General features: G+C 70.4%; 49 protein-coding genes and 2 tRNA genes (2 of these 51 cut by a window edge). 28 read left to right on the forward strand and 23 right to left on the reverse strand.

Annotated elements, in window-relative coordinates:
* The 5 genes from ACZ7NC_RS08200 to ACZ7NC_RS08220 form a co-directional block, all read left to right on the forward strand.
* Positions 1-469: the 3' portion of a siderophore-interacting protein gene (locus ACZ7NC_RS08200; RefSeq protein WP_471486009.1), read on the forward strand. Its footprint begins 344 nt before the window's first position; only the last 469 of its 813 coding nucleotides appear in the window; its start codon lies off the left edge, out of view; its stop codon occupies positions 467-469.
* 170 nt (positions 470-639) lie between these two features.
* Positions 640-2,082, forward strand: coding sequence for a lysine decarboxylase DesA (gene desA / locus ACZ7NC_RS08205; RefSeq protein ID WP_471486011.1), 1,443 nt, complete (start codon positions 640-642; stop codon positions 2,080-2,082).
* The gene (locus tag ACZ7NC_RS08210; RefSeq protein WP_471486013.1) at positions 2,066-3,343 is read left to right on the forward strand and encodes a lysine N(6)-hydroxylase/L-ornithine N(5)-oxygenase family protein; all 1,278 of its coding nucleotides are present in this window, start codon (positions 2,066-2,068) and stop codon (positions 3,341-3,343) included. The genes desA and ACZ7NC_RS08210 overlap by 17 nt, the downstream gene beginning before the upstream one ends.
* Complete coding sequence (locus ACZ7NC_RS08215; RefSeq protein WP_471486014.1) at positions 3,340-3,864, forward strand: GNAT family N-acetyltransferase; 525 nt, start codon at positions 3,340-3,342, stop codon at positions 3,862-3,864. Before ACZ7NC_RS08210 ends, ACZ7NC_RS08215 begins: the two co-directional genes overlap by 4 nt.
* The gene (locus ACZ7NC_RS08220) at positions 3,861-5,630 is read left to right on the forward strand and encodes an IucA/IucC family protein (protein ID WP_471486016.1); all 1,770 of its coding nucleotides are present in this window, start codon (positions 3,861-3,863) and stop codon (positions 5,628-5,630) included. Before ACZ7NC_RS08215 ends, ACZ7NC_RS08220 begins: the two co-directional genes overlap by 4 nt.
* 126 nt (positions 5,631-5,756) lie before the next feature.
* Here ACZ7NC_RS08220 and ACZ7NC_RS08225 read toward each other — a convergent pair whose 3' ends face one another.
* Entirely contained in the window at positions 5,757-7,277 is a 1,521-nt protein-coding gene (locus ACZ7NC_RS08225) for a beta-N-acetylhexosaminidase (RefSeq protein ID WP_471486273.1), read from the reverse strand.
* A 128-nt stretch (positions 7,278-7,405) separates the two neighbouring features.
* Between ACZ7NC_RS08225 and ACZ7NC_RS08230 the strand changes: the two genes are divergently transcribed.
* Positions 7,406-8,263 carry a DUF4429 domain-containing protein gene (locus ACZ7NC_RS08230; RefSeq protein ID WP_471486018.1) on the forward strand — a complete coding sequence of 286 codons (858 nt, stop codon included), beginning with the start codon at positions 7,406-7,408 and terminating at the stop codon, positions 8,261-8,263.
* Between the two features lie 23 nt (positions 8,264-8,286).
* On the opposite strand, the gene ACZ7NC_RS08235 is transcribed toward ACZ7NC_RS08230, so the two are convergent.
* Positions 8,287-9,849 (reverse strand): purple acid phosphatase family protein, encoded by a 1,563-nt coding sequence (locus ACZ7NC_RS08235; RefSeq protein WP_471486020.1) that lies wholly within the window; start codon positions 9,847-9,849, stop codon positions 8,287-8,289.
* A gap of 175 nt (positions 9,850-10,024) precedes the next feature.
* On the opposite strand from ACZ7NC_RS08235, the gene ACZ7NC_RS08240 reads away from it, so the two are divergent.
* Both ACZ7NC_RS08240 and glmS read left to right on the forward strand, forming a co-directional pair.
* Entirely contained in the window at positions 10,025-10,282 is a 258-nt protein-coding gene (locus tag ACZ7NC_RS08240; protein WP_471486022.1) for a hypothetical protein, read from the forward strand.
* Positions 10,283-10,296: 14 nt separating this feature from the next.
* On the forward strand, positions 10,297-12,114 hold the full coding sequence (glmS, locus tag ACZ7NC_RS08245; RefSeq protein WP_471486024.1) for a glutamine--fructose-6-phosphate transaminase (isomerizing): 1,818 nt from the start codon (positions 10,297-10,299) through the stop codon (positions 12,112-12,114).
* A gap of 140 nt (positions 12,115-12,254) precedes the next feature.
* Here the strand turns inward: glmS and ACZ7NC_RS08250 are convergent.
* The 4 genes from ACZ7NC_RS08250 to ACZ7NC_RS08265 form a co-directional block, all read right to left on the reverse strand.
* Positions 12,255-12,327: transfer RNA gene (locus ACZ7NC_RS08250), tRNA-His, on the reverse strand.
* A gap of 117 nt (positions 12,328-12,444) precedes the next feature.
* Positions 12,445-13,047: an oligoribonuclease gene (gene orn / locus ACZ7NC_RS08255; RefSeq protein WP_471486026.1), complete on the reverse strand. Its 603-nt coding sequence runs from the start codon at positions 13,045-13,047 to the stop codon at positions 12,445-12,447.
* A gap of 151 nt (positions 13,048-13,198) precedes the next feature.
* Positions 13,199-14,437: a GlxA family transcriptional regulator gene (locus ACZ7NC_RS08260; protein WP_471486028.1), complete on the reverse strand. Its 1,239-nt coding sequence runs from the start codon at positions 14,435-14,437 to the stop codon at positions 13,199-13,201.
* Positions 14,438-14,814: 377 nt separating this feature from the next.
* Complete coding sequence (locus ACZ7NC_RS08265) at positions 14,815-15,132, reverse strand: hypothetical protein (RefSeq protein ID WP_471486030.1); 318 nt, start codon at positions 15,130-15,132, stop codon at positions 14,815-14,817.
* Between the two features lie 335 nt (positions 15,133-15,467).
* Between ACZ7NC_RS08265 and ACZ7NC_RS08270 the strand changes: the two genes are divergently transcribed.
* Both ACZ7NC_RS08270 and ACZ7NC_RS08275 read left to right on the forward strand, forming a co-directional pair.
* Positions 15,468-15,995: a universal stress protein gene (locus ACZ7NC_RS08270; protein WP_030944387.1), complete on the forward strand. Its 528-nt coding sequence runs from the start codon at positions 15,468-15,470 to the stop codon at positions 15,993-15,995.
* A 150-nt stretch (positions 15,996-16,145) separates the two neighbouring features.
* Positions 16,146-16,712, forward strand: coding sequence for a GPR1/FUN34/YaaH family transporter (locus tag ACZ7NC_RS08275; protein WP_471486032.1), 567 nt, complete (start codon positions 16,146-16,148; stop codon positions 16,710-16,712).
* Positions 16,713-16,896: 184 nt separating this feature from the next.
* Here ACZ7NC_RS08275 and ACZ7NC_RS08280 read toward each other — a convergent pair whose 3' ends face one another.
* Together ACZ7NC_RS08280 and ACZ7NC_RS08285 are read right to left on the reverse strand one after the other, a co-directional pair.
* Entirely contained in the window at positions 16,897-17,931 is a 1,035-nt protein-coding gene (locus ACZ7NC_RS08280) for a sulfotransferase (protein ID WP_471486275.1), read from the reverse strand.
* A 115-nt stretch (positions 17,932-18,046) separates the two neighbouring features.
* Positions 18,047-19,102 carry a LacI family DNA-binding transcriptional regulator gene (locus ACZ7NC_RS08285; RefSeq protein WP_471486034.1) on the reverse strand — a complete coding sequence of 352 codons (1,056 nt, stop codon included), beginning with the start codon at positions 19,100-19,102 and terminating at the stop codon, positions 18,047-18,049.
* A gap of 375 nt (positions 19,103-19,477) precedes the next feature.
* Between ACZ7NC_RS08285 and ACZ7NC_RS08290 the strand changes: the two genes are divergently transcribed.
* From ACZ7NC_RS08290 to ACZ7NC_RS08305, 4 genes are all read left to right on the forward strand, one after another.
* Complete coding sequence (locus ACZ7NC_RS08290; RefSeq protein WP_471486036.1) at positions 19,478-20,803, forward strand: ABC transporter substrate-binding protein; 1,326 nt, start codon at positions 19,478-19,480, stop codon at positions 20,801-20,803.
* A complete protein-coding gene (locus ACZ7NC_RS08295) occupies positions 20,800-21,828 on the forward strand; it encodes a carbohydrate ABC transporter permease (protein WP_471486038.1) in 1,029 nt (342 codons plus the stop codon). The genes ACZ7NC_RS08290 and ACZ7NC_RS08295 overlap by 4 nt, the downstream gene beginning before the upstream one ends.
* Entirely contained in the window at positions 21,825-22,727 is a 903-nt protein-coding gene (locus ACZ7NC_RS08300) for a carbohydrate ABC transporter permease (RefSeq protein WP_471486039.1), read from the forward strand. The genes ACZ7NC_RS08295 and ACZ7NC_RS08300 overlap by 4 nt, the downstream gene beginning before the upstream one ends.
* 142 nt (positions 22,728-22,869) lie before the next feature.
* Positions 22,870-24,288 carry a GH1 family beta-glucosidase gene (locus ACZ7NC_RS08305; protein ID WP_471486276.1) on the forward strand — a complete coding sequence of 473 codons (1,419 nt, stop codon included), beginning with the start codon at positions 22,870-22,872 and terminating at the stop codon, positions 24,286-24,288.
* Between the two features lie 124 nt (positions 24,289-24,412).
* Here ACZ7NC_RS08305 and ACZ7NC_RS08310 read toward each other — a convergent pair whose 3' ends face one another.
* The 3 genes from ACZ7NC_RS08310 to ACZ7NC_RS08320 all read right to left on the reverse strand — a co-directional run bounded on the left by ACZ7NC_RS08310 (position 24,413) and on the right by ACZ7NC_RS08320 (position 28,097).
* Entirely contained in the window at positions 24,413-25,879 is a 1,467-nt protein-coding gene (locus ACZ7NC_RS08310; RefSeq protein WP_471486041.1) for a glycoside hydrolase family 18 protein, read from the reverse strand.
* A 113-nt stretch (positions 25,880-25,992) separates the two neighbouring features.
* Positions 25,993-27,396 carry a sensor histidine kinase gene (locus ACZ7NC_RS08315; protein WP_471486043.1) on the reverse strand — a complete coding sequence of 468 codons (1,404 nt, stop codon included), beginning with the start codon at positions 27,394-27,396 and terminating at the stop codon, positions 25,993-25,995.
* Positions 27,393-28,097, reverse strand: a complete 705-nt coding sequence (locus ACZ7NC_RS08320) for a response regulator transcription factor (protein ID WP_471486045.1) — start codon at positions 28,095-28,097, stop codon at positions 27,393-27,395. The genes ACZ7NC_RS08315 and ACZ7NC_RS08320 overlap by 4 nt, the downstream gene beginning before the upstream one ends.
* Before the next feature lie 98 nt (positions 28,098-28,195).
* Here ACZ7NC_RS08320 and ACZ7NC_RS08325 point away from each other — a divergent pair, with 98 nt between their 5' ends.
* Positions 28,196-28,717, forward strand: coding sequence for a hypothetical protein (locus tag ACZ7NC_RS08325; RefSeq protein WP_471486047.1), 522 nt, complete (start codon positions 28,196-28,198; stop codon positions 28,715-28,717).
* Position 28,718: 1 nt separating this feature from the next.
* Here ACZ7NC_RS08325 and ACZ7NC_RS08330 read toward each other — a convergent pair whose 3' ends face one another.
* Both ACZ7NC_RS08330 and ACZ7NC_RS08335 read right to left on the reverse strand, forming a co-directional pair.
* On the reverse strand, positions 28,719-29,588 hold the full coding sequence (locus ACZ7NC_RS08330; protein WP_471486049.1) for a spermidine synthase: 870 nt from the start codon (positions 29,586-29,588) through the stop codon (positions 28,719-28,721).
* Between the two features lie 46 nt (positions 29,589-29,634).
* Entirely contained in the window at positions 29,635-30,090 is a 456-nt protein-coding gene (locus ACZ7NC_RS08335; RefSeq protein WP_471486278.1) for a hypothetical protein, read from the reverse strand.
* A 291-nt stretch (positions 30,091-30,381) separates the two neighbouring features.
* On the opposite strand from ACZ7NC_RS08335, the gene ACZ7NC_RS08340 reads away from it, so the two are divergent.
* On the forward strand, positions 30,382-31,869 hold the full coding sequence (locus ACZ7NC_RS08340; RefSeq protein WP_471486051.1) for a hypothetical protein: 1,488 nt from the start codon (positions 30,382-30,384) through the stop codon (positions 31,867-31,869).
* Between the two features lie 51 nt (positions 31,870-31,920).
* Here the strand turns inward: ACZ7NC_RS08340 and ACZ7NC_RS08345 are convergent, their stop codons facing one another.
* Positions 31,921-32,541, reverse strand: coding sequence for a histidine phosphatase family protein (locus ACZ7NC_RS08345; protein WP_471486053.1), 621 nt, complete (start codon positions 32,539-32,541; stop codon positions 31,921-31,923).
* A gap of 184 nt (positions 32,542-32,725) precedes the next feature.
* Here ACZ7NC_RS08345 and ACZ7NC_RS08350 point away from each other — a divergent pair, with 184 nt between their 5' ends.
* The 8 genes from ACZ7NC_RS08350 (at position 32,726) to ACZ7NC_RS08385 (ending at position 39,191) form a co-directional block, all read left to right on the forward strand.
* Positions 32,726-33,724, forward strand: coding sequence for a phosphatase PAP2 family protein (locus tag ACZ7NC_RS08350; protein ID WP_471486055.1), 999 nt, complete (start codon positions 32,726-32,728; stop codon positions 33,722-33,724).
* Positions 33,675-34,808, forward strand: coding sequence for a hypothetical protein (locus ACZ7NC_RS08355; protein WP_471486057.1), 1,134 nt, complete (start codon positions 33,675-33,677; stop codon positions 34,806-34,808). The genes ACZ7NC_RS08350 and ACZ7NC_RS08355 overlap by 50 nt, the downstream gene beginning before the upstream one ends.
* Complete coding sequence (locus ACZ7NC_RS08360) at positions 34,799-36,406, forward strand: hypothetical protein (RefSeq protein ID WP_471486059.1); 1,608 nt, start codon at positions 34,799-34,801, stop codon at positions 36,404-36,406. Before ACZ7NC_RS08355 ends, ACZ7NC_RS08360 begins: the two co-directional genes overlap by 10 nt.
* A complete protein-coding gene (locus ACZ7NC_RS08365; protein WP_471486061.1) occupies positions 36,403-37,737 on the forward strand; it encodes an AAA domain-containing protein in 1,335 nt (444 codons plus the stop codon). Before ACZ7NC_RS08360 ends, ACZ7NC_RS08365 begins: the two co-directional genes overlap by 4 nt.
* On the forward strand, positions 37,734-37,907 hold the full coding sequence (locus ACZ7NC_RS08370; protein ID WP_471486063.1) for a hypothetical protein: 174 nt from the start codon (positions 37,734-37,736) through the stop codon (positions 37,905-37,907). Before ACZ7NC_RS08365 ends, ACZ7NC_RS08370 begins: the two co-directional genes overlap by 4 nt.
* Positions 37,908-38,041: 134 nt before the next feature.
* Entirely contained in the window at positions 38,042-38,407 is a 366-nt protein-coding gene (locus ACZ7NC_RS08375) for a hypothetical protein (protein ID WP_471486065.1), read from the forward strand.
* A gap of 129 nt (positions 38,408-38,536) precedes the next feature.
* On the forward strand, positions 38,537-39,127 hold the full coding sequence (locus tag ACZ7NC_RS08380; protein WP_471486067.1) for a bifunctional DNA primase/polymerase: 591 nt from the start codon (positions 38,537-38,539) through the stop codon (positions 39,125-39,127).
* Positions 39,118-39,191: transfer RNA gene (locus ACZ7NC_RS08385), tRNA-Lys, on the forward strand. The genes ACZ7NC_RS08380 and ACZ7NC_RS08385 overlap by 10 nt, the downstream gene beginning before the upstream one ends.
* A 68-nt stretch (positions 39,192-39,259) precedes the next feature.
* Here ACZ7NC_RS08385 and ACZ7NC_RS08390 read toward each other — a convergent pair.
* Positions 39,260-40,852 carry a M6 family metalloprotease domain-containing protein gene (locus tag ACZ7NC_RS08390; RefSeq protein WP_471486069.1) on the reverse strand — a complete coding sequence of 531 codons (1,593 nt, stop codon included), beginning with the start codon at positions 40,850-40,852 and terminating at the stop codon, positions 39,260-39,262.
* A gap of 350 nt (positions 40,853-41,202) precedes the next feature.
* On the opposite strand from ACZ7NC_RS08390, the gene ACZ7NC_RS08395 reads away from it, so the two are divergent.
* Positions 41,203-43,023, forward strand: a complete 1,821-nt coding sequence (locus tag ACZ7NC_RS08395; RefSeq protein WP_471486070.1) for a putative bifunctional diguanylate cyclase/phosphodiesterase — start codon at positions 41,203-41,205, stop codon at positions 43,021-43,023.
* Positions 43,024-43,032: 9 nt separating this feature from the next.
* Here the strand turns inward: ACZ7NC_RS08395 and ACZ7NC_RS08400 are convergent, their stop codons facing one another.
* The 4 genes from ACZ7NC_RS08400 to ACZ7NC_RS08415 all read right to left on the reverse strand — a co-directional run bounded on the left by ACZ7NC_RS08400 (position 43,033) and on the right by ACZ7NC_RS08415 (position 50,987).
* Complete coding sequence (locus tag ACZ7NC_RS08400) at positions 43,033-44,121, reverse strand: LLM class flavin-dependent oxidoreductase (protein ID WP_471486071.1); 1,089 nt, start codon at positions 44,119-44,121, stop codon at positions 43,033-43,035.
* Positions 44,122-44,182: 61 nt separating this feature from the next.
* Positions 44,183-45,673 carry a hypothetical protein gene (locus ACZ7NC_RS08405; RefSeq protein ID WP_471486073.1) on the reverse strand — a complete coding sequence of 497 codons (1,491 nt, stop codon included), beginning with the start codon at positions 45,671-45,673 and terminating at the stop codon, positions 44,183-44,185.
* A gap of 99 nt (positions 45,674-45,772) precedes the next feature.
* On the reverse strand, positions 45,773-49,486 hold the full coding sequence (locus ACZ7NC_RS08410) for an ACP S-malonyltransferase (protein WP_471486075.1): 3,714 nt from the start codon (positions 49,484-49,486) through the stop codon (positions 45,773-45,775).
* Positions 49,487-49,778: 292 nt separating this feature from the next.
* On the reverse strand, positions 49,779-50,987 hold the full coding sequence (locus tag ACZ7NC_RS08415) for an MFS transporter (protein WP_471486077.1): 1,209 nt from the start codon (positions 50,985-50,987) through the stop codon (positions 49,779-49,781).
* A 262-nt stretch (positions 50,988-51,249) separates the two neighbouring features.
* Between ACZ7NC_RS08415 and ACZ7NC_RS08420 the strand changes: the two genes are divergently transcribed.
* A complete protein-coding gene (locus ACZ7NC_RS08420; RefSeq protein WP_471486079.1) occupies positions 51,250-51,624 on the forward strand; it encodes an ArsR/SmtB family transcription factor in 375 nt (124 codons plus the stop codon).
* A gap of 56 nt (positions 51,625-51,680) precedes the next feature.
* Here ACZ7NC_RS08420 and ACZ7NC_RS08425 read toward each other — a convergent pair whose 3' ends face one another.
* Positions 51,681-52,331, reverse strand: a complete 651-nt coding sequence (locus ACZ7NC_RS08425) for a ScbR family autoregulator-binding transcription factor (protein ID WP_471486081.1) — start codon at positions 52,329-52,331, stop codon at positions 51,681-51,683.
* A 95-nt stretch (positions 52,332-52,426) separates the two neighbouring features.
* Entirely contained in the window at positions 52,427-53,158 is a 732-nt protein-coding gene (locus ACZ7NC_RS08430; protein WP_471486082.1) for a response regulator transcription factor, read from the reverse strand.
* 395 nt (positions 53,159-53,553) lie between these two features.
* Here ACZ7NC_RS08430 and ACZ7NC_RS08435 point away from each other — a divergent pair, with 395 nt between their 5' ends.
* Positions 53,554-54,498: a ScbA/BarX family gamma-butyrolactone biosynthesis protein gene (locus tag ACZ7NC_RS08435; RefSeq protein ID WP_471486083.1), complete on the forward strand. Its 945-nt coding sequence runs from the start codon at positions 53,554-53,556 to the stop codon at positions 54,496-54,498.
* A gap of 66 nt (positions 54,499-54,564) precedes the next feature.
* Here ACZ7NC_RS08435 and ACZ7NC_RS08440 read toward each other — a convergent pair whose 3' ends face one another.
* Both ACZ7NC_RS08440 and ACZ7NC_RS08445 read right to left on the reverse strand, forming a co-directional pair.
* The gene (locus ACZ7NC_RS08440; RefSeq protein ID WP_471486084.1) at positions 54,565-55,296 is read right to left on the reverse strand and encodes a maleate cis-trans isomerase family protein; all 732 of its coding nucleotides are present in this window, start codon (positions 55,294-55,296) and stop codon (positions 54,565-54,567) included.
* A gap of 10 nt (positions 55,297-55,306) precedes the next feature.
* Positions 55,307-56,116: a maleate cis-trans isomerase family protein gene (locus tag ACZ7NC_RS08445; RefSeq protein WP_471486279.1), complete on the reverse strand. Its 810-nt coding sequence runs from the start codon at positions 56,114-56,116 to the stop codon at positions 55,307-55,309.
* 214 nt (positions 56,117-56,330) lie between these two features.
* Between ACZ7NC_RS08445 and ACZ7NC_RS08450 the strand changes: the two genes are divergently transcribed.
* Positions 56,331-56,490: the beginning of a D-2-hydroxyacid dehydrogenase gene (locus ACZ7NC_RS08450; protein WP_471486086.1), read on the forward strand. Its footprint extends 806 nt past the window's final position; 160 of the gene's 966 nt are visible here — the first part of the coding sequence; the start codon lies at positions 56,331-56,333; its stop codon lies beyond the right edge, outside the window.

The raw sequence follows: 56,490 nt of genomic DNA on the forward strand, positions 1-56,490 counted from the left end.
CTGGGCCTCCGGCGCGACCGCCGGCGACCGGGTCCTGCTGCTCGGTCCGGCCATCGCCGACAACCGGGCGATCCGGTTCCGGCCGCCGGAGGACGCCGACCTGGTCGTCATATGGGGCGACGAGACCGCCGTACCCGCCGTCTCCGCCATCCTCGAAACGCTGCCGGCCGGCACCCGCGCCCGGGTGTGGCTGGAGGTGCACGACGCCGGGGACATCCAGGACCTGGCGACCGCGGCCGACGCCGAGGTCACCTGGCTGGTGCGGCAGGAGGCCCTCGCCGCCATCCGGGCCGCCCAACTCCCCGCCGCCGCGCGGCCGTACGTCTGGCTCGCGGGCGAGTCCGGCAGCGTGAAGGCGCTGCGCCGGCACTTCGTCGGTGAGCGCGGGGTGGACCGGCGCCGGGTGACCTTCGTGGGGTACTGGAGGCAGGGGCTGAGCGAGGAGCAGCTGCGGGAGCGAGGGGAGTAACCGCCCCTGAAAGCAAGGCGATTGGGCCGCAACGGCAACTGAAGTGATCGTCGTCACCCTTGATGCCGTCCTGGCCAAAGCAACTTAGGTTAGGCTAACCTAAGTGGCATCCTGCGCCACGCACCCCGCATCACGCACTTCACGGCCCGCCCCCACCGGAGGACCTCCCCATGCGCTCGCACCTGCTCAATGACACGACCGCGGAGCGGTACCGCAGCTCCGTGACCGAAGGTATAGAGCGGGTGGCAGCCAAACTCGCCGCCACCGACCGTCCGTTCACCGGTGTCGCCGTCGACGCCCTCGCCCCGGCCATCGACGCGATCGACCTCGACCAGCCGCTGCACGACACCGCCGCGGTGCTCGACGAACTGGAGGACGTCTACCTCCGGGACGCGATCTACTTCCACCACCCCCGCTACCTCGCCCACCTCAACTGCCCGGTCGTCATCCCCGCGGTGCTCGGCGAGGCGATCCTCTCCGCCGTCAACTCATCCCTGGACACCTGGGACCAGTCGGCCGGCGGCACCCTCATCGAGCGCAAGCTCATCGACTGGACGACCGACCGAATAGGCCTCGGCGAGAACGCCGACGGTGTCTTCACCTCGGGCGGCACGCAGTCCAACCTCCAGGCGCTCCTCCTCGCCCGCGAGGAGGCCAAGAGCGACAGCCTGGCCAAACTGCGCGTCTTCGCCTCCGAGGTCAGCCACTTCAGCGTGAAGAAGTCCGCGAAACTGCTGGGCCTGGGCCAGGACGCCGTGGTCTCCCTCCCCGTCGACCACGACAAGCGCATGCAGACCGTCGCCCTCGCCCACGAGCTGGAGCGCTGCCGGCAGGACGGTCTGGTGCCCATGGCCGTCGTCGCCACCGGCGGCACCACCGATTTCGGCTCCATCGACCCGCTGCCCGAGATCGCCGAACTGTGCGAGCAGTTCGGCACCTGGATGCACGTCGACGCCGCCTACGGCTGCGGCCTGCTGGCGTCCCTGAAGTACCGGGACCGCATCGACGGCATCGAGCGCGCCGACTCGGTCACCGTCGACTACCACAAGTCCTTCTTCCAGCCGGTGAGTTCGTCCGCCGTGCTGGTCCGCGACGCCTCGACGCTGCGCCACGCCACCTACCACGCGGAGTACCTCAACCCGCGCCGTATGGTCACCGAGCGCATCCCCAACCAGGTCGACAAGTCCCTGCAGACCACCCGCCGCTTCGACGCCCTCAAGCTGTGGATGACCCTGCGCACGATGGGCGCCGACGGCATCGGGCAGCTCTTCGACGAGGTCTGCGATCTGGCCGTGGAGGGCTGGAAGCTGCTGGCCGCCGACCCCCGCTTCGACGTGGTCGTGGAGCCGTCCCTGTCCACCCTCGTCTTCCGCTACATCCCGGCCGCCGTCACCGACCCCGCCGAGATCGACCGCGCCAACCTGTACGCCCGCAAGGCCCTGTTCGCCTCCGGCGACGCGGTGGTCGCGGGCACCAAAGTGAGCGGTCGCCACTACCTGAAGTTCACCCTGCTCAACCCCGAGACGACGACCGAAGACATCGCCGCCGTCCTCGACCTGATCGCCGGCCACGCCGAGCAGTACCTGGGAGAGTCCCTTGACCGCGCGTCCTGAAAACCCGACCGCAACCCATGACTTCGTGGGGATCGGGCTCGGCCCGTTCAACCTCGGCCTCGCCTGTCTGACCGAGCCGATCGAGGAACTCGACGGCGTCTTCCTGGAGTCGAAGCCGGACTTCGAATGGCACGCGGGCATGTTCCTGGAGGGCGCCCATCTCCAGACCCCGTTCATGTCGGACCTGGTCACCCTGGCCGACCCGACCTCGCCGTACTCCTTCCTGAACTACCTGAAGGAGAAGGGCCGGCTGTACTCGTTCTACATCCGCGAGAACTTCTACCCGCTGCGGGTCGAGTACGACGACTACTGCCGCTGGGCCGCGAACAAGCTGAGCAGCATCCGCTTCGGCACGACGGTGACGGAGGTGACGTACGAGGACGAGGTCTACGTCGTGAAGACCGCCGCCGGTGAGCTCTTCCGCGCCCGCCACCTGGTCCTCGGCACCGGCACCCCGCCGTACATACCCGACGCGTGCCAGGATCTCGGCGGCGACTTCATCCACAACTCCCGCTATCTGGCCGGCAAGGCGGAGCTGCAGAAGAAGGAGTCGATCACCCTGGTCGGCTCCGGGCAGTCCGCGGCCGAGATCTACTACGACCTGCTCAGCGAGATCGACGTCCACGGCTACCGGCTGAACTGGGTCACCCGCTCCCCGCGCTTCTTCCCGCTGGAGTACACCAAGCTCACGCTGGAGATGACCTCGCCGGAGTACATCGACTACTACCGCGAGCTCCCGGAGGCCACCCGCTACCGGCTCACCGCCGAGCAGAAGGGCCTGTTCAAGGGCATCGACGGCGATCTGATCAACGAGATCTTCGACCTGCTCTACCAGAAGAACCTCGGCGGTCCCGTGCCAACGCGTCTGCTGACCAACTCCTCGCTGAACAGCGCGCGATACGAGAGCGGCACGTACACCCTGTCCTTCCGTCAGGAGGAGCAGCAGAAGGACTTCGAGCTCGACACGCAGGGGCTGGTCCTCGCCACCGGTTACAGGTACGCCGAGCCGGAGTTCCTGGCGCCCGTGCGCGACCGTCTGGTCCGCGACTCCCGGGGCAACTTCGACGTCGCCCGCAACTACGCCATCGACATCACCGGCCGCGGGGTGTTCCTCCAGAACGCCGGCGTCCACACGCACAGCATCACCAGCCCCGACCTGGGCATGGGCCCTTACCGGAACGCGTACATCATCCGCGAGCTGCTCGGCACCGAGTACTACCCGGTGGAGAAGACGATCGCGTTCCAGGAGTTCTCCGTATGACGTTCACGTTCCGCCCCCTCGACCCCCTGAAGGACGCCGAGCTCCTCCACGCCTGGGTCACCCACCCCAAGGCCGCCTTCTGGATGATGCAGGACGCACGGCTGGAGGATGTCGAGCGCGCGTACATGGAGATCGCGGCCGACGAGCACCACCACGCCCTGCTCGGCCTCCAGGACGGCGTCCCCGCCTTCCTGATGGAGAAGTACGACCCCGCCCATCGGGAGCTGGTCGGCCTGTACGAGCCCGAGCCCGGCGACGTCGGCATGCACTTCCTGACGCCGGCCACCGACAAGCCCGTGCACGGCTTCACCAAGGCTGTCATCACCGCCGTGATGACCCACCTCTTCGAGGACCCGCGCACCGCCCGCGTCGTCGTCGAGCCGGACGTCGCCAACAAGGCCGTCCACGCCCTGAACGAGGCCGTCGGGTTCATACCCGAGCGAGAGATACAGAAGCCGGAGAAGAAGGCGTTGCTGAGTTTCTGCACCCGCGAGCACTTCGAGAAGGCGGTGCACGGATGAGCCTCGCCGACGCCACGGCCCACCTCTCCCCCGAGCGCTGGGCGCAGGCCAACCGCCTCCTCATCCGCAAGGCACTCGCCGAGTTCGCGCACGAGCGGCTGATCACCCCCGAGCAGGACGGCGATCAGTACGTCGTACGAAGCGACGACGGCCTGACCCGGTACACCTTCACGGCCGTGATCCGCGCCCTCGACCACTGGCAGGTCGACGCCGGCTCGATCACCCGTCACCGGGACGGCGCCGAACTCCCGCTCGCCGCCCTGGACTTCTTCATCGAGCTGCAGAAGTCCCTGGGCCTGAGCGACGAGGTCCTGCCGGTCTACCTGGAGGAGATCTCCTCCACTCTCTCCGGCACCTGCTACAAGCTCACCAAGCCGCAGACCCCGGTCGCCGAGCTGGTCAAAAGCGGCTTCCAGGCCATCGAGACCGGCATGACCGAGGGCCACCCCTGCTTCGTGGCCAACAACGGGCGGCTCGGCTTCGGCATCCACGAGTACCTGTCGTACGCCCCCGAGACCGCGAGCCCGGTCCGGCTGGTCTGGCTCGCGGCCCATCGCTCACGGGCCGCGTTCACGGCCGGTGTCGGCATCGAGTACGAGGCCTTCGTACGTGACGAACTGGGCGCGGAGACCGTCGAGCGCTTCGACGGCGTCCTGCGCGACCAGAACCTCGACCCGGCGGACTACCTCCTCATCCCCGTCCACCCCTGGCAGTGGTGGAACAAGCTCACCGTCACCTTCGCCGCCGAGGTCGCCCGGCAGCACCTGATCTGTCTGGGCGAGGGCGACGACGAGTACCTGGCCCAGCAGTCCATCCGGACCTTCTTCAACTCCTCCAGCCCCGAGAAGCACTATGTGAAGACGGCCCTGTCCGTCCTCAACATGGGCTTCATGCGCGGACTCTCGGCCGCCTACATGGAGGCCACCCCCGCGATCAACGACTGGCTGGCCCAGCTCATCGAGGGCGACCCGGTGCTGAAGGCGACCGGTCTGTCGATCATCCGCGAGCGTGCCGCCGTCGGCTACCGGCATCTGGAGTACGAGAAGGCCACCGACCGCTACTCGCCGTATCGCAAGATGCTGGCCGCCCTGTGGCGCGAGAGCCCGGTCGCCTCCCTGAACGAGGGCGAGTCACTGGCCACGATGGCCTCGCTCGTCCACGTCGACCACGAGGGCGCCTCCTTCGCCGGTGCGCTGATCGAAGAGTCGGGTCTGACGCCGACGGAGTGGCTGCGCCGCTATCTGAAGGCCTACTTCACCCCGCTCCTCCACAGCTTCTACGCCTACGACCTGGTGTTCATGCCACACGGCGAGAACGTCATCCTGGTCCTGAAGGACGGCGTCGTCCAGCGCGCGATCTACAAGGACATCGCCGAGGAGATCGCCGTCATGGACCCGGACGCGGTGCTGCCGCCGACGGTCGAGCGGCTGCGTGTGGACGTGCCGGAGGACAAGAAGCTCCTGTCCGTCTTCACGGACGTCTTCGACTGCTTCTTCCGCTTCCTCGCCGCGAACCTCGCGGCCGAGGGGATCCTGGAGGAGGACGAGTTCTGGCGCACGGTCGCCGAGGTCACCCGGGACTACCAGCGCTCGGTGCCCGAACTCGGCGACAAGTTCAAGCAGTACGACATGTTCGCCCCCGAGTTCGCGCTGTCCTGCCTCAACCGGCTCCAGCTGCGCAACAACAAGCAGATGGTCGACCTGGCGGACCCGGCCGGCGCACTGCAACTGGTGGGCAACCTGAAGAACCCCATCGCAGGGCTGTAGACCCGGCCCCACACAGACAGGCGGGCACCCCGGGGTACGGTCCCCCGGGGTGCCCGTCGGCTTCAGCGCCCCTTTAGGGGCGCGGGGAACTGCGCGACCAGCCCCCACCGGCCCGCAGACGACCAATCACCAGGGAACCTGCGGCGACCGGTAGAAGTTGATCCCCAACGCCTCCCACCGCGGCCCCTGCGCGGCAAGCCGCACCTTGTAGGCATGCCAGTCATGCGTGGAAGCCGGCGACCACCCGAGCTCGGCCACACCCGCCAGCCTCGGGAACGCCATGTACTCGATGTCGTCCGACTTGGTGATCGTCTCCGTCCACAGCGGAGCCTCCACACCTCGGATCGCCGAAGCAGGCGCCCCGGGAAGGTAGTTGCCCGGATCCCAGTCGTACGACCGCTTCACCTCCACCAGGCCGGCCCAGTCCAGCCCCAGCGGAGTGTCGGCCGTGTACTTCATGTCGAGGTAGATCCGGTCCGCCGGAGACAGCACGATCCCCGTCCCGCTCTGCGCGGCCTTGGCGACCTGCGCCTTCTCCTCGGCACTCGTACCGTCCAGCCCCCAGTACTGGGCGACAGCCCCCGGCGCCGGAGTCGCCCCGGTCAGCTGGTGCCAACCGACGACGGTCTTGCCGTACTCGGCGACGATGGGCTGCACCCGGTCCATGAACCTCACATAGTCCTCGTGGCTGGTCGAGTGCGCCTCGTCGCCGCCGATGTGGAGGTACTTGCCCGGCGTGAGCGCGGCGAGCTCCCGGATCACGTCGTCCACGAAGTCGTATGTGATCGCCTTGTCGACGCACAGCGAGCTGAAGCCGACCTCGGTGCCGGTGTAGAGCGGGGGCGCGACGCCGTCGCAGTTCAGCTCGGCGTAGGAGGCCAGCGCCGCGTTCGTGTGGCCGGGCATGTCGATCTCGGGGACGACCTCCAGATAGCGGGAGGCGGCGTACCGCACGATCTCCTCATAGTCGGCCTTGGTGTAGTGGCCGCCGGGGCCGCCGCCGACCTGGGTCGAGCCGCCGTAGGCCGCGAGGCGCGGCCAGGAGTCGATGGCGATGCGCCAGCCCTGGTCGTCGCTGAGGTGCAGATGCAGCTTGTTGATCTTGTACAGGGCGAGCTGGTCGATGTAGCGCTTGACCTGGTCGACGGTGAAGAAGTGCCGGGAGACATCGAGCATCGCGCCGCGCCAGCCGTAGCGCGGGGTGTCCTGGATCGTGCCGCCCGCCACCAGCCAGGGGCCGGGCTGGACGGAGTCCTTCTCGACGGCCGCCGGGAGCAGCTGGCGCAGGGTCTGCACGCCGTGGAAGAGGCCGGCGGGCTGGGCCGCGGTGATGGTGACGCCCTTGCGGCCGCTGTCGAGGCGGTAGCCCTCGGCGCCGAACGGGCCCTTGGCCAGGCGCAGTCGGATGCCGCCGGGACCGTGTTCGGTGACCGGGAGTCGGTAGCCGGTGGCGGGGCGGAGTATGTGCGCGAGGTATTCGCCGACGCGGCGGGTCTCGCGGGAGTCGTCAACGCGTATGCGGGTGTCGCGGGTGATTCGGTAGGGGGATCCGCTCGGGGCGACCGACGCGGGCGCGGGGACCACGCGGTCGAGCGGGGTGGGTGGGGCCGCCTGTGCGGGAGCGGCCCCTGTCACGGAGACGCCCATCGCGACCAGCAGCAGGGAACCGAGAAGGCGCAGCGTTCTGTGTCTCACAAAACCGTCCCTTCCATGAGCCGTTGAGCTCCAAGAGGTCTGGACCACTCTCTCGTGGGACTGGTGGAACAATCCACCCCATGGCGGAAATCATCCAGAAGGACGGCACGTGGGTCTTCGACGGCGACGCACTGCGGCTGACTCCCGGACGGGACAAGAACGTCAGCCTGTTCCGCAAGACGCTGGGTGAACTGGTCGTCCCCCTGGGGGCGTTGGCGGGGGTCTCCTTCGAGCAGGGCAAGAAGGCCGGACGGCTCAGGCTGCGCCTGCGCGACGGTGCCGACCCGCTGCTGCACGCCACCGGCGGCCGGCTCACCGAGCCCCATGACCCCTACCAGCTGATCGTGGAGTCCGACCGCTACGGCGTCGCGGAGTACTTCGTGGACGAGGTGCGCAACGGCCTGCTGCTGGACGAGGTGCCCGCCGACCCGGTCGAGGCGTATCTGCTGCCGGGCCCCTCAGTCCCCCTGTCGGTCTCCGCCGGGGACGCCACCGCGAGCTTCGACGGGGAGCACGTCCGCCTGGAGTGGAACTGGAAGACGGAGGACGCCAAGGCCGCCGCCGGCACCCGCTCCCTCACCCTCGCCGACATCTCGGCCGTGGAGTGGCATCCGGCGGCGGGCCTGGAGAACGGACACCTCCGCTTCACCGTGAGGAACGCGCCCACCAAGGCCCCGCCCAAGTACGACCCGAACTCCGTGGAGCTGTGGGGGTTCAAGAAGGACCCGCTGATGGCCCTGATCGCGGCGGCCGTCCAGGCCCGTCTGCCGCATCCGGCGGCGCCCGTCGCGGCCGCCGCTCCGCAGGAGGACACCGTGGTGCAGGACCACGACGCCCTCCTGCGCCGCCTGCGTGAACTCGGCGAGCTCCATCGCACGGGAGTGCTGACGGACGAGGAGTTCACCATGGCCAAGCAGGCGGTTCTGAAGCGGATGTAGCGGATACCCCCGGTGCCGCGGGCCTACTTGGCCTTGCGGGCCACCGTGAAGTGGTCGATCCGGTCACCCGTCTCCGCGATGCCCTGCACCTTCAGGGTGGCGTAGCGGCCGCGGGGGGCGGGGTTCACGTCCACGCGCAGGAACGAGTAGTTCAGGTAGCGCACACGCGACCAGGCGACGGTCTCGTTCTTCTTGCCGTCCTTGAGGTTGACGAAGGAGGCCACGGAGTCGACCTCGTTCTCGTGTCCCTCGTAGGAGTCCGGCGCGGAGAACGCGTACAGGCTCCGGCCGGCCGCGCCCGCCGTGACGTAGACGACGCCCTCGGTCTCGGGGTAGGCCGTGCCGCCTGTCTCCAGCTTCTTGGTGACCTTGTCGCCCTTGATCACGTCGGTGCGCTCGTACTGGTGGTTGTGACCGTTGATCACGAGGTCCACCTGGTACTTCTCGAACAGCGGCACCCACTCCTGGCGCACGCCCCCCTCCGAGGCGTGCGCGGTGGAGGTGCAGTACGCGCAGTGGTGGAAGAACACGATGACGAAGTCGATGTCGTGGGCCGCGCGGAACTTCTTCAGCTGCTCCTCGAACCACTTGGTCTGCGTACCCCCGGAGATGCCGAGGTTGGCGGGGATCTCGTACGACACGTCGTTGGGGTCGAGCGAGATGACCGCGGTGTTGCCGTAGACGAAGGAGTAGACGCCCGGCAGGTTCTTCCGGTCCGGCCCGTTGTCGGGGAGCGTGAAGCGGGCCTCCTCGCCGCCGTAGCCGTTGGGCGAGTACCAGGCCTCCATGTCGTGGTTGCCGTACGACACCATCCACGGCACGGACTTGGCGACCGACTCGGTCTGGTACAGGAACTGGTCCCAGGTGCGCGAGTCGAAGCCGGTGTCGGAGGTCTTGCCCTGGCCGGCCGGGTCGCCGTACGCGATGTCGCCGGCGTGCAGGTGGAAGACGGGGTTCTGGCCGAGGATCAGGCTGTCGTTGGCCAGCGCGTGGTAGCTGACGCCCTGGTCGCCGAAGGCCGTGAAGGTGAACGGCGTCTTGTGGGCGGGGGCGGTGGTGAAGGTGCCCAGGGTGCCGAGCAGGTGCGGCTCGGCGGGGTCGAAGCCCTGGTGGCCGACGCCGTAGTAGTAGGTCCGGCCGGGGCGCAGATGGCTCAGCTTGGCATGGACGTAGTACTGGGTGTGGTCGGCGCTGGCGCCGACGCCGGCCGGGGTGTACAGGGTGCGGACCTCGGCCTCGATCTTGCGGGAGAGGTCCCAGGGGTGGGCGCCGATCCGGACGAACGGCTTCTTCACGGCGACCGGCACCTGCCACGAGACGGTCATCTCGGTGCGGGCGTCATTGCCGAAGGCGAGGTGGCGGCCGAAGGGGGCGACGACCGCGCCGTCGACGGTCTCGGTCTGCGTCAGGGGCTGCGTCCTGGTGGCGGCCTGGGCGGTGGCGCCGGGCACGAACGCGCCACCCGCGACGGCGCCGAGGGTGACGGCGCCGCCTCTGATCATCGTGCGCCGCGAGAACCTGGTGCGCAGGTACTCGTGCTGTTCGGCCATGCTCATGCGCTCGGCCAGCTGCTGGGGTACACCCATGCGGGGAATGTCCATGGCGACACAAGGTGGTCTGTGCACACATCCCCCCGCGGAACAACCGCCCAACGAACACCCATGGGCGTTCCATAACTCTCCCAAAGCCCCCTGACACCCTCCTGCCCGAAATCGGGCAGGATTCTTGCGAACCGGCCCCTCATACCCCAGGATCTACCGAGTGCACGACGACCTTGTTGATCACCTGACCCGCAGCACGCCCCTCAGTCGGGGCGAGGCGCTGCGGGTGATCCAGGACGTGCTCGCCTACTTCGACGAGACGACCGATGAGTTCGTCCGTCGCCGCCACCGCGAGCTCCAGGCCCAGGGCCTGGTGAACGCGGCGATCTTCGAACGGATCGAGGCGGACCTGAAATACCGGACGGTGGCACCACCGGAGCTCACGCTCCGCCAGCTGCGCCGGATCGTCTACGGCTAGGGATACCTATATATATGTGCGGAATCGTCGGATACATCGGGAAGCGTGATGTGGCGCCTCTGCTGCTGGAGGGCCTGCAGCGGCTGGAGTACCGCGGCTACGACTCGGCCGGTATCGCCGTCACCTCCCCGAAGACGGCCGGCCTGAAGACCGTCAAGGCCAAGGGCCGGGTCCGCGACCTGGAGGCCAAGGTCCCGGCGCGCTTCAAGGGCACGACCGGTATCGCCCACACCCGCTGGGCCACCCACGGCGCCCCCTCCGACGTGAACGCCCACCCGCACCTGGACGCCGAGGGCAAGGTCGCCGTCGTCCACAACGGCATCATCGACAACGCCTCCGACCTGCGCCGCAAGCTGGAGGCGGACGGCGTCGAGTTCCTCTCCGAGACCGACACCGAGGTCCTCGTCCACCTCATCGCCCGCTCGCAGGCGGAGAAGCTGGAGGACAAGGTCCGCGAGACGCTCCGGCTCATCGAGGGCACGTACGGCATCGCGGTGCTGCACGCCGACTTCCCGGACCGCATCGTGGTCGCCCGCAACGGCTCCCCGGTCGTCCTCGGCATCGGCGAGAAGGAGATGTTCGTCGCCTCGGACATCGCCGCGCTGGTCGCCCACACCCGGCAGATAGTGACGCTGGACGACGGCGAGATGGCGACGCTGAAGGCCGACGACTTCCGCACCTACACCACGGAGGGCACGCGTACGACCGCCGAGCCCACCACCGTGGAGTGGGAGGCGGCGTCGTACGACATGGGCGGCCACGACACCTACATGCACAAGGAGATCCACGAGCAGGCCGACGCCGTGGACCGCGTGCTGCGCGGCCGGATCGACGACCGCTTCTCCACCGTGCACCTCGGCGGCCTGAACCTGGACGCCCGCGAGGCCCGCCAGATCCGTCGCGTGAAGATCCTCGGCTGCGGCACCTCGTACCACGCGGGCATGATCGGCGCCCAGATGATCGAGGAACTGGCCCGCATCCCCGCGGACGCCGAGCCGGCCTCCGAGTTCCGCTACCGCAACGCGGTGGTGGACCCCGACACCCTGTACATCGCGGTCTCCCAGTCCGGCGAGACGTACGACGTCCTGGCGGCCGTCCAGGAGCTGAAGCGCAAGGGCGCTCGGGTGCTGGGCGTGGTGAACGTGGTCGGTTCCGCCATCGCCCGAGAGGCGGACGGCGGCATCTACGTGCACGCGGGCCCGGAGGTCTGCGTGGTCTCGACGAAGTGCTTCACGAACACGACGGTCGCCTTTGCCCTGTTGGCGTTGCACCTGGGCCGCACCCGCGACCTCTCGGTCCGCGACGGCAAGCGCATCATCGAGGGCCTGCGCAAGCTGCCCGCCCAGATCGCCGAGATCATGGAGCAGGAGGGGGAGATCGAGAAGCTGGCCCAGAGTTACGCCGAGGCCCGCTCGATGCTCTTCATCGGCCGCGTCCGCGGCTACCCGGTCGCCCGTGAGGCCTCCCTCAAGCTCAAGGAGGTCTCCTACATCCACGCCGAGGCCTACCCGGCCTCCGAGCTCAAGCACGGCCCGCTGGCCCTGATCGAGCCGGCCCTTCCCACGGTCGCGATCGTCCCCGACGACGACCTCCTGGAGAAGAACCGCGCCGCCATGGAGGAGATCAAGGCCCGCAGCGGCAAGATCCTGGCAGTGGCCCACCAGCACCAGGAGAAGGCGGACCAGACGATCGTGGTCCCGAAGAACGAGGACGAACTCGACCCCATCCTGATGGGCATCCCGCTCCAACTCCTCGCCTACCACACGGCGTTGGCCCTGGGCCGGGACATCGACAAGCCGCGGAACCTCGCGAAGTCGGTGACGGTGGAGTAGCTGTCGGTGGAGTAGTCGACCCAAGGAGCGCGGTGCCGCAGTCGATGCGGGCCGCGCTCCGTCGCGTCGGCATCAGAGACACAGCGGAAAAAAGGTTCAGCCGGTGACTTCGTTCCTGAAGTCACCGGCTGAACACCAAGGGTGAGTGACGGGACTCGAACCCGCGGCATCCTGGACCACAACCAGGTGCTCTACCAGCTGAGCTACACCCACCATGACCGGTTGTTGACTTCCGTGAAGTCCCCTACCGGCCGAGAAAAAGTGTACAGGGTCCGAAGGGGTGCTCGCGCACGCCTTTTACGGCGCCCGTGTGCGACCCCTCTCGCACACCTACTGAGCAGGCAGAACGTACTTCGCGGCGATCGACTTCGCGGTGTCGGAGTCCGGTCCCGGCTGGGGTACGAAGACGGCTTCGCGGTAGTAGCGGAGTTCGGCGATCGACTCGCGGATGTCGGCGAGGGCCCGGTGGTTGCCGTTCTTCTCGGGGCTGTTGAAGTAGGCGCGCGGGTACCAGCGGCGGGCCAGCTCCTTGATCGAGGAGACGTCGACGATCCGGTAGTGGAGGTAGTCCTCCAGCGTCGGCATGTCACGCAGCAGGAACCCGCGGTCGGTGCCCACGGAGTTCCCGCACAGCGGGGCCTTGCCGGGTTCCTTGACGTGTTCGCGTACGTACGTCAGGACCTGGTCCTCGGCGTCCTTGAGTGTCGTGCCGGCGGCGAGTTCGTCCAGCAGCCCGGACGCGGTGTGCATCTGACGCACCACCTCCGGCATCGTCTCCAGCGCCGAATCCGGCGGACGGATGACGATGTCCACGCCCTCGCCGAGGACGTTCAGCTCGGAGTCGGTGACGAGGGCGGCAACCTCGATGAGCGCGTCGTCGGACAGCGAGAGGCCGGTCATCTCGCAGTCGATCCACACCATGCGATCGTTCATGCGACCACCCTAAAGCTGACGTCGGCTTTTGGGATGCCCGGTGTCACAGCAGAGGCACCGGGGGCTGCCGCCCCCAGCGCCCCCGCTCCGGCCCGAACGGCCTCGCCGCAAGCGCCGGACGGGCTGAATTCGCCCGTCCGGCGTCACGAGGTCACGAACCGCTGCGCTGGCCGGGCAGGCTCGCCCGGCTGGCCGCGTACGCCTCGCGGCCGTTCTCCGACGGCATCGACAGGGGCCCGGACGTACCCACCGGCGCCGGTGTGCGGCGGGTCTGCAGCGGGACCGGCCCGGCGTCGGAGTATGCCGAGGGCGGCGGGCCCTGCGGCATGGTCGGTCCGGCCGTGGCCTCCGCGTCCGCCGGCTTGTCACCCTGCGGGCGCCGGGCACGGTACGCCGCCCGGTACGCGGCCGGCGACGAACCGAGCTGTCGGCGGAAGTGCCCGCGCAGCGCCACCGGCGAGCGGAAGCCGCAACGACCCGCGACCTCGTCCACCGAGTAGTCGGACGTCTCCAGCAGCCGCTGCGCCTGCAGCACCCGCTGGGTGATCAGCCACTGGAGCGGCGCGCTGCCCGTCAGCGAGCGGAACCGGCGGTCGAAGGTCCGTCGGCTCATGTACGCGCGTGCCGCCAGCGTCTCCACGTCGAACTGCTCGTGCAGATGCTCCAGCGCCCAGGCGACGACCTCCGCGAGGGGGTCGGCGCCGATCTCCTCCGGTAAAGATCGATCGAGGTAGCGCTCCTGACCGCCGGATCGGCGCGGCGGCACCACCAGACGGCGGGCCAGGGCCCCGGCCGCCTCGTTGCCGTGATCGGTCCGCACGATGTGGAGGCAGAGGTCGATGCCTGCCGCCGTGCCGGCGGACGTCAGCACGTCGCCGTCGTCGACGAACAGTTCGCGCGGATCCACATGCACCGACGGATAGCGCTTCGCCAGCGTCGGTGCGTACATCCAGTGTGTTGTCGCGGGACGGCCGTCCAGCAGGCCCGCCGCGGCGAGGACGAAGGCGCCGGTGCACAACCCGACGATGCGGGCGCCTTCCTCGTGTGCCCGGCGCAGCGCGTCGAGCGCGTCCTCGGGCGGCGGTGAGGTGATCGAACGCCAGGCAGGCACGACGACCGTGCCCGCCCGCGAGATCGCCTCCAGGCCATGTGGCGCGGTGAGTTCCAGGCCCCCTGTGGTCCGCAGTGGGCCTTCCTCGCCGCCGCACACCAAAAGGCGGTAGCGCGGCACGCCGGCGTCCTGGCGGTCTATCCCGAACACCGACAGCGGTATGGAACTCTCGAAGATGGGGCCGCCGCTGAACAGCAGCACCGCGACGATCTCCTTGCGGCGTCGCCCGGAAAGCTTCCGGGCCGCGGCTTCCGGCGCGGCAGTGGAGTCGTGGCTCATACTGCTAAGCCCCCCTCGGTGGTCGCGGCTCCTCGGTTGTGTCGCTCCTGCACGTTTCCCCTCGGTCCTGCACGAGTCCCCCGCCGTAGACAGTCAAGATCGAATCTACTGTGTCGCGTCGTGCCTCAGTGGCCGGTTCGTCACTCGGTACATTGTCGACTTGGCAACTTGGCGTGAAGCATTCGATCACGAAGCGTTGCACTCGCGGGCCGTGCAGGGAAGTGCGCCTTGTCGCAGTGGCCAATCCACGTAGGGTGCGCAGACCCCCTGAGGCCCTTTCCGTGCAGGTGGAACGGGGGTTGGGGGGTGCTCTGGACAGGGGATGCATGCGCGCCAGAAGTTGGCTGAAAAGCAGCGTGCCTGTGCGCGGAAACCGGTCAGCCGACCGGTGTATTTCCCCCAGTGTGACGTCCGCCTCTATGGGCGCCCGTTCCCGTCCTGTGGTGGCGGCCACGACGCCGGGGTGACGGACCATGGCGCTGTTCCTGCCGCAGCCGCGCCGCGCCGCGTTCCGATTGGCGCAGCAGCAACCGGCAGACGCCCGTCACGGCCGCGAGGCCGAGGGCCGTGCCGGTGGCGCCGGCGAGCGAGGTGCCGTACCAGAGGAGGACCACGGGGACCAGGACGCAGCTGAAGGCCGCCCAGCGGACCACATCGGTGGCGCTGTCCTCGGAGGGCGTGCGGCGTCCGGACATGGGTGCGTGCTCCTGGGCTCCCTGGGCGGTGACTCGTGGTGATCAACGCGAGTCCGAGCGGTCGGTCACTGGTACATGGCCGTCCGCGTGGGCCGTCCGCACGACAGAGGCGAGTGAATCCTGTGCAAACCGCCTGTACACCGCAGCAAGCATTGCGTTACGGGCGTCCCCTCGTGCATGCTCCCTGGAACCCGCACCGACAGTGAGCGGGGATCTGGGCTAAGGAGGCGTGCCGCCGTACCCTTGGGGTATGGGGTTGGGAAGACCATTCCCGGACACAGCTCCGCCGCACACGGATGTCCCACCCATATAAGGATCAATACGCCGAGACAGCCATGGCCGGTCACGAATTCTTCGAACCAGCGGACCGCAAGCGGCCCGTCGCCGACCCCACGGCGGCCGAGCCCCTGGCGGCGGAAGAGCCACGTCATTCCTGCGATCCCGCCTTCAAGCACGGCGTCGTCGTCGGCTTCGACGGCTCCACCTCCAGCGAGCGCGCCCTCGCGTACGCCATCGGCATGGCCCATCGCTCCGGGTCGGGCCTGATCATCGTCCACGTCGCCAACCGGCTGCCCACCACGGTGTGGGCGGGCTGCGAGCCACCGGTCTTCGTCGATGTGCCGGACCACCGCACCGAGGTGCTCGGTCTCGAACTCGCGTGTGCGGACTACCTCGCCGAGGTGCCGTGGATCCTCGTCGAGCGCGGCGGTGACATCTGCCATGAGCTCGAGGAGGTCGGGCGGGAGTACGAGGCGGACGCGATCGTCGTCGGCTCCACGCAGGGCATCGTCGGGCGGATCTTCGGATCGGTGGCGGGGCGGCTCGCCAAGCGGGCCAAGCGTCCCGTCGTTGTCATTCCGTAACTCGCCGTTGTCCCAGGTGAGATGAGCGGTTCGGGACGCCGGACTCCTTTCTGCGATGCGTGAACCTACTCATGCGTAGAGGTGTTTGTGCCCTTGTGAAGGGCATATATCGCACACCGCACAACTGCACATGCATGAAGGGAGCCCGCCGTGGACAACGACGTCTCTGCGGGAAACGGAATCACCACCGTGGTCGGCCGACTCGCCCTTGGCATCACCCTGTTGGCCTTCGGGCTGGGGTACACCGATGTGATCGACGGCGTGTCGGCTGCTGACGCCGTATCAATCGCCCAGTACGTGGGCGGCATTGCCCTCTTCGTCGCCGGGCTGATGGCCCTACGAGACCGGGACAGCGCGAACGGGACCGCGTTCGTGGCGCTCGGCGCCCTCTGGTTCACCTGGGCCGTGGCGGCCGACGACCAGGTCTCCGCCAATGCCGCGGGGCTCTTCCTGCTGCTGTTCGCCCTCGTGGCGCTGTCCCTCACTCTCGCCGGTGGCGACCAGCTCGGTCAGGGCATGTACGGGCTGTTCTTCGTCGCCCTGCTGCTGATGGCCATCGCCGGCTTCGCCGACAACGACGGACTCACCAAGGTGGGCGGCTGGTTCGCCGTCGCCGCGGGCGCGGTGGCCTGGTACGCCGCGACGGCGGCCCTGGCCCACTGGCCGACGGCACTTCCTCGACGCGCTGCCGGCCGGGGAGTGACGGCCACCGGTTAGCCGCGCAGGCCGGGGAGTTGGGCGGCTCTCCGGCGTTCGAACGGACCCCCCGTGACTGGTGGCATCACGTGGGGGTCCGTCCTTGTTGTGTGGCCTCTGCGGGTGGTGGGGCTGGTCGCGCCCGCGCGGCGGAGCCGCGGATCGGATACAGCCCCGCGCCCCTTCGGGGGTTGCTCGGCCGTCGCTAGAGGAGTTGTCGTCCCTCCAGGACGCGGGTGCCCGGCGCGCAGCTCTCCCTCAGTTCGGTGAAGTCGGCGGCCGACAACCTCGCCGCGGAGCCGCGTCGGCCGGGGTCCAGCAGTGCCGCCCCGGCGCGCAGCCACTGCGGCAGCGGGTCGACGCCGATGAACCCGGCCAGGCGGGTCAGTTCTTCGGCGGGTCGGTCGAGGAGGTCCTCGTAGGCGAGTGTGGTGCGCCGGCCGGCGGGCAGTCCGGCGAGGAACTCCGTGCCGTCGGTGACGAGTTCGGACCACAGGGCGCCGAACCGCCGCAGGGGGAGGTCACGGTCGCGCACCAGGGCGGGGTCGAAACGGTCGTCGAGCAGCGGCGCCAGGTCCGCCGGCAGTGCGCGTACGTGGTCGGGGGTCAGGTCGGCGAAGCTGTCGATGCCCGCCCGCGCCTTGATCTCGCGCAGCAGCAGGATCGTGCGGTAGCCGGGGTGACGGCTCATGGACAGGGCGCAGTCCGGTCCGCCCCTGAACATGTGCACGAACCTCGCCTCCGGGAACTCCGCCCGCAGCCGCGGCGCCCAGCCGGTCGAGTAGCCGGACCGCTCCACGACTGCCGTCCTTCCGAACCGCGCGCAGAGCAGGTCGAACAGCGCCCGGTGGTGCTCGGCGGCGGTGCGCCAGGGCCACTGGACCACCGCCTCGCCGAGTTCGTCGAGCAGCGTGTCCGGGTCGTCGGTGAGGTGCGGCAGCACCATCAGGCAGAGCGCGGGAATGCCGGTGGTCTCCGCCGTGTACCTGCCGGGGCGGCGCGTGTAGAGGAACTCCGGCAGCGGCAGCCCGCTGCGGATCATCCGTTCGAAGTGCGGTGCGGGCCGGCAGAGCGTCTGCCAGAACTCCTCACCGCTCACCTCCCCTTCGGGAAAGGACGCGTCGCCGACGGACGCCATGAACTCGTTGAGGCTCAGGACGTCCGGGTGGGCGTTGAGGATGCGCGACAGCGCGGTCGAACCGCTCCGTCCCGTGCCGACGACGAAGGTCAGGGAACGCATGGTCACCCTCCGCATTCTGTACGCCCACGTCAGTGGGGCCGCTCACCGCGTGCGGTCCGACCCTGCCCGGTCCACGGGGCCGCCTACCCCCGCGAACGCGTGGTCGCGCGACCGCTCACGACGACGCCCGCGTCACCAACTCCGTGAGCAGTACCGCCTGCGTCCGCTCCAGCCCCCGCGACACCGCCGGACGCCGGTCCGCGATCTCGGCGAGGAGGAGGTCGATCATGCGGCGCCCCATCTCCTCGATGGGCTGGCGGACGCTGGTGAGGGGCGGGTCCATATGGCGGGCGATGGCGGAGTCGTCGTAGCCGACGAGGGCGACGTCGTCGGGGATACGGCGGCCCGCCTCGCGCAGGATCTGGCGGGCGCCCGCGGCCGTCACGTCCGACCCGGCGAAGACAGCGTCCAGGTCGGGGCAGCGCTCCAGCAACGCCCGCATCGCCCGCGCGCCGCCCTCCTCCGTGAAGTCGCCCGGCTCGATCAGCCGCTCGTCGGCCTCGCGCCCGGCGTCACGCAGGGCGTCGCGGTAGCCGTCGACGCGGCGCTGGGCGCCGTAGACGTCGAGGCGGCCGGTGATGTGGGCGATCCTGCGCCGGCCGCGCGCCAGCAGGTGCTCCACCGCCGAGCGGGCGCCGCCGTAGTTGTCCGAGTCCACCGAGGTCAGGGTCTCCCCGGCGGAGCGAGGGCCGCTGATCACCGCCGGGATCTCCAGCTGGGCCAGCAGGTCGGGCAGCGGGTCGTCGGCGTGGACCGAGACCAGCAGGACTCCGTCGACCCGGTGGGCCGCCAGGTACTGGGCGAGGCGGCGGCGTTCCTTGTCGCTGCCCGCGAAGATCAGCAGGAGCTGCATCTCGGTGTCGCCGAGCTCGGCGCCGACGCCCTTCAGCATGTCCGAGAAGTACGGCTCCGCGAAGAACCGCGTCTCCGGCTCGGGCACGACCAGCGCGATGGCGTCCGTACGGTTCGCGGCGAGGGCTCGGGCGGCCGTGTTGGGGACGTAACCGAGCTCCGCGACCGCCGCCTCCACCGCCGCTCGGGTCGCGTCGCTGACCCGGGGCGAGCCGTTGATCACCCGGGAGACGGTGCCGCGGCCGACGCCCGCGCGGGCCGCCACCTCTTCGAGGGTCGGCCGACCGCCGCTCCGGCCCCGCGCTCCGTGGCTTGCCATGGGCTCCGCCTTCCCGCCGTTGTCTTGTCGCTGGCCTGGAATTTAACAGCCCCCTCTGATGCAGTGACCCCACCCGGGTGCTGCCGCACCCAGGCCCCCGCTCCGGCCCTCGGCAAGCCTCGTCCCGGACCGTCGAACCGGCTCAAGCGGGTCCAGTTAACAGCCCGATAACTGAACACATCTCTCCGCGCCCCCACCCTTGACACCCCCGCCCGGACCGACGAACCTTCAACACATCACTTGTGGGAGCGCTCCCACAGTACCTGACACATACACATCCCGCACGTTCCCCGCCCGAGCCGCAGCGAGAACAATGAACGGGCCCAACAGTGCAGTTGGCCGGGGGGTCGGCACGTCAGGCAACAGGAGGACGCAATGCGCTCGAGTACCCGTGGGTCCCGCCGGCTGATGGCCCTCGCGGCCGCGGCCGCGCTGACGACAGGGCTGCTCGCCGGCTGCGCCGAGGACTCGGACGACGGCTCTTCGAACGAGGGCGGCGGCAACGGAGGCGGTGGCAAGACCACGCTCACCATCGGCACCTTCGGTGTCTTCGGCTACAAGCAGGCCGGTCTCTACGACGAGTACATGAAGCTCAACCCCGACATCACGATCAAGGAGAACGTCACCACCCGTACCGACGTCTACTGGCCCAAGACCCTGACGCGTCTGCAGGCCGGCTCCGGTGCCGACGACATCCAGGCGATCGAGGTCGGCAACATCACCGAGGCCGTGCAGACTCAGGCCGACAAGTTCGTGGACCTCGGCGAGGACGTCGACAAGTCGCAGTGGCTGGACTGGAAGAACGCGCAGGCCACCACCAAGGACGGCAAGCTGATCGGGCTCGGCACCGACGTCGGACCGATGGCGATCTGCTACCGCAAGGACCTCTTCCAGAAGGCCGGTCTGGAGACCGACCGCACCAAGCTCGCCGAGCAGTGGAAGGGCGACTGGAGCAAGTACGTCGAGGTCGGCAAGGCGTACATGAAGAAGGCGCCCAAGGGCACCAAGTTCGTGGACTCGGCCTCCTCCGTCTACAACGCGGCCCTCGGCGGCGCGACCGAGCGCTACTACGACAAGGACGGCAACGTCGTCTGGGACAAGTCGCAGGGCGTGAAGGACTCCTGGGACGCCGCCATGGAGGTGGCCACCAGCGACATGTCGGCGAAGCTGAAGCAGTTCGACAAGCCGTGGGACCAGGGCTACGCCAACGGCACCTTCGCCACCGTGGCCTGCCCGGCCTGGATGATCGGCTACATCCAGGAGAAGTCCGGTGAGGCCGGCAAGGGCAAGTGGGACGTGGCGGCGGCGCCCACCGCGGCCAACTGGGGCGGTTCGTTCATCGGCGTACCGACGGCGAGCAAGCACCAGAAGGAGGCCGTCGCCCTGGCGAAGTGGCTGACCGCGCCCGAGCAGCAGGCGAAGGTCTTCGCCAAGCAGGCCAGCTTCCCGTCGACCCCGTCGGCGTACTCGACCCTGAAGCCGGCGACCGAGACCACGGCGTACTTCTCGAACGCGCCGATCACGCAGATCTTCGCCGACTCGGCGAAGACCATCCCGGTCCAGTACTTCGGTATCAAGGACCAGCCGATCAACACCGCGCTGACCGACATCGGCATCCTCCAGGTCGAGCAGAAGGGCAAGAGCCCCGATGAGGGCTGGGACGCCGCGTCCGAGGAGATCAAGGACGTGCTCGGCCAGTGACCAGCTCCAAGCAGGCCCTCGCGCATCCCGCGTCGAGCGCCGACGCCGCGCCCGGTGAGAAGCCGGGCGCGGCCGGCCGCGCTCACGGTCGCGGTACGCCGCCTCCGGGGAACGGTTCCTGGCGCAGCCGGCTGTACCGCTGGGACATGAAGGCGTCGCCGTACGCGTTCATCGCCCCCTTCTTCATCGTCTTCGGGGCGTTCTCACTCGTCCCGCTGCTGTACACGGCCTGGTACTCGCTGCACAACGTGCAGCTGGCCGACCTGGACGGCCAGACCTGGACCGGCCTGGACAACTACCAGAACCTGCTGTCCTCGGACTTCTTCTGGAACGCGCTGTGGAACACCTTCACCATCGGCTTGATCTCCACGGTGCCTCAGCTGCTGATGGCGATCGGCCTGGCCCATCTGCTCAACTACAAGCTGCGCGGCTCGACCGTGTGGCGGGTCGTGATGCTCACCCCGTACGCCACCTCGGTGGCGGCGGCGACGCTGGTGTTCGTGCTGCTGTACTCCTGGGACGGCGGCATGATCAACTGGCTGCTGGACTTCGTCGGGATCGACCCGGTCAACTGGCGTGAGTCCGACTGGGGTTCGCAGTTCGCGGTGTCGTCGATCGTGATCTGGCGCTGGACCGGCTACAACGCGCTGATCTACCTCGCCGCCATGCAGGCCATCCCGGCCGACCTCTATGAGTCCGCGGCCATCGACGGCGCCAACCGCTGGCAGCAGTTCATCCATGTGACGGTCCCGCAGCTGCGGCCGACAATCCTGTTCACGGTCGTCGTCTCGACCATCGGCGCGACCCAGCTCTTCGGTGAGCCCCTGCTGTTCGGCGGGGTGAGCGGTTCGAAGGGCGGCTCCGAGCACCAGTACCAGACGCTCGGTCTGTACATGTACGACCAGGGCTGGATCATCGGCAACCTCGGCAAGGCGTCCGCGATCGCCTGGTCGATGTTCCTGATCCTGCTGATCGTCGCCGTGATCCAGCTACTGGTCTCCCGACGGCTGAGGAAGTCCCAATGAGCGCAACCGAACTGACACTCCCTCAGGCCGAGCGGGACAAGAAGCCCAAGCGCGAGCGGCCCCGGGTGATGGGCGCGGGCAAGCAACTGCACGCCGGCCCGCTCACCTATGTCGTCCTGTCCGTCTTCGCCCTGGTCTCGCTGGCCCCGCTGGTGTGGACGGCGATCGCGGCCTCGCGCACCGACCAGCGGCTCGCGCAGACCCCGCCGCCGCTGTGGTTCGGCGGGAACCTGTTCAAGAACATGGAGCGGGCATGGGAGGAGGGCGGGCTCGGTACGGCGATGTTCAACACCATATTCGTCGCGGGCATGATCACCATCAGCACGGTGCTGTTCTCCACGCTCGCCGGCTTCGCCTTCGCCAAGCTCCGCTTCCGGTTCTCCGGGGTCCTGCTGCTGCTGACGATCGGCACGATGATGATCCCGCCGCAGCTGGCCGTCGTACCCCTGTATCTCTGGATGGCGGACCTCGGCTGGTCGAACCAGCTCCAGACGGTCATCCTGCCGACGCTGTGCACGGCCTTCGGTACGTTCTTCATGCGGCAGTACCTGGTGCAGGCGCTGCCGACCGAGCTGATCGAGGCGGCGCGGGTGGACGGCGCGAGCAGTCTGCGGGTCGTCTGGCACGTGGTCTTCCCGGCCGCACGGCCGGCGATGGCCGTCCTCGGCCTGCTGACCTTCGTGTTCGCCTGGAACGACTTCCTGTGGCCGATCATCGCCCTGAACCAGGAGAACCCGACCGTGCAGGTCGCCCTCAACTCCCTCGGCACCGGCTACGTCCCCGACCAGGCGGTCATCATGGCCGGCGCCCTGCTCGGCACACTGCCGCTGCTGATCGCCTTCCTGCTGTTCGGCAAGCAGATCGTGGGCGGCATCATGCAGGGCGCGATCAAGGGCTGACGCGCACTCGCTCCGCTTCAGCCGTACGACTCCCGGGGGCCGGGTCACCGCCGCCTCGGCCCCCGCACCACCTTCCCCCCTGCCCCTCCTCCACCTGTCGGTCTCCACGACCTCCAATGGGAGCGCTTCCATGCCTGAACCCATGTCCTCCGTGTCCTTTCCCCCCGCCTTCCTCTGGGGCGCCGCGACCTCCGCGTACCAGATCGAGGGGGCGGTGCGGGAGGGTGGCCGCACGCCCTCCATCTGGGACACCTTCAGCCATACGCCGGGCAGGACGGCCGGCGGCGAGCACGGTGACATCGCTGTCGACCACTACCACCGCTACCGCGACGACGTGGCGCTGATGGCCGACCTCGGCCTGAACGCCTACCGCTTCTCCATCTCCTGGTCGCGCGTCCAGCCGACCGGCCGGGGCCCGGCGGTGCAGGTGGGCCTGGACTTCTACCGTCGCCTGGTCGACGAGCTGCTGGCGAAGGGCATCAAGCCCGCCGTCACGCTCTACCACTGGGACCTGCCGCAGGAACTGGAGGACGCGGGCGGCTGGCCGGAGCGGGACACGGCGTACCGGTTCGCCGAGTACGCGCAGATCGTCGGCGAGGCGCTCGGCGACCGCGTGGAGCAGTGGATCACGCTCAACGAGCCGTGGTGCAGCGCCTTCCTGGGCTACGGCTCGGGAGTGCACGCGCCGGGCCGCACGGAACCGGTGGCCACGCTGCGGGCGGCCCACCATCTGAATCTGGCCCATGGCCTGGGCACCTCGGCCCTGCGCTCGGTGATGCCGGCCCGCAACTCGGTGGCGCTCAGCCTCAACTCCTCCGTGGTACGGCCGCTTTCGCAGGACCCCGCGGACCTGGCGGCGGCACAGAAGATCGAGGACCTGGCCAACGGCGTCTTCCACGGCCCGATCCTGCACGGCGCCTACCCGGAGACGCTGTACGGGGCGACGGAGCTGGTGACGGACTGGTCGTACGTCCTGGACGGCGACCTGGCCGCGATCAACCAGCCGCTGGACGCGCTGGGCCTGAACTACTACACCCCGGCGCTGGTCTCGGCGGCGGAGTCCGACGTGAGCGGGCCCCGCGCCGACGGCCACGGGGCCAGCGAGCACTCGCCGTGGCCCGGCGCGGACGACGTGCTGTTCCACCAGACCCCGGGCGAGCGCACCGAGATGGGCTGGACGATCGACCCGACCGGCCTGCACGAACTGATCATGCGCTACTCGCGCGAGGCCCCGGGCCTGCCGCTGTACGTGACCGAGAACGGCGCCGCCTACGACGACAAGCCGGACCCGGACGGCCGCGTCCACGACCCCGAGCGCATCGCCTATCTGCACGGCCATCTGTCGGCGGTACGGCAGGCCATCGCGGACGGCGCGGATGTGCGCGGGTACTACCTGTGGTCCCTGCTGGACAACTTCGAGTGGGCGTACGGCTACGAGAAGCGGTTCGGGACGGTGTACGTCGACTACTCGACCCTCGCCCGGACGCCGAAGTCGAGTGCGTACTGGTACGGGAAGGCGGCTCGGACGGGGACGCTGCCGGAGGTGGAGACGGGGGTCTAGGGGGCCGGTTCCGGGGGCCGGGGCGCGGCAGGCTGGAGGGGACGTGCCGCGCCCCGGCCGGATGGGGGGAAGACCGGCCGGGGCGCTCGTCCCCCGTGCTTGGTTGTCAGTTGGCTGACCGGTATTACTTGCCGTAGGCCGCGAACGCCTTCGAGAAGGCGAACTTGTCCTGCGTGATCGAGCTGCATGTCGCGTCCGCCGCCGGCTTCTCGCCGCCCGCGCACTGCTTGTCGCGGGTCGCCGACCACATCGACAGCCCGCCAAGGCCCTTGGACTTGGCGAAGTTCACCAGCTGGGTGGCGTCGTCGACCTTGAAGATCTCGGTGGTGACGTCGTTGACGCCGATCATCGGGGTGACGGCGACCGTCTTCCAGGCGGCGCTGTCGGAGAGGCCGAGCACGCTCTTGATCTGGGCCTGGGTGGCGGTGGCCGCCTGTTCGGCGTAGGTGCCCATGTCGCCGCTGTACGCGGGGCCGTAGTCCATCGCCATGATGTTGACGGTGTCGATCTGTACGCCGTTCTGCTTGGCGTTGGAGAGGAGGTCGACGCCCGGCTGGGTCAGGCCCTCCGGCATGACCGGGAGGGTGAAGGAGACGTCCAGGTTCGGGTGCTGCCGCTGGAGCTTGGCTATCGCCTGGGCGCGGCGGGTGTTGGCCGCGGTGTCCGGGAGCGCGCCGCCCTCCACATCGAAGTCGACCTTGGTCAGCTTGTACGCGTCGACGACCTTGCCGTACGCCGTCGCGAGCGCGTCCACCGAGGAGCAGGTCGTGGCCAGCTCGCTGCCGGCCGCGCCGCCGAAGGAGACACGGACGTCGCCGCCCTTGGCCCGCAGGTCACCGATCTGCGCGGCCACCGCGTCGCCGCCGAGGTCCGTCACACCGCCCCACTTCGGGGTGCAGCCGCCGCCGTCGGTGATGAAGGCGAGGTTGTAGTTCTTCACGCCGGTCGCCTCGGCGCTCGCCGCTATGTCGAAGGCCGGGTAGAGGGAGGTGTCGATGTACGGGGCGAAACCGGCGGAGGCCGGCGTTCCGGTGCCGGAGCTCTCCGATGGCTTGGCGGTGGGGGTCGCGGTGGGCTCGGAGGTCGTAGTGGGCGTCGCCGTGGGAGTCGGGGTCGGCTTCGGTGACTGGGTCGGGCGACCGCTCGGCTCCGGGGTCGCCGTGTCGTCCGTGGCGCACCTCGCGTCGCCGATCAGACAACCCGTGGGCCCTGCCGTGCCATTGACCACGAAGCCGACCGTCACGGATTCGCCGGCCGCCAGACCGTCGGTGTCCCACTTCGGTGGGGTCACGGTGATGTGCTGCCCGCTCACGCTCGACTCGGCGTTCCACAGGGAGCTCAGCTTCGAGCCCGACGGCAGGTCGAACTCCAGCCTCCAGTCCTTCTTCGTCTGAGCGCTGTTGTTCGTGACGACGTACTGCGCGGTGTAACCCGTCGACCAGTCGCTGGTCTTCGTGTACGCCGCCCCGATCCCGGCCGCCTGGGCGGTGCCGGTGAACAGGATCGCGCCACCGCCGGCCACGGCCGCGGCGACCAGGCCGCCTATCGCCTTGTTTCTGCCGCTGACCTTGCGCCGGTGGGTGCTGCTCATCACGTGTCTGCCTCACTGTCACGGGTTCACGGGGTGGGTGCGGCAGCACGCTAGCGAGTCGGAATCGGGCAAAGCGCCTGATCCGGACGGGGGTTGGCGACCTTAGGGCGCTCTTAAGGAAGGGATCGGGGACGGTTAAAGGTCGAGACCAATTTGCCGGGTCGGCGGCGTCGTACCGACCCCCGATGTCCCCTGCGCACCGGCTCCCTCCCGTCCAGCTGGATCCAGATCCGCACCTCGGTCCCGCCCAGCACCGACGACCCGATCCGCACGTCCCCGCCCGTCGACTCCGCGAGCCGTCGCACGATGTCCAGCCCCAGCCCGGTCGACCCGGCGCTGCCCGAGCCCCGCCCGCGCGCCATCGCCGCCTCGGGGTCGGATATGCCGGGCCCCGCGTCCGATACCAGCACGATCACCGCGTCCTCGCCGTTGTGCACGTCGACCGCGAACGCCGTGCCCTCGGCGGTGTGCCGGAAGACGTTGCCGAGCAGGGCGTCCAGCGCGGCCGCCAGATCGGCGCGGGCCACGGGGATGCGCACCGGCCGGTCCACCCCGGCCACCCGCACCTTGCGGCCCTCGTCCTCCGCCAGCGCCGACCAGAACGCCATGCGCTCGCGCACCACCTCGGCCGCGTCGCACCCGGCGCCCGGCCCTGCCGCCACCGTCTGCGGCTTGGCCTCCCGGGCGGTACGGATGATGGTGTCGACCTCGCGCTCCAGCTGGGCCACGGCGGCCCGGGTCTGGTCGGCGGCCGGGCCGTCCCCGAGCGAGGCCGCGTTCAGCCGCAGCACGGTCAGCGGAGTGCGCAGGCGATGGGACAGGTCGGCCGCCAACTCGCGCTCGTTCGCCAGGAGTTGCACGACCTGGTCCGCCATCGAGTTGAACGCCACCGCCGCCAGCCGCAGTTCGTTCGGCCCCTCCTCGGGCACCCGGGCGCCCAGCTTGCCCTCCCCCAGCTCGTGCGCGCCCTCGACCAGGCGCTGCGCGGGCCGCACCATCCGCACGCCCAGCCGGTCCGCCACCGCGACCGAGCCGACGATCAGCGCGAGACCGACCCCGGCCAGCACCGTCCAGGCCGTGGTGAGGCCGTTGGTGACCTCCGCCTCGGGGACGTACACCTCGACGACGGCGATCTCGCCCGAGCTCAGCGCGACCGGCTGGAGCAGCGTGGATCCGCCGGGGACCTCGGTGGTCGAGGCGCGCCCCAGCCTCCGTACGGTCGCGATGTCGTCGGCGGCGGCACGCTGCCGGCCGAGGTCGACCGCGGTCGCGTCGCCGGACGCCGGTATGTGCACGGCCATGCCCGCGTCCGACCCGGCGGAGGCGACGACCCGCTCCAGCTGGTCCCGGTCGGTGGTGATGGACAGCGCCGGGGCCACGGCGGCGGCCTCCCGCTCGGCGTTGGAGAACGCGCGGTCGCGGGCCATCTCACGGATGACCAGCCCGAGCGGCACGGCGAAGGCGACCACGACCATGGTGGTGACCGCCAGACAGACCTTGACCAGTGCCCATCTCATCGCGGCGGCTCCCCACCGGGTGGTTCCAGCTTCACGCCGACGCCTCGCAGGGTGTGGAGATAGCGCGGTCGCGCGGCGGTCTCCCCCAGCTTGCGCCTGAGCCACGACAGATGGACGTCGATCGTCTGGTCGTCGCCGTACGACTGCTGCCACACCTCGGCGAGCAGTTCCTTGCGGGTAACGACCACTCCGGGCCGGGCGGCCAGGAAGGCGAGCAGGTCGAACTCGCGGCGGGTGAGGTCGAGTCGGGCGCCGTCCAGCTCGGCCTGGCGGCGCAGCGGGTCGACGGTGAGGCCGCCGACGCGCACCACGGTCTCCGGCGGCACATCGCCGGCGGCGGCACGGGAGCGCCGTAGCACGGCCGCCATGCGGGCCGAGAGGTGCTCGACCGAGAAGGGCTTGGTGAGGTAGTCGTCCGCCCCGGCGTTCAGCAGCCGGACGATCTCCGTCTCGTCGTCCCGCGCGGTGGCGATGATCACCGGGACGTCGGTGATCCCACGCAGCATCTTCAGGGCCTCGGACCCGTCCAGATCGGGCAGTCCGAGGTCCAGTACGACCACGTCGAAACGGATATGGGCGACCTCGCGCAGCGCCTCCAGCGCCGTCCCGACACTGCGCACGGTGTGCGCCGCGTCGGTCAGGTGCCGGATGAGCGCCGAGCGAACGAACGGGTCGTCCTCGACCACGAGCACACTTGCCATGCGCCGCACCGTACGCCATGCGAGGGACGCTCATCCGGGCCTGTGGATAACTCAGTCCGGGTGCGACCTGTGAGGTGCGTGGGGCAGTATGGCCCGCGATGCGCAGAGGACTCGTACACGTACTGGCTTGGTCGCTCGCCACGGGCGCGGCGGTCACGCTGTCGTGGTGGGGGGTCCACACGGTGATGGCGGGCACGGTCTACGACCGCCCGCGCGCCCTGCCCATCACGGCGGCCGACGCGACCACACAGAAGTCGAGGCCGCTGGCGTCGTCGACCCAGTCGCCGAGGCGGCCGGCCCCGTCGAAGAGCCCCTCCCCGAAGCCCACCGGAAAGCCCCGCACACCGGCCCCGTCGAAGCCGCCGACGAACCACCCGAGCCCCTCCCCCACCACGTCCGGCCAGGTCAAGAGCTACGACACCGACGGCGGCCGGGTGGTCTTCGACATCGGCGACGCCGCCGCGACCCTCGTCTCGGCCACCCCGGGCGCCGGCTGGTCGATGCAGGTGTGGAAGACGGAGACGTGGATCCGGGTGGAGTTCGGCGCGGGCGCGGACCGGGTGTCGGTGTTCTGCACGTGGCACGACGGGCCGCCGCGGGTGGAGATCGGGAACTACTGAGTCACCGGAACAGGGACGGGGGCGGGGCCGGGGAGGCCACCGCCGCGAGGTCGGTCACGGGGACGGCCCCACCGGTGAAGTCGGTGAGCGCCTTGCCGTGCTCGACCCGGGCGGGGTGCGGGTCGGAGGCGGCGCTACGGGTCAGTTCGGCGACCGGGAGCGGCCGGTCGGAGGCGACGAGGACGGCGTTGCCGAAGCGCTTGCCGCGCAGCACGGCCGGGTCGGCGACCAGGGCGAGTTCCGCGAACCGGTCGGCGGCGGTGGCGATCTGACCGCGCAGATGCGCGAGCGGCGGCCCGTCGGCGAGATTGGCGGCGTACACACCGCCCGGCCCAAGGACCCTGCGTACGTCGTCGAGGAACTCCGTGGACGTCAGATGGGCGGGGGTACGGGTCCCGCTGAAGACATCGGCGATGACGAGGTCGGCCCACCCCTCGGGCACCTTGGCGAGCCCGTCCCGGGCGTCGGTCGACCGCACCCGGATGCGGGCGCCCGGATCCAACGGCAGCTCCCGCCGGACCAGTTGGACGAGGGCGGCATCCCGCTCGACGACCTGCTGGGTGGAACGGGGCCGGGTGGCGGCGACGTAGCGGGCGAGGGTGAGGGCGCCGCCGCCGAGGTGGACGGCCTGTACGGGTCTGCCGGGCGGGGCGACGAGGTCGATGACATGTCCGAGGCGCCGCTGGTACTCGAAGGAGAGGTACGCGGGGTCGTCCAGGTCGACGTGCGACTGCGGAGCGCCGTCGATGAGGAGCGTCCAGGCGCGGGCGCGATCCCGGTCGGGTATCAGCTCGGCGAGCCCGCCGTCGACGCGTTCGACGACGGCTTCGGCCGCTGCCGGCCGGCGTCGGGCGTTCCTGGACTTTCCCATTGCGTCATTGTCGCAAGCGGGAGGCCGTGCCGCCCGGGCAGCCGCGTCAGCGGCAGTTGTCGGCCGCCTCGATCAGCCGGGCCGCCTCCCCCAGCGCCGCCCGCAGCATCGCGGGATCGGTCGCCGGGTCCGCCTCGCCGGGCGGCAGAAGCCAGTCCGAGCCCTCGACCGGGGGGTCGGGGTGCAGGTCCAGGCTCAGGCCCCGGCCGTCGGTCTCCGTGCAGGTGCTGCCCGGCACGTCCCAGGCGGCGGCCGTGCCCGGCGGGACCACGAAGCCCAGGGTGTCGCAACCGTCGTCGTGCAGTACGGGTCCGACCGCCTCGCCGGGGCCCCGGCGCAGGATGTCGACGGCCTCCAGGCCCTGCCGCGCGGGGACGGTGACCACGTCGCATCCCGTCTCCGGGTCGCAGCCCGAGCCCGGCGGCGCGCTGTACTCCGCGGTCGGCGCGTGCCCCACCGTCGTCGACGCTGTACGGGGAACGATGCTCTGGCTGGTCTCCATCACGACTTCCACCACGGAACTCCTTTGCAGTCCGAAGAGTTCAACGCGGCCCGACGTCAACGGCTACGGCGGAAGTCCGCCGCAAAGGATGGCAGTTCATGGCAGATCACGTATGAGATATCCGGTTTGTAGCTAAACCCTGCGTGCCGGGTCCGCTACAGCAGGTACGTTCTTGCCCGCCGGACGCAAGGACACCACACGGATATTCGGTACGGATCGTCGGTACGGATAGCCGGTTGAACTCGCCCTCGTTCCGGCATGGTTCGACGGTTCGCACGAGAGGACCCGGCCATGACGTCGTCAGAGCTGACCTCGTCCCAGACCACCAGGCCACCGCGGCCGAATCTCGCGTTCCGGCAGTTGCGCGGACAGCGCTCGCCGGCCGAGTTCGCCGCGATGGTGCGACGGGCCGCTCGCGAGATCGGCGAGCAGGTCAGCTGTGACGCGCGTTACGTCGGCCGGGTCGAGGCGGGCGAGATCCGCTGCCCCAACTACGCGTACGAACGAGTGTTCCTGCACATGTTCCCCGGCCGCACGCTCACCGACCTCGGCTTCGCGCCCCGCTCGTCCGTACGCGGACGCCGGGCGCGCGACGAAGAGGACGCGCCCCTGGCACACACCACGAGCCCGGCGCGCGCCACCGGTGAGACGCGGGGGGCCCATGAGCCGTATGCCCCGGAGAACCTGCAGGACCCGTACGACCCGTACGACCCGTATGACGCGTACGGGACAGAGCAGAAGCACGAGAACCACGAGGAGAGCGACGTGCTGCGTCGCGCATTCATGACCGGCGGGGGCGCCACGGTGGCCGCCGCCTCGCTGGGCCCCCTGGGGCTCGCCTTCGACGCCGCGGCCGCGGAGCGTCCCGTCCGACGTGTCGGGGGGCGCGAGGCGGACGCGCTGGAGGAGGCGGTACGCCGTATCCGGTTGCTGGACGACCGGCACGGCGCCGACGGCCTCTACCGGCGGGCGGCGGCTCCGCTGCGGACCGCCTACGCGCTGCTCGACGCCGGTACGACCCGGCAGGCGGTCGGCGACCGGCTCCACTCGGGCGCGGGTGAACTGGCCATCTCGGTCGGGTGGCTGGCGCACGACTCGGGGCGGTTCGACGACGCGCGCTCGCACTACGCGGAGGCGTTGGCGACGGCGAGAATGGCCGGCGACCCGGCCCTGGAGGCGCACGCCTTCTGCAACACGTCCTTCCTCGCGCGGGACGCGGGCCGGCCCCGCGAGGCGGTGCGGGCGGCGCAGGCCGCGCAACGCGCCGCGCGCCCCCTCGGCTCCGCCCGTCTGATGTCGCTGCTCGCGCTGCGTGAGGCCGGCGGCTGGGCGGGGCTCGCCGACCGGACCGGCTGCGAACAGGCTCTCGTCCGCGCGCAGGCCCTCTTCGACCGGGGCAGCTCCGAGGCCGACCCCGAGTGGATGAGCTTCTACGGCGAGGCCGAGCTGGAGGTCCTGGAGGCGCAGTGCTGGTCGATACTGGGCAACTGGCAGCGCGCGGCACGGCACGCCGGGCGCGCGGCCCAGCTCCAGGATCCGCACTTCACGCGCAACATCGCCCTCTACACGGCGGAACTGGCGGACGACCTGGCGCGGGGCGGACGCCCCGACGAGGCGGCCTCAGCCGGGATGCGGGTGCTGGACCTGCTGGACCAGGTGCAGTCGTCCCGGGTGCAGACGATGCTGGCGGGCACGGCACGGGTGCTGCTGCCGCACCGGAGGGCGAGCGGGGTGTCGGCGTTTCTGGAACGGCACGCCTCCGCGCCGCGGACAGCGTGAACGTCACGGCGTGAATGTCCCGGTGTGAACGTCACGGCGTGAGCGATCGGCTCAGCGGCTGGGCGCGCTGTCCGGCGCCCCGGCCAGGTGCCCCAGGTCGTTCCAGCTCTCGATCGCCGGCTCCCCGTAGGCCCACCCCAGTACCGACAGCGACGTCGGATTGAGCCGTATCCGCGCCGCGAAGTCCAGCGGCAGCCCCAGCCAGCGCGCGCCTATGGACCGCAGGATGTGCCCGTGCGCGAACACCAGCACATCCCGGTCCGCCTCCCGTGCCCACGCCACCACCTCGTCTGCGCGGGCCGTCACCTCGGCGAGGGTCTCGCCCTCGGGCACTCCGTCGCGCCAGATGAGCCAGCCGGGGCGCACGGCCTGGATGTCCGCCGGTGTCATGCCCTCATAGGCGCCGTAGTGCCACTCCATGAGCGTGTCCCAGGTACGCGCGCGTTGGCCGAAGCCGGCCAGTTCGCACGTCTCACGCGCGCGTGACAGCGGGCTGGTGCGGACCTCGACGCCGTCCAGCCCGTCGAACGGCGGCAGGTGCAGGCGCTCGCCGAGCAGCTTCGCGCCCCGGCGGCCCTCCTCCAGGAGGGGCACGTCGGTCCTGCCGGTGTGCTTGCCGGACAGCGACCAAGCCGTCTGTCCGTGCCGGGCCAGCAGGATGCGCGGTGCCATGACGGGGCCTTTCAGGGAGAAATGAGAGGCGGAACGTATCCATCATCGCGCACGCTGTGCCGGGGCAACCCGGCGGTCGATCTCTGCGTCTAGAGGGCCGGGGCGCCCGACAGGGGGCGCGCGCATACACCGTAAAGTGGTACGACCGGTCAACCGGGCGCTGACAGAAGGGGGAGGCGATCGGATGCCGCACGCCGAGACAGCTGGCGTGGAGGCGACGCCGCGGACCCACCTGCGCTGGTGGACCGAGCTGCCGCTGATACTGCTCGTCTACGCCTGCTACTCGGCGGGCCGACTGCTCGCCCGGGGCGATGTCCGTGCCGCCGTCGACCACGGCCTGGCGATCCTGGACATCGAGAAGGCCCTGAACCTCAACGCGGAGCACCCCCTCAACCGGCTCTTCACCCGCGAACCCTGGCTCGGCGTCCCGGCCGACTTCTGGTACGCGTCGCTGCACTACCTGGTCACGCCCGTGCTCCTGGTCTGGATCTTCAGGTCCCGCGCCGTGCACTACCGCGCGGCCCGCACCTGGCTGATGACGTCGACCTTCATCGGCCTGATCGGCTTCACCCTGCTGCCCACCTGCCCGCCCAGGCTGCTCGCCGACGGCCACGGCTTCGTCGACACGATGGCCCAGTACAGCTCGTACGGCTGGTGGGCCGGCGACGCGAGCGCGCCCAAGGGCCTGGGCGGCATGACCAACCAGTACGCCGCGATGCCGAGCCTGCACGTCGGCTGGGCGCTGTGGTGCGGGGTGATGCTGTGGCGGTACGGCGGGACGCGGCTGACGAAGGCGGCCGCCGTCGGCTACCCGCTGATCACCACGATCGTGGTGATGGGCACCGCCAACCACTACTTCCTCGACGCGGTCGCGGGCGCCGCCGTGATGGGCGCCGGGTTCCTGCTGGCGCCGTACGTCATGCGGGCCATGGACCGGTTGCGGACGCGGTTCGGGCTGGGCGCCACGCCCGTCACGGCCTCCGCCGGCACCGGCGCGAGCGGCGCCGGCGTGCCCGTCCTGGTCGGCTCCGGCGACACTCCTTCCTCAATTGTCAGTGGCGGATGCCAGACTTCCGCGGGTGAGCGAATTCCACGGCAGCGCCAGTCCCGGTTCGAATCCGGAGCCGAGCCGAGTGCCTCTCCCCAGGACGCGGGGGACGGCGCTCCGGCACCGGCTCGCTGAGCTGCGCGGTCCCGAGGTACCCGCCAAGGCGCTGGACGCGCGCGCCTTGGCCGCCCTCGCCGCCAACCCCGGCTGCAAGCGGCGCGCGATCCTGGACGGCGCCGGGGTGAACAAGGCGGCGCTGGCGAGCGCGCTGGGCTCGCCGGCGGTCTTCGGTCAGTCGCAGTTCGCCTTCACGCGCGGGAACGCCTTCGAGGCCAAGGTCAAGGCCGACGGCGGAGCGGAGCTGCTGCGGCTGGTCCGCGAGAAGCTGGACCGCGCCGCCGAACCGCCCGCCCACGCCCGCGTGCCCGAGCTCGCCGCGATCGGCCCCGAGGGCCGCACGGCCCGTACGGCACTGGCGCTGCGCGAGGCCACCGAGGCGCACGGCGAGTGGACGCTGCTGGACCATCCGATGCTCGCGCTGGACGTCGCCGGTTCGCCCGCCTTCCTGGAGCCGGACGCCGTGGTGGTGCACCCGGACGGCAGCTGGACGGTCGTGGAGATCAAGTCCTTCCCGATGCTGGACGGTTCGGCGGATCCGGCGAAGGTCGGCGCCGCCGCGCGGCAGGCGGCGGTGTACGTGCTGGCGCTGGAGGAGGTCGCCGCCCGGCTGGAGTCCGCCCCGCGCGTGCGCCACCGGATCCTCCTCGTCTGCCCCAAGGACTTCTCCAACCTCCCCACCGCCTCGGCCGTCGACGTGCGCAAGCAGCGCGCGGTGACCGCCCGCCAGTTGGCCCGCCTCACTCGCATCGAGGACATCGCCGACACACTCCCCGCCGGCACCTGCTTCGCCCCCGAGCTGCCCTCGGCCGACCTGACGGCCGCCGTCGAGTCGGTCCCGGCGACATACGCGCCCGAATGCCTGTCCGCCTGCGAGCTGGCCTTCCACTGCCGTGCCCGCTCCCGCGCGTCCGGCGCGGTGACGTCGCTGGGCCGCTCGGTGCGGGCCGAGCTGGGCGGTCTGACCACGGTCGAGGACGTGCTGTCGGCGGCCCGCGGCGAGTCCGGCGACCCGGCCGACCCGGCGGTGGCGGCCCTGCGCAGGGCGGCACGGCTGCGCGCGGAGGCCCTCGGCCAGGAGGCGGTGGCCGCGTGTCGCTGATCTCCACCCTGGCCCGCCTCGAAGCCGTCAGCACCGGCCGCGCCCAGCCCGCCGCGACCGTCCGCCACCGGCACCTGTCCGACCGGCCGCTCGTCTTCGTGCCCCTGACGACCGCCGGTGAGGCCGGCGCCCCGCTGGGCGCGCTGGTCGGCACGGACCGGGACGCCCCGCATCTGCTGGTCGTACCGCAGCCGCGCGACCGGGACCTCAGGTTCACGTTCCTGTCCGAGCTGGCGGACGTCGTCCTGCCGTACATCGACGCCCACGCCGAGGCCGTGGAGGCCGCCGAGCGCAGCGAGACCGATCCGGAGACCGGCAAGCGGGTCAAGGTCGAGGTCGAACTGTGCGCGGACGCCCCGCAGTTGATCGTGCCGAGCCGCGCGGGTATCGATTTCGTACGGCTGCTGGGCCGCTCCATGCGCTTTCGGCGTACGGCGGAGCAGGACCCGGAGACCCCCTACCCGGCGCCCCCGCGCGTGCCGTTGCTCGGGCGCTGGCTGACGCACCTCGGCGAGCGGGCCCGCGTGCCCGGCTCCTCGCTGCTGCTGGCCATGACGGACGTACTGGCCCGGCACTGGGCGACCGGCCAGTCCACGCTGGAGGACCAGCACCTCGGCGCCCTGCTCGCCTGGATCGACCCGCCGGACGGCGAGACGGGTGCCGAGGCGGCCCTGCGGGCGGAGCTCGCTCGGGACCGGGACGGCCAGCTGCTGTGCCCGCCGGCCGGTCCGGCCACCGACCCGGCGTTCGACAACAAGCTGCTCGCCCCCGCCGTCGAGCGCTACGACCGCGCCCGTACCGCCCTCGCCGCCGCCGAGGACGGCCTGGAGGCCGACGACCGGCTCGGTGACCTCAGCGCCGCCGAGCGGGAGATCCGCGCCCTCGTCGAGAGCCGGACCCGGCCCACCTGGGACGCGGTGTGGCGGGGCCTCGACCGGTTGCGGGAGCTGCCGGAGGCCGCGCGGGTCGAGGAGCGGTGGACTCGCGACCGCTGGTCGTTCACCGGCCACCGCGACCGCGTCCTCGCCGGTGAACCTCCGCAGCCGCGCCGCGACGACGCGGTCACCGCCGCGAACAAGCTCGCCGCGCGCGAACGCGAACAGGCCCGTCTGGAGGCCCAGGAGGCACTCGACGATCCGCTGGTGATGGCGGGGCGGCGGCTGGCCGGAGAGGCGTTCGCGGGCGAGGTCACCGATGTCGTGATGGCGTACAGCGAGGGCAAGCGGCCGAGTCCGCGCCCCCTGGTCACCGTCCGCACGGACGACCGGCCGCATCTGGGCGAGCGGGCCAAGGTGTACCGGTCGCTGGGCGGGAAGCCCCAGTCGGCGGAGTTCGTCGGCCATGACGGCGCCCTCGACGAGGACGGAAGCGTGCTGCTGGTGCTGCGGGTGCTCGACAAGATGGGCCGCGGCAAGGAGCCCGAGGAGGGATCGGTGCCGGAGAAGGGCGACCTGGTCTGCTTCACGTTGTTCGAGCACGAGCAGCGGGGCGGGGCGAAGCTGCCCGAGCCGGAGCAGACGCCCTGGACGCACGGCGGGCCGCCCGGGGAGCAGATCTCCGAGGCCGCCGATCAGCAGACCGAGGAGGACGTGCTGTGACCGCCGTGTTCGACCCCGGTGCCGCGGCGGCCGAGGCCACCGGCGCGATCCTCGCCGACACCCTGCACGGCACCGCGCGCGGCGTCGTCGTCGACTCCCCGCCCGGCGCCGGCAAGTCCACGCTCGTCGTGCGTGCCGCGCTCGAACTCGCGGAGGCCGGGCGCCCCTTGATGATCGTCGCGCAGACCAACGCGCAGGTCGACGACCTGGTGCTCAGGCTCGCCGAGAAGAACCCCGAGCTGCCGGTGGGGCGCCTGCACAGCAGTGACACCGACCCGTACGACAAGGCGCTGGACGACCTGCCGAACGTACGCAAGTCGGCGAAGGCGGCCGACCTCGCGGGCCTGTCGGTCGTCCTGTCCACGGCGGCGAAGTGGGGGCATGTGAAGGTCGACGAGCCGTGGCGGCACGCGATCGTCGACGAGGCGTACCAGATGCGCTCGGACTCGCTGCTCGCCGTGGCGGGGCTGTTCGAGCGGGCGCTGTTCGTGGGCGATCCGGGTCAGCTGGACCCGTTCGCGATCGTGGGCAGCGAGCAGTGGGCCGGGCTGTCGTACGACCCCTCGGCCTCCGCCGTCACCACCCTTCTGGCCCACAACCCCGACCTGCCCCAGCACCGTCTGCCGGTCTCCTGGCGCCTGCCCGCCTCCGCCGCGCCGCTCGTGTCCGCCGCCTTCTACCCCTACACGCCGTTCCGCAGCGGCACCGGCCACGACGACCGCCGGCTCACCTTCGCGGTCCCGTCGGACGGCTCCGGCCCGGACCGGGTGATCGACGAGGCGGCGGAGTCGGGCTGGGGACTGCTGGAGCTGCCCGCCCGGCACACCCCGCGCACGGATCCCGAGGCGGTACGCGCGGTGGCGGCGGTCGTACGGCGCCTGCTCGACCGGGGCGGAGCGGCGACGTCGGAGCGCGCACCCGATCCCGCGCCCCTGACCGCCGACCGGATCGCGGTCGGCACGGCCCACCGGGACCAGGCGGCGGCGGTCCGGGCGGCCCTGGCCGAGCTGGGCGTGCCCGACGTCACCGTGGACACGGCCAACCGTCTCCAGGGCCGCGAGTACGACGTGACCGTGGTCCTGCACCCTCTCTCCGGCCGCCCCGACGCCACCGCCTTCCACCTGGAGACCGGCCGCCTGTGCGTCCTCGCCTCCCGCCACCGGCACGCGTGCATCGTGGTCTGCCGGGCCGGCGTGAGCGACCTCCTGGACGACTATCCGTCGACGGAGCCGGTGCAGTTGGGGACGGTGGTGAAGTTTCCTGACGGGTGGGAGGCGAATCACGCCGTGCTGGCCCGACTCGCCGAACACCGGGTGGCCTGGCGCCCATGACCGGCCACAGCCCACACACCAACGACACCCACCGCACCGCCCCCACCCGCCGGACGGAGTCCGGCACGCCGCCGGAGGCGGCCAATGAATACAGCCCTGACGGGTGGGAGGCGAACCATGCCGTGCTGGTCCGACTCGCGGAACATCGGGTGGCCTGGCGGCCCGGCTGATCAAGGGCTGCCCCTGACCACAGGTCCCTGACCACACGTCCTTGACCACCCCCGGTTGACCTGTCCCGACGCCCACTTGCGCGGGCGCGGGACAATGGACGGTGGACCGGTTACGTACGAGGAGGAGAAAACACATGGCGGAGCCCACGCCGCGCCGGAACGAACCGCGGCTACGCCCCGCGCCCCTGCTCTTCGAGCCCGCGCAGGTGGCCGCCGACCCGGAGCACTTCTTCGACCTGGAGTCGATCGACGACCCGCGTGCGCTGCTGGCGCGGGCGACCGAGCTGACGCAGGCCTTCCGGGCGGCGACGGACCGTGCGGTGGAGTTCCAGGCCATCGCGGCCGCACAGCTGGCCGACCCCCGGCGGTTCGACCGGCTGACGCCCGCCGACATCGCCGAGCAGGCCGAGTGGACCGAGGACTACGCCAAGAAGATGGTCGAGTTCGGCAGGGATCTGATGCGAGGGGTCGAGGGGCGGGGACACGTCGACCCGGTGTGAGCCCCTTGGCACTCCCACACACCTGATGGCATATGCCAGGCGGGCAAGATACCCGCTCCCACCCCCTCCTGTCCGGCTTTTCGGCAACCCTCGGGGATCGCCCGCTCACTCCCGGTACATGTATCCGTCATGAGCAGCACATGGGACGACCTCTTCCCCGACGCCTCCGGCGTCACCCCCGACGGCGCCGCCTGGCTCGCCTCGGCAGGAACGTATCCGCGCAGCACGCTCACCCTCTGGGCGGAACGCCCGCAGGCTCCGGTGGTCCTGCCCTGCGGCTCCGTCTTCGATGTCGTCAGCACCCCCGCGATCTTCGGTCGCCGGATGCTGGACCAGCTCTGGCACGAGGGCCCGGGATCCGGACCGGTCGCCGCCTTCCGCGGGCGGATCCTGATGTTCGCCGCGCCGGGCACGGCCCATCGGCTGCCCTCACTGCTGCGCTGGGAGGAGTTCGGCCGCACGGACGGCATCCCGCCCCTCCTCTGCCACGGCACCGGCGACGCCGTCACCGTCCCCGCGCCGACGGACGTCGAGCCGCCGTCCGCGACACCCACCGGCTCCCGCTGGCTGGTCGCCCCGGACACCCGTACGCCCTGGTTACCGGGCCCCGAGGTGCTGCTCTGGGCGGCCGTGCGGGCGGTTCGCGCGGCCGTTCGGATATCGATTTTTCCCGACCCGGATCAGGGTGCTAAGGTCTACGACGTCAGCAGGCGCCGCTAGCTCAGTTGGTTAGAGCAGCTGACTCTTAATCAGCGGGTCCGGGGTTCGAGTCCCTGGCGGCGCACAGACAGTGAAAGCCTCTCGTGAAAGCGAGGGGCTTTTCGCATACCCGCCGAACCGTGCGCCCGGCGTCTACGACATCCCGATCCCCGCACCACCCGCCGTCGTGATCTTCACCGTCCACGCCCCCGAAGCCGTCCGCCCCTCCACCTCCACCCGGACACCCTCCCCCGGCACCGTGAAGCTCTCGCCGAGCCCGACCGGCGCGTCCGCGAGCGGTGGATACACGGAGTCCTCCCAGCAGGCCTCGCTGCGCGGATGGGCGTCGATCACCTCGACCGGCCCGCCCCCGGACTCCGCCTCGCTGCGTACCCGGTACACCAGCACCCCCTGCCGGCAGGTCTCCGCATCGTTGCCCACCGCACCGCGCACCTCGAAGGCCAGGGCACTCTCCGGACCGGTGCGCACGACGGCGAGCTTGATGCCGTTGCCCAGCCCGAACCCCGGCACGGCCCCGCTGGGGCCGCGAGCACGATCCGAGCCGTACACACCGTCCGAGCCGTACACACCATCCGAGCCATCCGCACCACCCGAGCCATACGCACCACCCGAGCCATACGTACCGTCCGAGCCATACGTACCGTCCGAGCCATCCGCACCACCCGAGCCCCGAGCAGGGTCCGAACCATAGGGCCTGTAGGACCCCAAGGCCCCCGCCCCAGCCGTCCCCGTCCCCGTCCCCGTCCCCGTCCCCGCCCCCGTCCGCACCCGACCCCCCTCCCCCGCCGAAAGCGGCTCCAGTGTCAGCCGCGCGGACCCGGTCCCCGCCCCCTGCACACACACCACCTGCCGCGGCTCCAGCCACCCCAGCTTCCACTTGTGCCAGCCGAACAGATCCGGTGCCATGCCGAACTGGCTGCCCATGAGGTCCCAGTCGCCGACGTAGGTGTCCCAGTCGCCCTTGCCGTCCACCGGACGGTGGTACAGGTCCGGCAGGTCGAAGACATGGCCGGTCTCGTGCGCGAGGACCAGCCGGTCGGGCGGATGGTTCTCGAACACGGTGACGACACGCCGGATGTCCGTGCCGTCGGCACGCAGCGGGGCGTCCAGGTTGACCACCTTCGTGGCGTCCGAGTCGACGCCGGGCGCGTCCGGGTCGGCGACGAAGTAGACGATGTCGTAGCGGGAGAAGTCCACCTGGCGGTCGGCCACGGCGAGCGCGTCACGGAGGTAGGCGGCCCGGTCCTCGACCCGCCAGTCGCGCTGTATGGCGTACGCCGTCGACGGGCGCGGCATGCGCAGCCAGTGGCGCAGTGGATGCGGGCGCAGGGTGAATCTGCCGTAGGAGGCACGTTCGAAGAAGCGGGTCGTGGCCGGGAAGTGGTCGGCCGTCAGTTCGGCGGGGGTCGTCTGCGGGGCGGAGTCCGGGAAGGACAGGAACACCATGACCGCGTCGAGCTTGCGGGTCGGGCGCGGATAGGCGGCGTTCCAGGTGTCCAGGCCCTCGGAGTGGTGGGCGTCGGTGCGTTCGAGGGCACAGGGCCCCGAGTCGAACGGTTCGGCGACCGAGGGGCCCACGACCAGCGAGGTCGCGGCGAGCGCCGACATCGTGGTGAACACGGCGGCGGTACTGCGCAGTCGCGACCGGTCCCGCAGCAGGCTCAGCCCACGGAACAGGGGGAACTGACGCGGCACGTGGACCTCCGGGAGCGGTTCGCGGGACACCGCACCCAGCCTGTGTCGGATTGTCGTACTACGTCCTGTTCTGCTGCACCGGACGGGTGAGTGGTCCGGGGGCTCGTCAGGGCCGACACCCCCGATTCGCTCACGGAACGTCACAAGTGGTCGTGGGCTCGAAGAAGCCGTCCATGTGCGAGCAGAAACGATCTGTCAGAAGCACGCGTCGCGTGGGAAGACTGAACAGTAGGTGGAAGGGCCCGGGAGCAGCCTCTATGATCGGCACACTTTCCTGACACTTTCCTGCACGGACGCGGCCCGGGACCCATCCCCCATCCACCCGGCCGGCCATTCCGATGAGACCCATCCGAAGATCGAGTGCACTGCGGGAGCGAGCGGTGAGCGGAACGTCCGAAGGGCCGACGCCCGCGGCAGACCTCATCGGGCCGGCCGTCACAGAGAGTAACCTACAGCCATCGCCCGGTACCGGGGCGCCGCCCTACTCGTCCGCCTTCCGTGCCGCGCCCCTGGCGATGGCCGTGGTCGACCGCGACGGCCTGGTGGCCGGCGCCAACCCCAGCTTCGCCGGCCTGCTCGGTACGACCCCGGCGGACCTGACCGGAGCCGTCGCCGCCGACCTGATGGACCTCGCCTCCGACGCCCGCACCTGGCACACGTACCGCGAGGTGCTGCGCGGCCGCCAGGCCGAACTGCGCTGCACCCGCCGTCTCAAGCACCCCGAGGGACACTCCCTGTGGGTCCAGGTCACCATCGCGCCGCTGCCCGGTGACGAGTCCGAGGGCCTGCTGCTCTCCGTGGCCGACATCAGCGCCCACCGCGAACTCCAGGCGCGGCTGCGGCACTTGCAGATGCACGACCCGGTGACCCTGCTGCCCAACCGCACACTGTTCTTCGAGCGACTGTCGACGGCACTGGAGGTGGAGTCGTACGCGGAGAGCGGCACCACCGGCCGAATCGGCCTGTGTTATCTGGACCTTGACGGCTTCAAGGCGATCAACGACACCCTCGGCCACCGGGTCGGCGACAAGCTGCTGGCCGCCGTGGCCGAGCGCCTCACGGCCTGCGCCGAGCAGGCGGGGTACGCCCGGTCGAGCCCGCCGCTGGTGGCCCGGCTCGGCGGTGACGAGTTCGCCCTGCTGATCGAGGACTCGACCGGCACCGAACAACTGGCCGACCTCGCCGAGTCGGTGCTCGAAGCGCTGCGCGCCCCCTTCGACATCTCCGGCCGGCGCCTGTCGGTGTCGGCCTCGATCGGCGTCGTCGAACGCCACGCGGCCGGCACCACCCCGACCGCCCTGATGCAGGCCGCCGACACCACGCTGTACTGGGCGAAGGCCGACGGCAAGGATCGCTGGACGCTGTTCGACCCGGAGCGCAACGCCCACCTCATCACCCGGCAGGCCCTCGCCGCCACCCTCCGTGCGGCCATCGAACGCGGTGAGTTCGCCCTGGAGTACCAGCCGTTGGTGGGCATGGAGGACGGTCGGCTGAGCGGCGTCGAGGCGCTTGTCCGCTGGAATCATCCTCAGTTCGGCGTACTGGCGCCGAATCGGTTCATCGGACTGGCCGAGGAGGACGGCTCCATCGTGCCGCTCGGCCGCTGGATCCTGGCGACCGCCTGCCGTCAGGCGCGTGCCTGGCAGTTGGCGCACCCCGACGAGCCGCCGATCTTCGTGAGCGTGAATGTGGCGGTGCGTCAGGTCTGGGACTCCGACCTGGTGGCGGATGTGGCCGGCATCCTCGACGAGACACAACTCGACCCGCATCTTCTTCAGTTGGAGCTGACCGAGTCGGCGGTGATGGGCTCGGGAGGCCGGCCGCTGCAGGACCTCCAGGCGCTCAGCGACATGGGCGTGCGCATCGCCATCGACGACTTCGGCACGGGCTACTCGAATCTGGCGTACCTGAGCCGGCTGCCGGTCTCGGTCCTGAAGCTGGACGGATCCTTCGTACGGGGCTTCCAGTACGAGAGCGACAACAGCGCGGCCGTCCCGCCGAACCCGGCCGACGAGGTCGTGGTCGAGGCGATGATCCAGCTCGCCCACCGGCTGGGTCTGACGGTCACCGCGGAGTGCGTGGAGACGCTGGCGCAGGCCTCGCGGCTGCGCCGGATCGGCTGCGACACCGGCCAGGGATGGCTGTACTCACGGCCGGTGCCGCCGGATCGGATCTCCGAGTTGCTGGGTGTGCGGGTCTGAGCCGTCCGGTCAGGCGGTCGGCAACCCGTAGGCGTCCGCGATGAGTTCGAACGAGCGCAGCCGTACGTCCATGCCGGGCGCGTTGCTCGTGATCATCAACTCGTCGGCTCCGGTGCGCTTCTGGAGGTCGTCGAGACCGGCGCGGACCTCGTCGGGGGTGCCGTGGACGACGTCGGCGAGCCAGGAGTCGGCGAACTCGCGCTCCAGCGAAGTGAACTGGTGGGCCTCGGTCTCCTCGGGGGTGGGGATCAGGCCGGGGCGGCCGGTGCGCAGCCGGATCATGCTGAGGGCGCCGGCCATGACCTGGCGGCGGGCCTCTCTCTCCTCGTCGGTGGCGAGCGCGGAGACGCCGATGAGGGCGTAGGGCCGGTCGAGGACGGCGGACGGCCGGAAGGACTCCCGGTACAGGTCCAGGGCCGGGATGGTGTTCCGGGCCGAGAAGTGGTGCGCGAAGGCGAACGGCAGGCCGAGCATGCCGGCCAGCCGGGCGCTGAAGCCGGACGAGCCGAGCAGCCAGATCGGCGGGCGGTGCGGGGACTGGACGCCGCCCGGCGAGGTGGCCTGGATCGGGCCGGGGACGGCGTGGATACGGCGGTAGGGGTGGCCGTCCGGGAAGTCGTCGTCCAGGAAGCGGGTGAGCTCGGCGAGCTGCTCGGGGAAGTCGTCGGCGCCTTCGTTGAGGTGGTCGGTCCGGCGCAGGGCGGCCGCGGTGGCGCCGTCCGTGCCGGGGGCGCGCCCCAGGCCCAGGTCGATGCGGCCGGGGGCCATGGCCTCCAGGGTGCCGAACTGCTCCGCGATGATCAGCGGGGCGTGGTTGGGGAGCATCACGCCGCCGGAGCCGAGACGCACGCGGTCCGTGTGGGCGGCCAGATGGGCGAGGATCACGGCCGGGGACGAGGAGGCGACGCCGGGCATGGAGTGGTGCTCGGCGATCCAGTAGCGGTGGAAGCCACGGGACTCCGCCAGACGCGCCAGCTTGACGCTGGTGCGCAGGGCGTCGGTGGCGGTGCGGCCGGAGCTGACCATGACCAGGTCCAGCACGGAAAGGGGGACGGGGGCGCTGCCCTGTGCCTCGCCTCGGATCTCGTCTGCCGCCACTGGTGCCTCCTGATGCGTGCGTCGTACTGGCCGGACAGGTCTAACAGGAGATTGCCTCCGTTTATTCCCGGGCCCTGTTCCTGGTCCCCGCCGCGAAGGTGGCCTCCCGGAACAGCGGTGTCTCGCCCCGTCCCGCTCCGCGCAGGCGCAGGGCGTAGCTGACCAGGGCGTGGTTCAGCATGTACAGCCGGTGTTCCGCGCGCCCTCCCGGGGAGAGCCGGTCGACGACCCACTCGACGGGCGTGGCGCCGGCGTAGGCGTCCCTGGGTTCGAACAGCAGGTGTGCCGCGCCGATCTCGCCCAGCACGTTGAGCGTGTAGGCGAACGGGTAGGGGCGGTTGACGCGGTCGTCGTCGGTGCGGTCCAGGTCGGGGAAGCCGTCCACCAGCCGCTCCAGCATCTTGGTGCCGATCAGGTCCATACGGCCGGTGAGCATGGCGGTCTGGGTGACATAGGCGTACGCGATCCCGTTCAGGAAGTAGTTCGCCCCGGGATCGATGTGCACCCACTGGCCCACGACGTCCTCGACGAAGGCGTTCAGGTCCGGCACCTGGTCCTCCAGGCGGCCGAGATTGTGCAGGGCCATGAGGTAGTAGAGGCCCATATGGGTGCGCTCGACCGGGGTGATGCGGGACATCAGCTCCTTCGCCTCCGCCAGCCGGTCCCGGCCGTGGGTCAGGTACTCCTCGGCCCGGCCGGTCATGGCGACGGCGTTCAGCATGGTCAGCAGCGGGTAGATCCGGACGAAGCTCTCGGACATGGGCTGCGGGAACGCGGGGGGCAGGTTCAGTTCGTCCGCGCGGTCGAGGTAGGAGAGGACCTCCTTGACGAAGTCCCGGCCGTCGTCGGCCATGAACCGCTCGTGGCCGAGCAGCGAGATCACTGACAGCAGCATGGACCCGCCGCGCCCGCGGAAGAACGGCGCCGGGATCTTCTCCAGCAGCCCCAGCGCCTCCCGGACGTAGTTGCGCCGCCCGATCACCAGCCGGTCCTTCAGGCCGAGTTGGCCGAAGGCGAGGAAGACGGCCGAGTAGGCGGACAGCTTCTCGTAGTGGCCGTGGCGTCCGGCGTTCTCGTCCTTGATCCGGTCCGGCTCGATGGTGTCGGCGACGGCCAGGGTCTCGGCGGCGAAGTCGGTCACCGAGTTGACCAGCAGGGACCGGTCCAGGCGCAGCTTGGCGAAGGCGTCCATCAGGATGCAGCCGGCCATGACCCTGAAGTACGGGTTCCGCTCGGCCCGTACGGCGTCCAGGATCGGGGCGAGGTCGCGTTCGAGGTCGGGGCGGCGCAGGTCGCGGCCGGGGTCGGCGACGTTCAGGGCGAAGTCGGCCAGCAGGTGGGAGAAGCGGGTGTAGGCGTCGTCGACACCCTTGGCGGCGAGCAGGCCGAAGGTGTGCCGGATGCGGGCGGCGGCCTCGGCGTCGTAGGCGACGGGGTACTGGCCCAGGCCGGTGCCGCGGACCATGCGGCTCCACGGGGTGGCGATGACGCGGGTCTCGTGGGACAGGTGGTGCAGGCCGTCCACCGGGACCGGGAACACGGCGGAAGTCATACGGGTCTCCTTGTCAGGGAGTTGAGGCTGCGGGAGGGGGGAGGTCGCCGGGCAGGCCGGGGGATTACCTGCCCGGCGACCTCGGAGGGGGGCGGGGCCTCAGTCGTCCAGGTGGGGCAGCGGCGGTACCGCGAGGCCGAGGAACTCGGTCCTGGTGCCTTCCAGCATCTGCAGGGCCCAGTTCAGCCACTTGATGCCCTCGCAGTAGATGGCGACCGGGCGGCGCTGGGTCTGGTAGGTGTCCACGAGGGTGCCGTCCAGTTCCTTCTGGAAGTGGAAGGGCGGCATGGCCGTGAAGTGCTGGCCCATCATGAACACGAACCGGATCAGCCAGTACGGGTCGTCCCGCAGATAGGGCGAGTCGGGGTCGTCGAGCCCCAGCGCCGCCGTCATCACGCCGGCGAAGTGGTCCTCCATGCCCTGCGGCGCCCCGGTGTCGACGGCGCCCCCGTTCGCGATCACGTCCCGCACCCGGTACGCCTTCTGGTACGGGTTGCCCGGCAGGAAGGCGATGTCGACGGCGGGGGTGAGCCCCTCGCCGGCCTCGACGTTCAGGGTGAACTGCTCGAAGTGGATCTCGTCGTAGTGGCCGATCGAGTTGTGCCAGGGCTTGTTGTCGTACATCGCGTCGTCGCGGGTGTCCTTGCCCTCGCTCTTGAAGCCGATGGCCCGGGGGTCGAGGAACTTGATGCCGAGCGCGGCGGGCGTGATGGCCGCGAGAGCCGCGTCCACGTCCTCCCGCGGCGCCCCGGACTCGATCAGCCGCTGGGCGTGCCGCAGGGGCTCGGTGTCGCTGATCTTGATGTTCTCGGTGTTGGTGTCGCCCATGACGAGCGAGTGGTAGGCCGGTTCGAGGATCTCGGCGAACTCGGGGGTCCCGCGGAAACGCTTCAGCAGGGCCCCGTGGTTGAGGTAGGAGACGCCGTTGACGACGATGCGCTCGGTGTCGAGGAGCCGCGCGTGGAACGTCCGCGGGGCGGTACGGCGGCACAGGTCCAGGCGGTCCTCGATCTTGCGGAAGTAGGAGATGTCCAGCGTCTCACCGGGCGCCGGCACCCGGCCGACGCTGTGCACGTTCTCGTTGAGCACCCGGATGATCTGCTCGTAGAGCCGGGCGACCACGGCGGGCGGCGGGGTGTGCTTCTCGACGTACCGGCTGACCTCCTCTCCCGCGACATAGCTCATCTCGTAGATGACCTCACGGTCGACCTGCCGGTCGGCCTGCCGCAGCCCGGACGGGACCGGCACCTCCCGCTCCAGGACGGTGAAGACCTCGGGGAAGTAGCCGCGCACCGGCTCGGGCAGGGCCTGCAGGAACTCGGCCTGCTTACGGGCCTTGGCGAACGGCGGGAGCATCACGCCGTCGCCCTCCGGGTTCCAGCGCGCGGTCGTCAGCGCCTCGCTGAGGATCTTCCGGACCGTGATGTGCTCCTCGCCCTCCTTCCTGACGAAGACGGTCATGGACTCGCTGCCGCCCTGCCCGAAGCTGACGATCGTCTCGTCGATGCCGATGTAGGCGTGGACGGTGCTGGAGAGCACCCGGCGGCTGCGGGCGTTGGCCAGGACGCGTTCGTTCTCCTCGGTCAGGGCGAGGACGCAGGCGTACTCGAACGCGTCGAGGGCGGGGTTGACGCGCTTCTTCCAGGCCTCGGCCGGTTCCGTGACGGCGACGACATGGGTGGCGTACGACCCGGTGTCCACGTCGGTCACGGCCGGCTCCGAACCGAGGGCGACGATCTGGCAGTTGCCGTTGAGGTGGATCCGCCGCACCCCCGTGCCGAGGGCGCCGTCGCGGAGCACGGCGCGGGTGGCGTCGGCCAGGTCCTTGCGGGACTGGATCGGCACGCCCTCGGGCGACACCAGGGGGATCCCGGCGCCGGTGAGCCCGCCCAGGATCCGCTCCAGGGTGCCGTCCGGGACGTGCGCGGCGCTCAGGGTGACCGCGTCGGCCAGCGGGATCGCCCCGGAGACGGCCAGGGCGGCCAGCCAGCCCGGTGTGTCGGCGCCCTCCAGGTAGTGGTCGCTCTGTGCGAACAGGGCCGGCCGGTGCTGGGCGAGGGTGTGGAACAGCAGGTACTCGTGGACGACGCGGTGTCCGGCCGGGGGGATGCCGCCGTCGAGGCGCAGGGCTTCGAGCATCCGGTCGTGGATCTCGTACGCCGTCGGCTGGTGGTCGAGCAGCATCCGGGTCCTGCGGGCCAGCACCTTGTCGTCGAAGGCGGCCGGTCCGCCGAAGTGGAAGACGACGACCTCGGGGGCGGTGGTGTGGAGCGTCCGCGCGCGGACCTCGCCGGTGCGGTCCAGCACGGTGAGTTCGACGTAGGCCTTACCGAGCATCGCCGAGTCACCGGCGGTGATCCGCTTCTTCAGCCGTGCGCGGGTGACGAGTTCACCCCGGTCGAGGGCGATGTACTCACGGTGGGCGCGCGTGTGCTGGAAGATCTCGAGGAGCCGGTGGAAGCTGGGCGAGCCCTCCCGGTCATGGCGCAGCATCTCCGCGGTGATGACCCGGCCGAGGGTGCGCGAGAGGTAGTCGTCGCAGAAGTCGCTCTCGGCGGCGAGGCGGAACAGCTCGCGAAGGAGGTGGTGGTCGTCGCGGGTCAGCTCCTCCCCCGTGGTGTACAGCTCCTCCAGCCGGGACATCAGGGCGCCGACCACGTTGACGGCCCGCAGGATCGTGGCGGTGTCCTCGTGGCTGCCCGTGTACGCCATGGCGGGCGCGGCGACATCGTTGTCCCGTAGGAGCTGGACCGACTTGGCGCCCAGACCCAGCTCCAGCACCATGTCGACGTCGAGGTCGTTCAGGGTCTCGCAGGTGTCCCGGGAGGCCATGACCTGGTCCGTCATGGCCAGGACGCCTTCGCGGACGGCGTCCGCGGTGGTCAGCAGGGACATGTCGTGGTTGGACACCAGCGGGACGCGCGGCTCGTGGAAGCGGATCCGCCGGGTGACGAGGAACCGCTCCAGGGCCTCGCGGGCGGGGCGCATCCGCGCGGAGTGGGCGAGGAAGACGGTCGGTTCCTTCAGCTCCCAGGTGGTCGCGTCCGCGGAGGCGGCGACGAAGGCGTCGAACTCGGCCCTGGCTCCGGAGCGGACGTAGAGGTTGGCCTGTGTGGGCGCGTATGTCTTGTGCAGTTCCACGTCCATGAGCGGGAACGTCTCGCGCAGCCCGCCCAGCACCGCCGCGAGGGCCTCCGGGCTCGGCGCCTTCAGCGCCAGCACGTGGTACGGCTCCCCCACCAGGGGTGTGTCGCGGACGGACTCGTCGAGGTAGGAGGCGATGTCCCGGGCGAACACCTCGTCGGTGCTCCGGGCGCCCGCGGCCTGGAGCATCAGCGGCGTGAACGCCTGGGCGATCCGGACACCGTCGTGGACGGAGAGGGCGCCGCCGGCCACCGCGGCCGTGAGGATGCCGAAGCTCTCGCCGGTGTAGGCGACGAAGCCGACCGGGACGCCGTTGCGTGCGATCCGGTCGCGCAGGTAGGCGTCGAGGGCGAGGCTGTGCACCAGCAGGGCCGCCCCGATGAAGCCCTGCCGCTCCAGCTTGCCCTCCGGAAGGCTCTCCGGGTCCAGCAGGAGCAGGTCGGGACGGGCGGGGAAGCCCAGGGCGCGGGCGGCCTCGCGGTAGATGCCGGTGATCTCGGGGTTGCCCGAGTCCAGCAGGGCCCGGCCGAGGCTGCGGTAGAAGGCGCGGCTGCCGAGGCCGGGGAAGAACCCGGCCACACGTATGCGGTCCTTGGTGCTGAGGACGTCGTCGGCCGGGCGGAACCGGCCGGCGGCGGGAGAAAGGACATCGGAAAGAGAGCGGGACACAGGCATCGCCTCTCGGGTTCTCTGGGCGGTAACGTCGCGCGCGCTCACCGTTGGGCGCGGAGAATTCACGTTCCCAAGTACGGAATAATTCTTTCCGACTGCACAGACCCGGTTCAACAGATTCCGATGCAGGGTTTTTCAAGGCTCTTCAAGCAACCGCAGAGCAATGTCAGAGAAGTGCAAACATGCCGGTCAGGGCAGCTTCAGTGTCAGTGTCGGCGTTAATTCCAGGAAAACAAGAAAGCAGGGCCGAAAGCCAACGCGGCTTTCGTCCCTGCTTTTCTTGACGGAATTACTGAACGCCCGCCTCGACCGTTTCCGTACGGCGTGCGGCGCCCGCGGAAGCATTCTTCGCAGTCGCCGTTCCACCGCCGAGGGAACCCGCCGCCACCACGACCAGTCCGGCCAGGGCGAGCCCCGCGCCGACCCACAGCGGGGAGACGAACCCGTACCCGGCCGCGAGGGCCAGGCCGCCGAGCCAGGCGCCGAGCGCGTTGCCGACGTTGAAGGCCGCGATGTTGGCACCGGACGCCATGGTGGGCGCGTCGTCGGCGTACTTCATGGTGCGCACCTGGAGTCCGGGCGCGGTGGCCAGGCCGATGGTGCCCATCAGCAGCAGCGAGATCAGCGTCGCGACCTTGCTCTCCGCGGTGAGGGCGAAGACACCCATGACGACGGTGAGGACGGCCATGATGCCGATCAGGGAGGCGTTGAGCGACTTGTCGGCCGCCTTGCCGCCGACGAAGTTGCCGATGAAGGTGCCGGCACCGAACAGCACGAGCAGCCACGGCACGGTGCTGGTGGCGAATCCGCTGACCTCGGTGAGCGTGAAGGCGATGTAGGTGTAGCCGCCGATGACACCGCCGAAGGCGAGGATGCTGAGCGTGATGGAGACCCAGACCTGGCCCCGGCGGAAGACGGCGAGTTCGGCGCGCAGGTCGGTGCGGGCGGCCGCCGTGGTCTGCGGCACCAGGAGCTGGATGCCGACCAGGGCGACGACACCGATGACCGTGATGGCCCAGAAGGTCGAGCGCCAGCCGAACTGCTGGCCGACGAAGGTGCCCAGCGGCACACCGAGGACGTTGGCGGCGGTCAGTCCGCCGAACATGAGCGCGATGGCGCCGGCCTTCTTGTTCTCGGCGACCATGTCGGAGGCGACGACCGCGCCGACGCTGAAGAAGGCTCCGTGGCACAGGGCCGCGACGATCCGGCCGACCATCAGCAGTTCGTAGGTCGTGGCGACGGCCGAGATCAGGTTGCCCGCGATGAACAGCGTCATCAGGCCGACCAGGACCTTCTTGCGGTCGAAGCGGCTGATCGCCGCGGTCAGTCCGAGGGCGCCGATGGCGACGCTCAGCGCGTACCCGGAGACCAGATACCCGGCAACCGATTCGGAGACGTCGAAGTCGCCTGCCACCTCCGGCAGCAGCCCTACGATCCCGAACTCCGTGAGGCCGATACCGAAGCCCCCCAGTGCCAGGGCGATGAGCCCGATAGGCATGTGAAAACCCTCCGTTGCAGTGGCATGCGGTCCCGGACCGTGCCTTGCGGGACGCTGACGTATCGAAGTATCGCAGAACCTCGATACGTCGTGTCAAGTGGAGTTCGGCTCAGGGGAGTTGGATTCGGGCGGCCCGGGGCGACCGGGCCGAGCAGGCGTATACCCGCTGACCTGGGGAAATGACCTGGAGCTTACGGCGACGTAACGTATCGACTATCCTCGATACATCCACAGTCGGCTCCGCGTCAGCACCGGAAGGCCCATGACGAAACACGACACGCCTGAGACAGGCGACCTCGCGCCCCTGCTCGAAGCCCTCAAGGCGCTCGCCAACCCTGTGCGGCTGCAAGTGCTTCAGTGGCTGCGGGAACCGGAAGATCACTTCCCGGTCAACCCGGCCGTCACCGACCCGCGCGCGGTCGGCGTCTGCGTCAGTCACATCCAGGCCAAGACCGGACTCGCGCAGTCCACCGTCTCGGCCTATATGGCCGTACTCGAACGTGCGGGCCTCGTGCGCTCCACGCGCGTCGGCAAGTGGACCCACTACCGGCGCGACGAGGAGCGCATCGCCGCGCTCGTCGAGGACCTCAATCGCGAGGTCGGGGAAGTCCATCTGGCGGACCTCCTTCCCTCGTAGTCCACTTCACACGTGAGTTCCGGGCCCGGGTCACCTCCATGACCCGGGCCCGGACGTCATTCCCGGCCCGTCTCGCCGGATCCGCCCAGGGGCTTCTCCGGCTCGGGCACGGGGCTGGTACGCAGACGCGGCAGCATGCCCGGCGCGGCGAGCCCCGGCAGCACCAGTCGCCACAGCGCGGAGATCCGGGCGGGCAGGTCCCGCCGGTTGCTGTACGCCTGTGACATCACCTGAAGGCCGGTGAACGCGCCGACCACGGTCGCGGCCACCTCCGACAGATCCGCCCCCGGCAGCAGCTCTCCCTGTTTCTCGGCCTGGCGCAGCAGGTCCTCGACGACCGTGATCGACTGGTTGTACGGGGTCTGGGCCGAGGACGAGAAGGACGACTGCTCGACGGCCAGCCGCACGCTGGCCCGCAGCACCGCGTCGGTCTGCAGCCGGCGCGAGAACTCCAGGGTGAGGTCGATGACCGCCTGCAGCTTCACCGGCTGGTCCGGCACCACCAGGGCCTCGCCCTGCGCCTCCACCAGCGCCGCCGCGATCGCTTCCTTCGACGGGAAGTGGTGATACAGCGCGCCCCGGGTGAGACCGGCTCTGGCGAGGATCTCGTTGGTGCTCGCCGCGTCGTAGCCGCGCTCGCCGAACACGGCCGCGGCGGCCTCCAGGATCGAGCGTCTCGACCTGATGCCTCTCTCCTGTTGGGCCATCGCCGGCTCCTCGCATCTCCAGCTCGGAAACATACAAACCTGTCTGCATTGTATTCGCCCGAGCAACGAGCTGACCAGCCCGGTTCCGCCTCGGATCAGACACGCCCGAGCCGAAAACCGACGCCTCGTACGTTCACGATCCAGCGACTCGATCCGAGCTTGCTGCGCAGACTGCTGACATGGGTGTCTATGGTGCGGCCGCGCTGCGACCACTCGTCGTCCCACACCTGGCTCAGCAGCTGACGGCGGGAGAGGGTGATGCCCGGCCGGGAGGCGAGCAGATACAGCAGGTCGAACTCCTTGGGCGTGAGGTCCACCCGCCGCCCCTCCAACAGGAGTTCGCGGGCATCGGCGTCCATCCGCAGCGGGCCGTAGGTGATGACCTGGGCCGGCGGCCGGGGACGGACCCGGCGCAGCACCGCTTCCATCCGGGCCAGCAGCTCCCTCAGCCCGTACGGCTTGACGACATAGTCGTCGGATCCCGCCTGCAGCCCGAGCACACAGTCGATTTCGGCCGCCCGACCGGTCACCGCGATGATCGGCACGTCACCGGCCGCCCGCATCCGGCGGCACACCTCGAGTCCGTCCAGATCGGGCAGATCGAGGTCCAGCAGAACCAGGTCGGCCTCGCCATGGGCCCGTAACGCCTCGGCCCCGGTGGCCACGCCCTGCGCCTGATAGCCGTGGCGGCTCAACTCCTGCACCAGGCCCTCGGCCTCCGGGAGATCACCCTCGACCACGAGAATGCGCAGCGCCCGCGCATTCTCGGACACCGGCTGATCCGCCCCGACGCGCGTTCTCGCCGAATCCATGACCTGCCGATCCATGTCACGCCCTCCCCCAGGCACATCACATCGAACTGTTGAGCGCTCGCCTTCCGGACGGTACCAGGCAGGGTTGCCGGTTTGTCAACGTGGTCCGGACCGGAGCGCCGACAGCGAAGCCGACAAGTTGCTTTTTGAACAACTGCCTCATACGGCTCAGAAGTACGGACATTTCCTCCCACTACTTCCACTCGGCCCAGCCGACTGCCATGTACATGAGCGAGTCAAGCCAACGTAACCGCCCTGTAAACCAAACAAGTCAGCCGGTCTTTGAAGAGCTTTTACTTTGAAACCAATCCACCCTGTCTGTATGTTCGAGGGAACACGCGTTCATCGGAGACGGGGGTCAGGGCGCGCGTCCACCCACCCCTGTCCGCGAACAGACAGGAGTGCCACGGATGCTGACCACCGTCCAAGCGCCCACGACCATCCGTACTCCCCTCGGGGACCCGCGGCTGACCGCCACGGTCCCGCGCGAGTACGTCCATCGGGTGTCCGTGGCCGAGGTGTTCCTGACCGGCTGGGCGGCCGACACCACGGACTCCTTCGTGGTCCGGGGCCAGTGGCCGCGCACCCACGCGCTCTTCGCCCCGGTGGGCGGCCACCAGGATCCGCTGCTCCTGGTCGAGTCGATACGGCAGGCCGGAACGCTGCTGTCGCACGCGGAGTACGGGGTGCCCTTCGGCCATCAGTTCCTGATGTGGAACATGTCGTTCACCGCCGACGCGGCGGCGTTCGAGACCGGTCCCGCCCCGACCGACATAGAGCTGCACACCAGGTGCCACGACATAGTCCGCCGGGGCCGGAGCATCGCCGGTATGCGCTACGAGGTCTCCGTCCGGCGGGCCGGCCTGACCGTGGCGACCGGCGGCGCCAGCTTCAGCTGCACCAGCCCCGCCGCCCACCGACGGCTGCGCGCCGGCCGCCCCACCACCACCGGCCGCGCCCTTCCGGCGCCGATCGACCCGGGCGAGGTGGGGCACACGAGCCCGGAGCACGTCGTGCTCGCCGCCGCGGCGGCGCCCGGCGAGGCACGGTGGGAGCTGCGGGTCGACACCGGGCACGCGGTCTACTTCGACCACCCCGTGGACCACGTCCCCGGCATGGTGCTGATCGAGGCCGCCCGCCAGGCCGCCCGTGCCGTGACCCGGCAGCCCCGGGCCCTGCTACTCGGCCTGGACGCCGAGTTCACGCGCTACGCCGAACTCGACGCCCCCTGCTGGATCGACGCCCGCGTCGAGGGCACGGGGGCGGACGGGGAGCAGCGGGTCCGGGTGAGCGGCATCCAGCAGGGGGAGCGGGTGTTCAGCGCCGAGCTGTCCGTCGGGCGCCCGGCAGTCTGACCCCGGCGTCGTGCGCCCCGGCGCCGGCCGCCGCCGTCAGGCGCCCCACCGCCTGGCGCCGCCCCCTCACACCTGCACGATCGGCTCCCGGGTGAACAGCGCGCCCAGCGCCGCCGCGTTCACACGGCGGTCCGCCAGGCGCAGCGCCTCCCACACGGTGACCTGGTTCGCCGTGAGGACCGGTTTGCCGAGTTCGCGTTCCAGGGCCGGGATGTGGGCGGCCGTGTGCAGTGCCGTGTCCGGCAGCAGCACCGCCTCCGCGTCCGGCGCGTCCACCTCCTTGGCCAGCGCGAACACCTCGGCCTCGCCCCACGTGCCGACCTCCGCGGCCGTGATGATCCCGGAGCCGCGCACCGAGACCACCTCCGCGCCGCCCGCCCGCAGGAACTCCGCGAAGAGCGCCGCCACGTCGTCCGGGTAGGTCGCGCCGACGGCCACTCGCCGTACGCCGAGTTCCCGGGCGGCGTGCACGAAGGCGAAGGACGTCGAGGAAGCCGGCATGCCCGCGGTGACGGCGAGGGTGCGCACCTGCTCGTGGGCACCCTCCCAGCCGTAGACGAAGCTGCCGGACGTGCACGCCCACACCACCGCCTCGGCACCCGTCAGACGCAGCGCCTCCACGCCCTCCGCGAGCCGCTCCGCGGAGCCCATCCGCAGCAGCGCGTCCACCCGGTGCGCGTCCTCGCCGATGTCGGTGTGCACGAGGTCGAGCCGGATGCCGCCGGCCAGCAGTTGCTCGATGCGCGGATAGTCGTCCTCGGCGGAGTGGCCGGGGTAGAGAATTCCGAGAGCGGTCATGTCACCCTTTCTACTGCTGTTCCTGCTCGGGAACATCCGGCACGTCCGGAAGCACGGGCCCGCTCCGCGCGGACGGGTCGATCCGGGCCGCCGGATCGATCAGCGCCTGATAGGGCCCCACCGCGCGAGTACCCACCCTGCGCAGCGCAGCCCACATCGTCACCTGGTTGGCCGAGAGCACCGGGATGCGCAGTTCCGCCTCCAGTTGGGGGATCACGTCGTAGGTCGGGAGGTTGGTGCAGCTGATGAACAGCGCGTCGGCCGAGCGGCGCACGGCCCTGCGTGCCATGTCGGCCACATCGCGGTACGGCACCTTCCAGATGTGCCGGGTGAGCCCCATGAACGCGCACCCGGTGACCGCTACCCCCGCCTCGGCCACGTAGTCCTCCAGGGCCCGCGTCACCGACACCGTGTACGGCGTCACCAGCGCCACCCGCCGTACGCCGAGCTCGGTGAGCGCCTCAAGGAGCGCGCCCGAGGTGGTGACGGCCGGTATCGCGCCCGCCCGGGTCATCGCCTCGCACATCGCCCGCTCGCCGGCGATGCCGCCGACGAAACTGCCGGAGGTGCAGGCGTAGGCGACGACCTCGGGCGAGATCGCGGTCAGGGTGCGGACGCCGTCGCCCAGCGTCTCGTGCTCGCTGACCAGCCGCGCCAGATCCAGGCTGACCTCGACCGGGACGAACGGCGTCCGGGTCAGATGCAGCGAGATCTCGTCCGGCACCCAGCGCCACAGCTCCCGGTCCAGCGCGAAGTCGAACGGGGCGACGACTCCGACACCGCGCTGCGGGCGTGGGCCGCCGAGGAAGGAAATGTCCATGGCCATGGCAGGCACCGTCCTCACTACGAGATACGGGTGAGCAACGGACCGTACGTACGCCCGTGTTGACGAAGGTAGGTTCGGGTGCGAGCGTGGTCAAACGTCGCATGTCAGACGGCCGTTTCCGACAAGTAAAACTCTGCGAAACGGCGCCCGCATACCCCCGCAAGGACCGGCAAAGCGCCCCCTCACACCCCCGGAGAAGCGACCCCGAATGACCTCATCCGCTTCGGGCCCGCCGCCCACGCTCCTCGTCCTCGACGCCGACCCGCTCCCCCGCCTCGGCCGCCTCACGGGCCGCGCCCGCGTCGAACACGCGGACCCGTCGACGCTCGCCGAACGGCTGCCGCACGCCGATGTGCTCCTGGTCTGGG

This window comes from Streptomyces sp. NPDC111802 (assembly GCF_055634335.1).

Excerpts from the sequence above, each read along its gene's own strand:
- ACZ7NC_RS08440 (WP_471486084.1), bottom strand. The coding sequence starts at position 55,296 with ATGACCGCTCTCGGAATTCTCTACCCCGGCCACTCCGCCGAGGACGAC.
- ACZ7NC_RS08220 (WP_471486016.1), top strand. The coding sequence starts at position 3,861 with ATGAGCCTCGCCGACGCCACGGCCCACCTCTCCCCCGAGCGCTGGGCG.
- ACZ7NC_RS08290 (WP_471486036.1), top strand. The coding sequence starts at position 19,478 with ATGCGCTCGAGTACCCGTGGGTCCCGCCGGCTGATGGCCCTCGCGGCC.
- ACZ7NC_RS08325 (WP_471486047.1), top strand. The coding sequence starts at position 28,196 with ATGCGCAGAGGACTCGTACACGTACTGGCTTGGTCGCTCGCCACGGGC.
- ACZ7NC_RS08310 (WP_471486041.1), bottom strand. The coding sequence starts at position 25,879 with ATGAGCAGCACCCACCGGCGCAAGGTCAGCGGCAGAAACAAGGCGATA.
- ACZ7NC_RS08405 (WP_471486073.1), bottom strand. The coding sequence starts at position 45,673 with ATGACTTCCGCCGTGTTCCCGGTCCCGGTGGACGGCCTGCACCACCTG.
- ACZ7NC_RS08330 (WP_471486049.1), bottom strand. The coding sequence starts at position 29,588 with ATGGGAAAGTCCAGGAACGCCCGACGCCGGCCGGCAGCGGCCGAAGCC.
- ACZ7NC_RS08435 (WP_471486083.1), top strand. The coding sequence starts at position 53,554 with ATGCTGACCACCGTCCAAGCGCCCACGACCATCCGTACTCCCCTCGGG.
- ACZ7NC_RS08380 (WP_471486067.1), top strand. The coding sequence starts at position 38,537 with ATGAGCAGCACATGGGACGACCTCTTCCCCGACGCCTCCGGCGTCACC.
- ACZ7NC_RS08425 (WP_471486081.1), bottom strand. The coding sequence starts at position 52,331 with ATGGCCCAACAGGAGAGAGGCATCAGGTCGAGACGCTCGATCCTGGAG.
- desA (WP_471486011.1), top strand. The coding sequence starts at position 640 with ATGCGCTCGCACCTGCTCAATGACACGACCGCGGAGCGGTACCGCAGC.
- ACZ7NC_RS08285 (WP_471486034.1), bottom strand. The coding sequence starts at position 19,102 with ATGGCAAGCCACGGAGCGCGGGGCCGGAGCGGCGGTCGGCCGACCCTC.
- ACZ7NC_RS08350 (WP_471486055.1), top strand. The coding sequence starts at position 32,726 with ATGCCGCACGCCGAGACAGCTGGCGTGGAGGCGACGCCGCGGACCCAC.
- ACZ7NC_RS08345 (WP_471486053.1), bottom strand. The coding sequence starts at position 32,541 with ATGGCACCGCGCATCCTGCTGGCCCGGCACGGACAGACGGCTTGGTCG.
- ACZ7NC_RS08280 (WP_471486275.1), bottom strand. The coding sequence starts at position 17,931 with ATGCGTTCCCTGACCTTCGTCGTCGGCACGGGACGGAGCGGTTCGACC.
- ACZ7NC_RS08340 (WP_471486051.1), top strand. The coding sequence starts at position 30,382 with ATGACGTCGTCAGAGCTGACCTCGTCCCAGACCACCAGGCCACCGCGG.
- ACZ7NC_RS08260 (WP_471486028.1), bottom strand. The coding sequence starts at position 14,437 with ATGAGCCACGACTCCACTGCCGCGCCGGAAGCCGCGGCCCGGAAGCTT.
- ACZ7NC_RS08420 (WP_471486079.1), top strand. The coding sequence starts at position 51,250 with ATGACGAAACACGACACGCCTGAGACAGGCGACCTCGCGCCCCTGCTC.
- ACZ7NC_RS08235 (WP_471486020.1), bottom strand. The coding sequence starts at position 9,849 with ATGGGTGTACCCCAGCAGCTGGCCGAGCGCATGAGCATGGCCGAACAG.
- glmS (WP_471486024.1), top strand. The coding sequence starts at position 10,297 with ATGTGCGGAATCGTCGGATACATCGGGAAGCGTGATGTGGCGCCTCTG.
- ACZ7NC_RS08265 (WP_471486030.1), bottom strand. The coding sequence starts at position 15,132 with ATGTCCGGACGCCGCACGCCCTCCGAGGACAGCGCCACCGATGTGGTC.
- ACZ7NC_RS08375 (WP_471486065.1), top strand. The coding sequence starts at position 38,042 with ATGGCGGAGCCCACGCCGCGCCGGAACGAACCGCGGCTACGCCCCGCG.
- ACZ7NC_RS08305 (WP_471486276.1), top strand. The coding sequence starts at position 22,870 with ATGTCCTCCGTGTCCTTTCCCCCCGCCTTCCTCTGGGGCGCCGCGACC.
- ACZ7NC_RS08270 (WP_030944387.1), top strand. The coding sequence starts at position 15,468 with ATGGCCGGTCACGAATTCTTCGAACCAGCGGACCGCAAGCGGCCCGTC.
- ACZ7NC_RS08445 (WP_471486279.1), bottom strand. The coding sequence starts at position 56,116 with ATGGACATTTCCTTCCTCGGCGGCCCACGCCCGCAGCGCGGTGTCGGA.
- ACZ7NC_RS08300 (WP_471486039.1), top strand. The coding sequence starts at position 21,825 with ATGAGCGCAACCGAACTGACACTCCCTCAGGCCGAGCGGGACAAGAAG.
- orn (WP_471486026.1), bottom strand. The coding sequence starts at position 13,047 with ATGAACGATCGCATGGTGTGGATCGACTGCGAGATGACCGGCCTCTCG.
- ACZ7NC_RS08335 (WP_471486278.1), bottom strand. The coding sequence starts at position 30,090 with ATGGAGACCAGCCAGAGCATCGTTCCCCGTACAGCGTCGACGACGGTG.
- ACZ7NC_RS08225 (WP_471486273.1), bottom strand. The coding sequence starts at position 7,277 with ATGGGCGTCTCCGTGACAGGGGCCGCTCCCGCACAGGCGGCCCCACCC.
- ACZ7NC_RS08230 (WP_471486018.1), top strand. The coding sequence starts at position 7,406 with ATGGCGGAAATCATCCAGAAGGACGGCACGTGGGTCTTCGACGGCGAC.
- ACZ7NC_RS08215 (WP_471486014.1), top strand. The coding sequence starts at position 3,340 with ATGACGTTCACGTTCCGCCCCCTCGACCCCCTGAAGGACGCCGAGCTC.
- ACZ7NC_RS08430 (WP_471486082.1), bottom strand. The coding sequence starts at position 53,158 with ATGGATCGGCAGGTCATGGATTCGGCGAGAACGCGCGTCGGGGCGGAT.
- ACZ7NC_RS08320 (WP_471486045.1), bottom strand. The coding sequence starts at position 28,097 with ATGGCAAGTGTGCTCGTGGTCGAGGACGACCCGTTCGTTCGCTCGGCG.
- ACZ7NC_RS08370 (WP_471486063.1), top strand. The coding sequence starts at position 37,734 with ATGACCGGCCACAGCCCACACACCAACGACACCCACCGCACCGCCCCC.
- ACZ7NC_RS08315 (WP_471486043.1), bottom strand. The coding sequence starts at position 27,396 with ATGAGATGGGCACTGGTCAAGGTCTGTCTGGCGGTCACCACCATGGTC.
- ACZ7NC_RS08415 (WP_471486077.1), bottom strand. The coding sequence starts at position 50,987 with ATGCCTATCGGGCTCATCGCCCTGGCACTGGGGGGCTTCGGTATCGGC.